Genomic DNA, 42,525 nt, shown 5'->3' with positions numbered 1-42,525 from the left:
TCGACACCGCCGTCCCGGCCGAACCACCGGACCGCCCCCAGGTCAAGGGCGGCCACGGCAGCCCGCCGGCGTCCGCCTAGCCGCACCCGATCCCGCACCTCCCTATCCCCGACCACGAGGAGCACCCGATGGGCAAGGCCACCAAGACCACCACCGACGCCGACTTCGGCACCGACGTCCTGCAGAGCGACAAGCCGGTGCTGGTCGACTTCTGGGCGGAGTGGTGCGGCCCGTGCAAGATGGTCGCCCCCGTGCTGGAGGAGATCGCGGCCGAGAACAGCGAGAAGCTGACCGTCGTGAAGCTCAACATCGACGAGAACCCCGGCGCAGCTCGCGACTACCAGATCATGAGCATCCCGACGATGGCCGTCTTCTCCGGTGGCAAGATCGTCAAGCAGATCGTCGGCGCCAAGCCCAAGGCCGCGATCCTGAAGGACCTGGAGACCTTTCTGTAGCTGCGTTCTCCACGACGACGGTCGGGCCCGCCGCCGGCTCGCTGTGCGGCGTACGGCCGGATGACCTGTGCCACGGGGTCACCGCCGCAGTAGTGTGCCGAGGGTCCGAACCGGCATCGAGAGGTCCCCCGTGCAGCTGTTCCGCCTCGGTGACCGCGGTCCCGCCGTCGCTGACGTCCAGACGCTGCTGCACGGTCTCGGGCTGCTGCCCGAGGTGCCCGACGAACCACTCTTCGACGAGCGGACCGACCGCGCGCTGCGCGAGTTCCAGCAGCGGCGCGGCCTGTCGGTCGACGGCATCGTCGGCGCGGAGGCCTACCGCGCGCTGGCTGCCGCCCGCTGGAAGCTCGGCGACCGCCTGCTGTCACTGGCCACCCGGCCGTTCGTCGGGGACGACGTGGCCGCGCTGCAGGAGCGACTGCTCGAGCTGGGCTTCGACGCCGGCCGCGCCGACGGCGTCTTCGGGGCGCGTACGGAAAAGGCGCTGCGGGGGCTGCAGCGGGAGTACGGACTGGTCCCGGACGGCACCTGCGGGCCGGCCACCCTGCGCGCGCTGCGCCAGCTCGGCCGGCACGTCACCGGCGGACGCCCTCAGGTGCTGCGGGAGGCCGAGGCGCTGCATCGCGCCGGTGCGGCGCTGCCCGGCAAGGTGGTCATCCTGGATCCGGGGCATGGCGGCCGGGACCGTGGCGCGGCCGGTCACGGACTCGAGGAGGCGGCGGTTGTCGAGGACCTGGCCGCACGGCTCGAGGGGCGGCTGGCCGCCGTGGGGGTCCGGGCGCTGCTGACCCGCGGCCCGGACACCTGCCCGAGCGACGCCGCGCGGGCGCAATTCGCCAACGACGCGGGCGCCGACCTGGTGCTGTCCCTGCACGTCGACCGGGCTCCGTCGCTGCACTGCCACGGCGTGGCGAGCTACCACTTCGGCGCCGGCCGTGGCACCACCTCGACCGTGGGTGAGGAGCTTGCCTCGCTGGTCCAGCGGGAGGTCGTGGCACGTACCGACCTGCTCGACTGCCGAGTGCACGAGAAGACGTGGGAGATCCTGCGGCTGACCCGGATGCCGGCGGTGCGGCTCGAGCTCGGGCACGTGACGCACCCCGGAGACGCGGCCCGGCTGGCCGACCCCGCGTTCCGCGACACCGTTGCCGAGGCGGTGTTGGTGGCGATCCAGCGGCTCTACCTGCCGGCCGACCTGGACCCGCCCACCGGGGTCATGCGGCTGCCCGCCTTCAGCTGACGGGCGCCTGGCGGGCGCGGCTCAGACCGGACGCAGCAGCGGGTCGGGGCTCATCGAACCGAGCAGTCGCTCGAGCGCGACCTCGACGTCCTCGCGCCAGGACACCGCCGACTTGAGTTCGAGGCGCAACCGCGGGTAGCGGTGGTGCGGGCGCACGGTCTTGAAGCCCACCGACCGCAGATGTGCCGCCGGCAGCACGCACGTCGGCGACTCCCACTTCTCGTCGCCGAACGCCTCGAGAGCCCGGACACCGCGGCGGGAGAGGTCCTTGGCCGCACTCTGCAGCAGCAGCCGGCCGAGGCCGCCGCCGGCGAAGTCCGGGTGCACGTGCCCGGTCATCAGCAGCACCGCATCCGCACTCACCGGGCTGGTCGGGAAGGCGATCGAGCGCGGCACGTAACTGGGCGGCGCGTACATCACGAAGCCGGCCGGGACGTTGTCGACGTAGACCACCTTGCCGCAGCTGCCCCAGTCCAGCAGTGTCGCGGAGACCCACGACTCCTTCTCGAACGCCGTGTCCCCGGCCTCTTTCGCGCGATCGAGCGCGACCGGGTCCAGCTCCCAGAAGACACACTGCCGGCAGCGCCCCGGCAGGTCGTCGAGGTTGTCCAGGGTGATGTTGACGGCGCGTCTGGTCACGGTCGGTGCTCCGGACGGGGCGCGCGGAGCAGCCCCGCGAGCCAGCCGCCGACCATGCCCAGCAGCAGACCGAGAAGCAGCGAACCCACGATCCGGCCGGACGGGCGTTCGGACACGCGGAACTCCTGAGTTGCTGGCTGGGACCGCCACCAGGGTAGGCCGCTGCTCGCGGAAGGGACAGCAACAGCTTTATCCCGACGACGGTTGCCGCCGCCGCGGGTAGCCTCACGCCATGTCATCGGGCAAGGGACCGCGGACCGGTCCGAGTGTCACCCTCGACGCCTTCACCGACCGCTACGCCCAGCGCACACACGGCATGACCGCCTCGGAGATCCGGGCCCTTTTCGCCGTCGCCTCCCGGCCCGAGGTCGTGAGCCTGGCCGGCGGGATGCCCAACCTGTCCGCGCTCCCGCTCGATGTCGTCGGCAAGCTCATCGGCGAGCTGGTGCAGTCGCGGGGTGCGCAGGCACTGCAGTACGGCTCCGGCCAAGGCGATCCCGTGCTGCGCGAGCTCATCTGCACGGTGATGGCCCTCGAGGGGGTCGAGGCCTCACCGGAGGACGTCGTCGTCACGGTGGGCAGTCAGCAGGCGCTCGACCTGGTGACCCGCGTGTTCTGCGATCCCGGTGACGTCGTGCTCGCCGAGGCGCCGTCGTACGTCGGTGCGCTCGGGACGTTCTCGGCCTACCAGGCCGACGTGGTGCACGTCGCCATGGACTCCCACGGTCTGGTGCCGCAGGCCCTCCGGGAGGCAGTGGCCGCCGTGCAGGCCTCCGGCCGCCGGGCGAAGTTCCTCTACACAGTGCCGAACTTCCACAACCCAGCGGGCGTCTCGCTGGGCGAGGAGCGTCGCGACGAGGTGCTGGAGATCTGCTCTTCCGCCGGGCTTCTCGTGCTCGAGGACAATCCGTACGGCCTGCTCGGCTTCGATGCGCCGCCCACCCGGGCGATCCGCGCCCGCGGCGGCGAGGACGACGTGCTGTACCTCGGCTCGTTCTCCAAGACCTTCGCGCCCGGCCTCCGTGTCGGCTGGGTGCTCGCGCCGCACGCCGTGCGCGAGAAGCTGGTGCTGGCCGCCGAGGCCGCGGTGCTCTGCCCGCCGACGTTCAACCAGCACGTCGTCGCGGACTACCTCGCCACCCAGGACTGGCAGGGGCAGGTCGGCGCCTTCCGCTCGATGTACCGCGAGCGGCGCGACGCGATGCTCGACGCACTGACGCAGCAGATGCCCGCCGGCACGACGTGGACCCACCCCACCGGCGGGTTCTACGTCTGGGTGACCTTGCCGGGCGAGCTCGACGCGAAGGTGCTGCTGCCCCGCGCGATCACGGCGCGGGTCGCGTTCGTCCCCGGCACCGCGTTCTTCGCCGACGGCACCGGCCGGCAGAACCTGCGCCTGTCCTACTGCTATCCGACTCCCGACCGGATCCGCGAAGGGGTGCGCCGGCTCGGCACCGTTCTCGAGGAGGAGGTCGAGCTGCGCGCCACCTTCGGCTCCACCGGGATCAGCAAGAGCTCACGCCCACAGACCGAGTCGCCGTCACCGGACATGGCATGAGCACCGCGGCCGGCCGCGCACCGCGTACCGGATGCGGCGGGGAGCGGGCATGACGGCGCGCTGTCTCGTCCTGGCCGGCGGGCTCTCGCACGAGCGTGACGTGTCCCTGAGGTCGGGTCGGCGGGTGCTCGACGCGCTGCGCCACGTCGGCGTCGAGGCCGACCTGCGCGACGCCGACGCCTCGCTGTTGACGGTGCTCGCCGAGGCCGCAGCTGCTGACCGCCCGTACTCCGCGGTGCTCGTCGCGCTGCACGGCGGCGCGGGCGAGGACGGCGCGCTGCGCGAGGTGCTCGACGTCGCCGGGGTGCCCTACGTCGGCTCCTCGCCCGGAGCCTGTCGGATGGCCTGGGACAAGCCGACGGCCAAGGCGCTCGCGTTGCGTGCAGGGTTGGACACCCCGGCCTCGGTGGTGCTGCCGCACGCGGCGTTCCGTGAGCTCGGGGCCGGCGCGGTGCTGGACCGGCTGGTCGGCCACCTCGGCCTGCCGCTGATGGTCAAGCCGGCCCGCGGGGGTTCCGCGCTCGGCTGCACCCGCGTCGACAAGCCTGACGAGCTGCCCGCGGCGATGGTGTCCTGCTTCTCCTACGGCGAGGCGGCGCTGGTCGAGCGCTTCGTGAGCGGGACCGAGGTGGCGGTGACGGTGATCGACACCGGTGACGGGCCGCGCGCGCTGCCGGCCGTGGAGATCGTCCCACTGTCCGGCGTCTACGACTACACCGCGCGCTACACCGCCGGACAGACGGAGTTCTTCGTGCCGGCCCGGCTCGCGCCGCCGCTGGCCGCGGTGGTCGCGCAGGCGGCGATCGCGGCACACGCCGCGCTCGGGCTGCGCGACCTGTCGCGGGCCGACCTGATCGTGGACGACGACGGAACCGTCCAGCTGCTCGAGGTGAACACCGCCCCCGGCATGACCGAGACCTCGCTGCTGCCGATGGCGGTGGAGGCGGCCGGCCTGTCGTTGGGATCGGTTCTGGCGTCGCTGCTCGAGCAGGCCGCCGTCCGCCGCTGAGCTCCCGGTGGAGTTTCCCGGCGGCCTTGTCGCCCGCCGCTGAGTTCTCGGTGGACCCGTCGCCCCCACTCCTTGATCAACGCCGTACTCCCGCATGTTTTGCCCACCCGAGAGCTGTGCAAGTACGGCGTTGATCACGCGCGGGGTCACGACGACGAGCATCCCGGGGGGTCGGGCACCCACCACCCTCAGCCGCTCGTCCACAACCACCCACGAGATCCGCCGCCTCCGAAGATCGATCCACAGACTCCTGGCGGTGCCTTCCGCGGGCGCCCGACGACCGCTGCACTGCCCCCGTGGGCAGCCGCGAGATCGACGCCATCGGGGACCGTGCCCGTGCGATGCGCGGGATCATCACGACTGCCGAGTTGCTGATCGCCGGTCGTGATCCGCGAGTGGCGGAGCGTCAGGTCCGCGCGGGGCACTGGCAGCGGCCGGTCCGCGGCGTCTACGTCACCCATCCTCGGCCGCTCACCTACCTGGATCTCGGCCACGCCGCCCACCGCCTCGTGCACGGACGCATGGTGCTGTCCGGCCTCGCGGTCCTGTCGGAGCTCGGCCTGCGTTGGCTGCCGAACTCGTCGCGGGTCCTGGCGCTCGTTCCTCCCGACCTGCGGACCCGTAGCAGTGGGCGCCTCGTCCTGCGCCGGACGCAGGAGCTGGAGTCGCTGGAGACCTGGTGCCGGGCGGGCCTGGCGCTGGCTCCGGTGGAGCGCGCGGTCATCGACGCCTGCCGGGAGACGGAGCACTTGCGTGACGTCCGGGGCGTGCTCCTCGGGGCGGTCGCAGACAACTGGGCCTCGGTCGAGGATCTGGAGCAGGTGCTCGCGACGACCCAGCGCAACGGCTCCGGGTCGACCCGCCGCGCCCTCCAGGACGCCCGCCGTGGGGCGGCCAGTCCCCCGGAGGCGGAGCTGGTCGACGAGCTCATCGGCTGCGGCGTGCCCTTCTACGTCAATCCGGACGTGCTGCTCGACGGCCGGTTCCTCGGCTCGCCGGACATCTGGTTCCTCGGCCTCGGCGTGGGGGGAGAGGTGGAGAGCCAGGAGCGGCACGGCACCGAGGACGACACCGAGTCGACGTACGACAGGCACGAGCGGATGACGGGCGCCACGGGGGTGGAGCTGGTCCACCTGAGCGTGCGACGGATCCGTGCGGACATCGCCGAGGCCGCCGGGCACCTGCTGTCGTATGCCCGCCCGCGCACCCGGCTCGCTCAGCCCGAGCTACCCGGGCTCACCGTCAGCCCGCGCGGACCCCTCCTGTACTGACCCTGCATCGCAGGGTGTACTCGATGGCGGACGTCCAGAGGTGCATACGTGTCTGCGGGTCGATCCGCCGAGCACAACGGTGGGATCGGAGCGGCTCGCGGCTTGATCAACGCGGCACTTACGCACATTTTGCCGCCCGGAAAAGTGCGGAACCACGGCGTTGATCAGCTGCTGGCCGGGGGCGGCTCGGCGGCACCCGGCTGGTCGGCACCCGGCTGGTCAGCACCCGGCTCGGTGTCGATCATCGCGACGATCCGGTGCAGGTCGTCCAGGGTGGCGAACTCGATGGTGACCTTGCCCTTGGCCCGGCCCATGTCGACCTTGACCCGCGTCTCGAAGCGGTCCGACAGCCGGTCGGCCAGCTCGACCAACCCCTGCGGCACCGGTCGCCGCCGCTTCGGCCGTGGCGCAGCCGGGTCGGCGGTCGGCTGCGCGAGCTGCACCGCCTCCTCCACGCCCCGCACGCTCATGCCTTCGGCGACGGCGCGGGTCGCCATCTCCTCCTGCGCCTCCGCCGTCGGCAGGCCGAGGATCGCCCGGGCGTGCCCGGCCGAGAGGACGCCGGCGGCCACCCGGCGCTGCACCGGCGCCGGCAGCTGCAGCAGCCGGATCGTGTTGGAAATCTGCGGGCGTGAGCGGCCGATCCGCAGCGCCAACTCCTCGTGCGTCGCCCCGAACTCGTGCAGCAGCTGCTGGTAGGCCGCCGCCTCCTCGAGGGGGTTGAGCTGCTGGCGGTGCAGGTTCTCCAGCAGCGCGTCGCGCAGCATGTCGTCGTCGGAGGTGTCCCTCACGATCGCCGGGATGGTGCCGGTGCCCGCCTCCTGCGACGCGCGCCACCGCCGCTCGCCCATGACGAGCTCGTAGCGCGGGCCGCTCTCGTCGGCATCGACCTCGCGGACAACGACGGGCTGCAACAGCCCGACCTCGCGGATCGAGGTCACCAGTTCGGCCAGCGCCTCCGGATCGAAGTGGGAGCGCGGCTGCAGCGGGTTCGGCGTGATGCGGTCCAGTGGCAGCTCGGCGAAACGCGCGCCGGAGACCTCCTCCGGGGCCTCGCCGGGCTGCTCGTGGGTCGGGCCCGTCGGGATGAGGGCTCCGAGGCCACGACCGAGCCCACCGGTCCGGCGCAGCGGTGGCGTGGTCACGGCGTGCTCTCCTTCGCGGCCGAACCGCGCTCGGCGATCTCGCGGGCCGCTTCGAGATAGGCCAGCGACCCGCGCGAGCCGGGGTCGTAGGTGACGACGGACTGGCCGTAGCCGGGCGCCTCCGACACCCGCACGCTGCGCGGGATGGTGGCGGACAGCACGGTCGCACCGAAGTGGTTGCGGACCTCCTGGGCGACCTGGTCGGCCAGCCGGGTGCGGGCGTCGTACATCGTCAACAGGATGGTCGACACGTGCAGACTCCGGTTGAGGTGCGCACGGACGAGCTCGACGTTCTTGAGCAGCTGCCCCAGCCCCTCGAGCGCGTAGTACTCACACTGGATCGGGATCAGCACCTCCGACGTCGCGACCAGCGCATTGACGGTCAGCAGCCCCAGCGAAGGCGGACAGTCGACCAGTACGTAGTCCAGGTCCTCGCCTCCCGGCCCCTCGCAGTACTGCTCGATCGCACCCTTGAGCCGCGACTCCCGCGCGACGACGCTGACCAGCTCGATCTCCGCGCCGGCCAGATCGATGGTCGCGGGCACGACGAGCAGGTTGGGCACGCCCTCGGCCGGCTGCAGGATCTCGGCGATCGGTGCGCCGTCGATCAGGACGTCGTAGACGTTCGGCGTCCCCGACCGGTGCTCGACCCCGAGCCCGGTCGAGCAGTTGCCCTGCGGGTCCAGGTCGATGACGAGGACCTTCGCGCCGTGCAGGGCGAGCGCCGCGGCGAGGTTGACGGTCGTGGTGGTCTTCCCGACGCCGCCCTTCTGGTTGGCGATCGTGAGAACACGTCGCTGGGCCGGCTTGGGGAAGTTGTGCCGGCCGCTGGGGTTCAGGGCGCGCACAGCGGCAGCGGCCTGCGCGCCGATCGGCAGGTCATCGCCGGCGGCGTCCTCGCGCAGGGAGGCCCGTACCCGCTCGGCCGGCGCGAGTTCCGGGGCTGCAGCGGGGGCCGGCGCAGCGGGGGCCGGTGCAGCGGGGGCCGGCGCAGCGGGGGCGGCCACGGTGCGCTGGCTCGGCGCAGTGGGGGCGTCGGCCGTGTCGGTGCTCAACGCGGGTGCCGCAGTGCTGGGCTCGACAGTGGACGGGGCCGGCACGACCGGCTCGTCTTCGCGGGGCGGAGCCGGCACGACCGGCTCGTCCTCACGCGCTGGAGCGGGGAGCACCTGCTCGACCGGCACCGTGGACGTGGGCTGCCCACCTTCCGGCTCTCCGCTGCGGCGGCCGGGCCAGCCCAGCCCGGCCGAGGACGCGGCACCTCCACCGTGCGCGCCGCGCCGACCGCGACCCGGCCAGCCCAGCCCGCTCACCGGCGCGCCCGCTTCGTCGCCGGGACGGCTGCCGTCCTGCCGCGGGTGACCACGACGACCCGGGCAGCAGTCTGCTGCTCCGGGTCGCCGACGACCACCACCTGGGCGGAGACGGCGCCGGCCTTCTGCAGAGCAGCGCCGGAGGAGGCCAGCTCGCTGTCGGCCCGCTCGCCCTTGAGTGCGAGCAGCCGGCCACCGGGGTGCAGCAGCGGCAGGGACCAGCCCGCGAGCCGGTCGAGCGGGGCGACCGCCCGGGCCACGACGGCGTCGACGAGCAGCGTGCCGGCCAGCTCCTCCGCGCGTGCCCGCCGTACCACAGCCGTGCGCAGGGCCAGCTCGGCGACGACCTGTTCGAGGAACGTGGCGCGACGTAGCAGCGGCTCCACGAGCAGGACCGTGACGTCCGGCCGCAACGCCGCGAGCACGATCCCGGGCAGCCCCGCGCCGGAGCCGACGTCGGCCACGACCGTGCCCGGCTCGAGCAGTTCGGCCAGGCCGGCGCAGTTGAGCAGGTGCCGCTCCCACAGCCGCGGGGCCTCCCGCGGACCGAGTAGGCCCCGCTGGACACCCGGCCCCGCGAGCAGCGCGGCGTACGCCTGCAGGACCGGCAGGGCGTCGCCGAAGACGCCGACGGCCGACGCCGGAGCGGGCGGCGCCGGAGCGGGCGGCGCGAGTTCGGGGGCGAGGCTGGAGGCGGGCGTGCTCATCAGCTGCCGGCGGGCAGGACCACCACGCGGCGCTCGGGTTCCACGCCCTCCGACTCGCTGACGACACCGTCGACCGCGGCCACGGCGTCGTGCACCACCTTGCGCTCGAACGGGGTCATGGGGGCGAGCCGCACCCGCTCGCCGGACTCCAGGCAGCGCTGGGCAGCCCGCGTGCCGACGGTGGTCAGCTCGTCCTTGCGGGCGGCGCGCCAGCCGCCGATGTCGAGCATGAGCCGACTGCGGACACCGGTCTCGCGCACGACGGCGAGGCGGGTGAGTTCCTGCACGGCCTCGAGCACGACGCCGTTCTGGCCCACCAGGGCGTCCAGACCGTCGCCGACGATCGCGACGACGGCACGCTCACCCTCGACGTCCATGTCGATGTCACCGTCGACATCGGCGATGTCCAGCAGGCGCTCGAGGTAGTCGCCGGCGATGTCGCCCTCGCGGACGAGCAGGTCCTGGCCGGTGGGGTTCTCGGCGGTGTCGGGGTCGGTCACGGGTGTCCTTCTGCAGGGGGCGGGAGCGCGGGAGGCAGGCTAGCGCCGGCCGCCGCGCCGGCTCTTGTTCTTGCGGCTGCCGGCCGGACGACGGCCGGTCGGCGCCACGGCGGTCTTGCGGGATGCAGTGGTGGCCCGACCGCCGACGGCTGCGGGCACCGTGCCTGGCCCGGGCACGTCGGCCGCCGCGCTGCCGTTCGCCTGCGCAACGTCCTTGTCGTTGTTCTTTCCGGCGTCGTCCTGAGCGTTCCGGTCCGCGGCCTTGCCGGTCCGCTTCCCGTCGATCTTGCCCTTCGGGGGGGTGGTCGCCTCCACGAGGCCGGGCTTGCCCGGATTGAGATTGACCGGCGGCATCCGCTTGATGACCCACGCCTGCTGGCCCATCGACCAGACGTTGGTGGTCAGCCAGTAGAGCAGGACGCCGATAGGGAAGAAGACGCCGGAGACGGCGAAGGACAGCGGCAGGACGTACAGCAGCAGCTTCTGGACCATGACCTGCTGCGGGTCGGTCGTACCGGCGCGGGCCATCAGCTGTCGCTGCGTCCAGAAGGTGGACGCACCCATCCCGATGACCATGAGGAACGCCACGATGCGGACCGTGGTGTGGTTGGCCCCCAGCTCGGAGATCAACGACGCCGGGCTGTTGAAGGCGGCACTGATCGGTGCGCCGAGCACCTGGGCCGCCGCACCCTCCCGCAGCTGCTGGGAGGTCAAGCCGTACATCGCGTTGGCATCGGTCTTGAAGTTGCGGATGACAGTGAACAGGGCGAAGAACACCGGCAGCTGCAACAGCAGCGGCAGGCAGCCCGAGATCGGGTTGGCGTTGTTCTCCTTGTAGAGCTTCATCATCTCTACGTTGAGCGTCTCGCGGTCGCCCTTGTGGAGCTTCTGCAGCTCCTTGACCTTCGGCGCGAGCTCCTGCATGCGGCGCTGGCTCTTGATCTGCTTGACGAACAGTGGGAACAGCGCGAGGCGCACCGTCACCGTGAGCAGCACGATCGCCAGGCCCCAGGCCCAGCCGCTGGCGGAGTCCAGGCCGAGCGCCACCAGCCCGGAGTGGATGAGCGCCAGCAGCTGGCCGACGGGACTGGCGAGGGCGTCAAGCACAGGTCTGCTCCGGGGCATCGGTCGCGCGGTGAGGGACAGCGGCAGAGTCCATGGTCGCGCATGTGGGACGAGCCGGCGGTACGGGATCGTGCCCGCCGGGATGGAACGGCTGGCAGCGGGCCAGCCGGCGCAACGTCAGCCAGCTCCCGCGCAGCGCCCCGTGGCCGAGGACGGCCTGCACACCGTAGGCGCTGCAACTGGGGGCGAAGCGGCACCGGGGGCCGATCAGCGGGCTGATCGCGCGGCGGTAGAACTGCAGCAGGACCAGCAGCAGCCGGGCCGGCGGACTGACGGCGTGTCGCCGACCGGGGCTCGCCGCGGGGCTGACAGCCGGCGGACTCACCGCCGGCTCCGCGGCCGGGAGGCCGAGGCGAGGGCGGCATCGAGGTCGGCCGCCAGCGCCCGGCTCGGCGCCGCGCCCGCCGCCGGAGCCGCGCGGACGACCACCCGTGAGCCGGCGGGCAGCGTCACGACCCGGTCGCGCAGCAGGTGGCGTAGCCGGCGGGCGGTGCGGGAGCGGACGACCGACCCGCCGACCGCCTTGCCGACGACCAGCCCGGCGCGCGTCGGCGCCTCCCCGGAGCCGGCTGGTGCTGGCCCCGGGCGCACGGCGTCTCCCCTGAGTACATGCACGGTCAGCAGCGGCCGGGATGCCCGCCGGCCCCGACGCACGACCTCGCGGAAGTCGGTGGAGAAGCGCAGCCGATGCGGCTTCGACAGCACGACGCGCCTCCCGGCCGGGCCGGTGGACCGGCTCAGGCAGACAGCTCGTTGCGGCCCTTGCGCCGACGGCCGGCGAGGATGGCGCGGCCGGCGCGGGTCCGCATGCGCAGCCGGAAGCCGTGGGTCTTCGCACGACGGCGGTTGTTCGGCTGGAAGGTGCGCTTGCTCACGACGGGGCTCGCTCTCGGGGAGGACGGGGGTCCGCGGGGATGCACGCGGGAGCGGGACCGGTGCGAAGAACGGTCCTGGCGCGGGCACAGACGGCCTCCAAGGTACGGACACCCCGCGGAAGGGTCAAACAAGCCAGCGGGGACACGCCGTGGGGCTGCGTAGGAGTTCCGTGATGTGTCTTGCAGCCGGTGCGTGCTGCTGTTAGCGTCCCCGCGCCGGTCCTCCTCGAACCGGCTGCCCGGCCCCCGTGGTCGCAGCGGCCGGCGTCACGGTCCTGCGGGCGAGGGGGGTCTGCGCAGACGGTCCCCCGGGCGTCGTGTGTTCGGTCGTCCCCACGGCGCCTCCACAGGTTGTGGACAGTGCTGTGGACAGCGCGGGCACCGAAGGGCAGGGTCGACCTTGGCGGGCCCCGCGAGGAGCACCGCCCCGACCGCCCACCCGGCCGGCCGGACCGCTCCGAGCCGAGGGAACTGCGTGACCGACCCCGAACCCGGCGCCCCCCTGGGAATGACACCCACCGACCCGCCTGAGAAGACTGCTGCGCCGGTCGAGCTCGAGGCGATCTGGACCCGAGCGATCGCGATCCTGGCCGACGGTGCCCTGTCGCCACAGCACCGCGCCTGGCTCGGGCTCACCCGCCCACTCGGCCTGGTCGAGGACACCGCCTTGCTGGCGGCCCCCAACGAGTTCGCCAAGGACGTGCTGGACACCCGGCTGCGGCCACTCATCGCGCAGGCGCTGTCCGCGGCCTACGGCCGCGACATCCGGGTCGCGGTGACCGTGCAGCCGCCACCCGCCGTGGCGCCCGTGCCGGAGCGGCCGCCGGTGGACGGCAGCGTCGCCCCGGTTCCGTACGACAGAGCCCACGAGGACCCCCGGCCGTTCCCTGCCGACCCACGTGACCAGCCGCCGTACACCGCACAGGATGCGCCGTACGACACCGCCTACGGTACCGAGCGCCACGGCGAGGTTCCGCAGGCTCGGGACAATGTACGGCCGTTTCCTGGCCGGCTGCCCGGGGCCGACGTGGGGCGACCGCCCGAGCCGGCCCGGCTGAACCCGAAGTACGCGTTCGACACCTTCGTCATCGGCGCCTCCAACCGCTTCGCGCACGCTGCGGCCGTCGCGGTGGCCGAGGCGCCGGCCAAGGCCTACAACCCGCTGTTCGTCTACGGCGAGAGCGGGCTCGGCAAGACGCACCTGCTGCACGCGATCGGCCACTACGCCCAACACCTGTTCGCCGGTGCGCGGGTGCGCTACGTGAGCTCGGAAGAGTTCACCAACGACTTCATCAACTCGATCCGCGACAGCCGGGCCGAGACGTTCCGCCGGCGTTACCGGGACGTGGACATCCTGCTGGTCGACGACATCCAGTTCCTGGAGCACAAGGAGGGGACGCAGGAGGAGTTCTTCCACACCTTCAACACCCTCCACAACGCCAACAAGCAGATCGTCATCAGCTCCGACCGACCGCCCAAGCAGCTGTCGACGCTGGAGGACCGGCTGCGCACCCGGTTCGAGTGGGGGCTGATCACCGACATCCAGCCGCCCGATCTCGAGACGCGCATCGCGATCCTGCGCAAGAAGGCTGCCCAGGACCGGCTGGCCGCACCGCCGGACGTGCTGGAGTTCATCGCCTCGAAGATCTCCCGCAACATCCGCGAGCTCGAAGGAGCGTTGATCCGCGTCACCGCGTTCGCCTCGCTGAACCGGCAGACCGTCGACCTGTCCCTGGCCGAGGTGGTGCTCAAGGACCTCATCCCGGCCGACGGCGGGCCCGAGATCACCGGCGCTACGATCATGGCCGCGACGGCCGAGTACTTCGGGCTGACGATGGAGGACCTGTGCGGCTCCTCCCGCTCCCGCGTGCTGGTGACGGCTCGGCAGATCGCGATGTACCTCTGCCGGGAGTTGACTGATCTCTCACTGCCCAAGATCGGGCAGATGTTCGGCGGCCGGGACCACACCACGGTGATTCACGCCGACCGCAAGATTCGTGCGCAGATGCCGGAGCGCCGTGCGACCTACAACCAGGTCGCCGAGCTGACGAACCGGATCAAGACCCGGTCGCGCCAGCCATGACCGGCGCCTGGCTCCGTGGCCGGCGGGAGGCCGCCGGCTCCCTGCACAGCATGGGGACAACATTGTGGACAACTGGGGACAACTGCCCTTCGTACCGTGGAGGACGCTGCACCCCTGCTCGACCGTCCACGGCCGTCCACCGCCACCTGGGGGGCCGGTCCACAGACGGCCCACACTCGGTGACACCCGCTGACCTGCGGGAACCCGCTTTGTCCACAGGGTCGTCGGCTCCTGCCACCACGACGTGTCCCTCCCTCTCCGAACCTCCCTCCTGGTTCTCGGGACGCGCGCTGCTGTGGAGGACCGACGTCTGGCAGGCTCCTCCCGCACCGACCCCGCACAGGAAGGCCATACGCACATGGAGCTGAGAGTTGAGCGTGATGCTCTCGCCGACGCGGTGGTCTGGACCGCCCGCTCACTGCCGGCCCGGCCGCCGATGCAGGTCCTGCTCGGCCTGCTGCTCGAGGTCACCGCGGGCCCTGACGGCGCCCTGGAGATCTCGGGCTTCGACTACGAGGTCAGCTCCCGGGTGCGGCTGGAGGCCTCCGCGGACGAGCCCGGTCGGGTGCTGGTGCCGGGGCGGCTGTTGGCCGACATCGTCCGTTCGCTGCCCGCGCAGCCGGTGGACCTCGAGGTCCAGGGCAGCCGGGTGGTGCTGACCTGCGGGCCCGCCCGGTTCACTCTGCCGACCCTGCCCGTCGAGGACTACCCGACGTTGCCGGCGATGCCCGGGACTGCGGGCACGCTTGGCTCGGACGTCTTCGCGGCGGCAGTGGCGCAGGTCGCGCTGGCCGCTGGGCGGGACGACACGCTTCCGGTCCTGACCGGGGTGCGCTTCGAGATCGAGCAGGACACGCTGACCCTGGCGGCCACCGACCGGTACCGGCTGGCCGTCCGGACGCTGCCCTGGCGGCCGGTGGACACCGACGTCTCACGCACCGCGCTGGTGCCGGCGCGCACGCTGTCGGAGACGGCGCGCGCCCTCACCGCCGGGCCTGAGGTCACCCTCGCACTCTCCCCCTCGGGAGGGTCCGGCGCCGAGGGGATGATCGGCTTCGAGGGAGCGGGGCGCCGTACGACGTCACGGCTGCTGGAGGGAGAGTTCCCCAAGTACCGTTCGCTGTTGCCGAGCGAGAGCACCGCGGTGGCCGAGGTGGCGACGGCGCCGTTCGCCGAGGCCGTCAAGCGCGTCGCCCTGGTCGCCGCCCGGAACGCCCCGGTGCGGTTGGGCTTCTCGGCCGACGGTGTCGTGCTCGAGGCCGGTGGCGCCGACGATGCGCAGGCCTCCGAGCAGCTCGAGTGCTCCTGGGAGAGCACCGGAGCGGGCACCCCTGACGGCGAGCCCTTCTCGATCGCCTTCAATCCTCAGTACCTGCTGGACGGGCTCGGTGCAGTGGACAGCGACACCACGACGCTGTCCTTCACCGGCCCGACCCGCCCGGCGGTGCTCACCGGCAAGCGCGAGGCCGACGCCACGTCCGGCACCCCGGCGGAGTACCGCTACCTGCTGATGCCGGTGCGCCTGTCGGGCTGAGACGCGGGTAGGGCCAGCGGCCGGGGACGACAGCACGTCGACGTCAAGGAGAGCCATGGCAACGCTGGGCCTGATCGGACTGGGCAAGATGGGCGGCAACATGGCCGAGCGGCTGCGCCGCGGCGGACATCAGGTCGTGGGCTACGACCGGTCCCCGGACAGCGGGCGCACGGTGGACAGCCTGGAGGCCCTGGTTGCCCGGCTCGAGCCGCCGCGGGTGGTGTGGGCGATGGTCCCGGCCGGCGCGCCCACGCATGACACGATCGAGGCGCTGGAACGCTTGCTGGAGCCCGGCGACGTGATCGTCGACGGCGGGAACTCGCGCTACACCGACGATCAGCGGCACGCTGCCGATCTCGCGCCGAAGGGCATCGGGTTCGTCGACTGCGGCGTGAGCGGTGGCGTGTGGGGGCTCACCGAGGGCTACGCGCTGATGTGCGGCGGCGAGGACGACGACGTGGCGAAGGTCCAGCCGTTCTTCGATGTCCTGAAGCCCGCGGGGGACGCGGGCTTCGTGCACGCCGGTAGGGTCGGTGCCGGCCACTTCGCCAAGATGGTCCACAACGGCATCGAGTACGGCCTGATGCAGGCCTACGCAGAGGGCTGGGAGCTGATGCGGGCCACCGACGTGATCACCGACGTGCCGGCGGTCGTCGCCAGTTGGCAGCAGGGGACGGTGATCCGGTCCTGGCTGCTCGACCTGATGGTCAATGCACTGCGCGAGGACGACGACCTGTCGGCTCTGCGGGGCTACGCGCAGGACTCCGGAGAGGGCCGGTGGACGGTGGAGGCGGCGGTGGAGCACGCCGTGCCGCTACCGGTCATCACGGCGGCGCTGTACGCGCGCTTCGGATCACGACAGGATGACTCACCGGCCATGAAGATGATCGCCGCACTGCGCAATCAGTTCGGCGGCCACGCCGTCACGGCGGCGGCAGGTTCGGTCGAGAAGGGCGCCGACAGCCCGGGAGCCGACGGCCCGGTCGCACCTCCGGACGTCTGAGGCGTGTACGTCAGCCACCTCTCGCTGGCCGACTTCCGCTCCTGGTCCACACTCGAGCTGGAGCTCGCTGCCGGGTCCACCGCGCTGATCGGGGCCAACGGGCAGGGCAAGACCAACCTGGTCGAGGCACTGGGCTACGTCGCGACGCTGGCGTCCCACCGGGTCGCGGCCGACGCGCCGCTGGTGCGGGCCGGGGCGGAGCGGGCGGTGGTGCGGGCCCGGGTGGAGCGGGACGATCGCAGCACTCTGGTCGAGCTGGAGGTCAACCCGGGCAAGACGAACCGGGCGCGGGTGAACCGCGGGCCGGTACCGCGGGCACGTGAGGTGCTCGGCATCCTGCGCACGGTGCTGTTCGCGCCGGAGGACCTGGCGCTGGTGCGTGGGGACCCGGCCGAGCGCCGGCGCTTCCTCGACGACCTGCTGGTGTCCACGGCTCCTCGCTACGCCGGCATCCGCGCCGACTACGACCGGGTGCTCAAGCAGCGCAACGCCCTGCTGAAGACGGCGTTCCTGGCCCGGCGGTCGGGCGGTGGCGACATGCGCACGCTGGACGTCTGGGATGCGCACCTGGCCCGGGTGGGGGCCGAGCTGCTGTCCGCCCGGCTCGGCCTGGTCGCGGCGCTGGGCCCACGGGTGCTGGAGGCCTATGGCGCGGTGGCCGGCAGAGCAACGGGGGAGCGCGGCGGGACGACGCTGGACTACCGGTCCTCACTCGGTGCGGCTCTGCCGCAGGACAACGGCGAACCCTCGCGTGACCGGGAGCTGCTGGCCGCGGCGCTGCTGTCGGAACTGGCCCGGGTCCGCCCTCAGGAGATCGAGCGGGGGGTGTCGCTGGTCGGCCCGCACCGCGACGAGCTGCTGCTGGGCCTGTCCGGCCTGCCGGTGAAGGGCTACGCCTCGCACGGCGAGTCCTGGTCGTACGCGCTGGCGCTGCGACTGGCGTCGTACGACCTGCTGCGGGCCGACGGAGGCGAGCCGGTGCTCGTCCTGGACGACGTCTTCGCCGAGCTGGACGAGGGCCGACGCGGCCGGCTGGCGGAGCTGGTCGCCGGAGCCGACCAGCTGCTGGTGACGGCGGCCGTGCCGGCCGACGTGCCCGAATCGCTGGCCGGCTCGCGCTACGACGTGCACGAGGGGGTGGTCACCCGTGTCCGCTGAAGAAGAGCCGGAGCTGAAGGGCCCGGACCTGGCCCGGGCGGCGCTGTCGCGGGCCCGCGCGGCGGCCAGGGCCCGCGGCGTGTCTCCGGGAGCGCCGCGGGCGAAGGTGCGGCGCACCGACCCGGCGCGGTCCGGCTCCGGCCCCGACGGCCGGGATCCGGTCCGGTTCGGCACGATGATCCGCCGGCTGGTCGAGGAGCGGGGGTGGGAGGAGACCACCACCGCGGCCGGAGTGCTGGCCAACTGGGACCGCCTGGTGGGGGCGGAGATCGCCGATCACTGCCGGCCGGCCTCGCTCACCGGCGGCGAGCTGGTCCTGGTCGCGGAGTCCTCGGCCTGGGCGACCCAGCTGCGGCTGATCACCCGCACGATGGTCAGGCGGCTGGCCGAGCAGGTGGGCGAGGGCGTGGTGACGTCGATCGTCGTGCACGGTCCGGCGCAGGCGGACTGGCGCAAGGGCCCACGGCGGGTACGAGGGCGGGGGCCGCGCGACACCTACGGCTGAGCAGCACCCGGGCATGTGCTGGATCTACGGCGCAGCAGTTCCCGGCGGAGGAAGCGTCCGGAGCCGCTCTGGCCGCCTGCACCACGTATCCGTGGTCCCCCACGCGCCCCGGGCCATGACGCGCCAGCGGGCGTCCCAGGGGCATTCTCGCCGAGATCGTCTGACCCACGGGCTATGCTCGCGATGTCGTCCCGCCGTTCGGGGTCCGAGTCGCCCCGCCGGGGTGGCTGCGCCTGGCGGAGAAGCGGAGAACTGCATGCCGGACCAGCCGACCTCGCCGGGCGAAGGGGAGCCGCAGCCGGGTGCTGCCTCGCCGTTGCCGGGCTACAGCGCCTCCTCCATCACGGTGCTCGAGGGCCTGGAGGCGGTTCGCAAGCGGCCGGGTATGTACATCGGTTCCACCGGGGAGCGCGGGCTGCACCACCTGGTCTACGAGGTGGTGGACAACGCCGTCGACGAGGCGCTGGCCGGGCACTGCGACACCATCACCGTGACGCTCCTGGCCGACGGCGGGGTGCGGGTGAGCGACAACGGCCGGGGCATCCCGGTCGACCTGCACCCGGTGGAGCAGCGACCGGCCGTCGAGGTGGTCCTCACGACGCTGCACGCCGGGGGCAAGTTCGACGGTGAGAGCTACGCCGTCTCCGGTGGGTTGCACGGCGTCGGTGCGGCCGTCGTCAACGCGCTGTCCACCCGGCTCGAGGTCGAGATCCGCCGGGACGGCTGGGTGTGGACGCAGACCTACGCCCACTCGGTGCCCGAGCCGCTGCTCAAGGGAGCCGCGACCGAGGAGACCGGTAGCACCGTCACCTTCTGGGCCGATGACGAGATCTTCACCGAGACGACCACCTACTCCCGCGAGACGCTGCACCGCAGGCTGCAGGAGATGGCCTTCCTCAACGGCGGCCTGCGCATCTCGCTGCGTGACGAGCGGACCGAGCTCACCGGCGGGGAGACGGTCGAGGAGGTCTTCCACTACCCGGGCGGCCTGATGGACTACGTGCGCCACCTCAACAGCGCCAAATCGCCGGTGCACCCGACGGTCATCGGCTTCGAGGAGCAGACCAGCGCCGGCATGCGGATGACCGTCGAGGTCGCCATGCAGTGGAACGACTCCTACACCGAGTCGGTGTACACCTTCGCGAACACCATCAATACGCACGAGGGCGGCACCCACGAGGAGGGCTTCCGCACGGCGCTCACCACCACGTTCAACGACTGGGCGCGAAGCAAGGGCCACCTCAAGGAGAAGGACACCAACCTGGAGGGCTCCGATATCCGGGAGGGGCTCACGGCGATCATCAGCCTGAAGCTCGCCGACCCGCAGTTCGAGGGCCAGACCAAGACCAAACTCGGCAACTCCGAGGCCAAGGGCTTCGTGCAGAAGGCCACGCGGGAGTGGCTCAAGGACTGGTTCGACCGTAATCCGGTCGACGGCAAGATGATCGTGTCGAAGGCGTCTCAAGCGGCCCGGGCGCGGTTGGCGGCCCGGCAGGCCCGCGAGCTGACCCGGCGCAAGGGGCTGCTGGAGTCCTCCTCGCTGCCGGGCAAGCTGGCCGACTGCCAGTCCACCGACCCGCGCGCGTCCGAACTCTACGTGGTGGAAGGCGACAGTGCCGGCGGCAGTGCCAAGGGCGGCCGGGACTCCACGTTCCAGGCCATCCTGCCGATCCGCGGGAAGATCCTCAACGTCGAGAAGGCGCGGATCGACCGGGTCCTCAACAACAACGAGGTGCAGGCAATGATCACTGCCCTCGGCACGGGGATCCACGAGGAGTTCGACATCGCCAAGCTGCGCTACCACAAGGTGGTGCTGATGGCCGACGCCGACGTGGACGGCCAGCACATCCGCACGCTGCTGCTCACGCTGCTGTTCCGGTTCATGCGCCCACTGGTCGAAGCCGGCCACGTCTACCTCGCCCAGCCGCCGCTCTACAAGATCAAGTGGGGTCGGGACGAGTTCCAGTACGCCTACTCCGACCGGGAACGGGACGGCCTCGTCACCGCCGGCCAGCAGGCCGGCAAGAAGCTTCCCCGGGACGCCGTCCAGCGCTTCAAGGGGCTCGGCGAGATGAACGCCGGCGAGCTGTGGAGCACCACGATGGACCCGGCCGAGCGGGTGCTGCTCCAGGTGACGCTTGACGACGCCGCGACGGCGGACGAGTTGTTCTCGACCCTGATGGGCGAGGACGTCGAGGCGCGGCGGGCCTTCATCCAGCGCAACGCCCGCGACGTGCGCTTCCTCGACATCTAGACCGGCCGGTTCCTTCCGGGAGCCGCCGCTGTCCTGCTCCACCCGTTCCACGTGGAACGGACCGCTGAACGAAGGGACCTGCTGTGGTCGACGTCCTCCCCCCGCCGCCGCCGGGCGACCGGGTCGAGCCGGTCGGCATCGAAGTCGAGATGCAGCGGTCCTACCTCGACTACGCGATGTCGGTCATCGTCGGCCGCGCGCTGCCGGAGGTGCGGGACGGCCTCAAGCCGGTGCACCGCCGGGTCCTCTACGCGATGTACGACGGCGGCTACCGCCCGGATCGCGGCTACTTCAAGTGCGCCCGCGTCGTCGGCGACGTGATGGGCAACTACCACCCGCATGGCGACAGCGCCATCTACGACACCCTCGTGCGGCTCGCCCAGCCGTGGTCGCTGCGCTACCCGCTGGTCGACGGCAACGGCAACTTCGGGTCGCCCGGCAACGACCCGGCAGCCGCGATGAGGTACACCGAGTGCCGGCTCGCGCCGCTGGCGATGGAGATGCTCCGCGAGATCGACCAGGAGACGGTCGACTTCGCACCGAACTACGACGGGCGCTCACAGGAGCCCACGATCCTGCCCAGCCGGATCCCGAACCTGCTGGTCAACGGCAGCTCCGGCATCGCGGTCGGCATGGCCACCAACATTCCGCCGCACAACCTGCGCGAGGTGGCGGCGGGGGTGCAGTGGTACCTGGAGAGCCCGCAGGCGACCTCGGAGGAGTTGCTCGACGCGCTGCTGGCCCGCGTCCAGGGGCCGGACTTCCCGACCGGCGGACTGATCGTCGGCCGCAGCGGCATCGAGGAGGCCTACCGGACCGGCCGCGGCTCGGTGCGGATGCGGGCGGTCGTCGAGGTCGACGAGGACGCCAAGGGCCGCACCATCCTGGTCGTCAGCGAGCTGCCGTACCAGGTGAATCCGGACAACCTGGCCGAATCGATCGCCGACCTGGTCCGCGACGGCAAGATCGGCGGCATCGCCGACGTCCGTGACGAGGGCTCGCAGCGGCTGGGGCAGCGGCTGGTCATCGTGCTCAAGAGAGACGCGGTCGCCAAGGTCGTCCTGAACAACCTCTACAAGCACACCCAGCTGCAGTACACCTTCGGCTGCAACATGCTGGCGATCGTCGACGGCGTCCCGCGCACGCTGCGGCTGGACCAGTTCGTCGAGTACTACGTCGCCCACCAGGTCGACGTCATCGTCCGGCGCACCCGGTTCCAGTTGCGCCGCGCCGAGGAGCGGGCGCACATCCTGCGTGCGCTCGGCAAGGCGCTGGACCGGCTGGACGACGTCATCACGCTGATCCGCAACAGTGCGAGCGCCGAGGCCGCCCGCAGCGGCCTGATGGAGCTGCTGGACATCGACGAGATCCAGGCCGTCGCGATCCTGGACATGCAGCTGCGCCGGCTGGCGGCCCTCGAGCGCCAGCGCATCCTGGACGAGCTGGCCGAGAAGGAGCGGGAGATCGCCGACCTGCAGGCGATCCTGACCGATCCCGGTCGGCAGCGCCGGATCATCGGGGAGGAGCTGGGCGAGATCGTCGACCGGTACGGCGACGAGCGCCGCACCCGGATCATCGCGTTCGAGGGCGACATGAGTGCCGAGGATCTCATCGCGCAGGAAGACGTGGTGGTGACCGTCACCCGCGGCGGCTACGCGAAGCGGACCAAGACCGACCTCTACCGCTCCCAGCGTCGAGGAGGACGGGGCGTGCAGGGTGCGGCCCTCAAGCAGGACGACATCGTCGAGCGGTTCTTCGTGACGACGACGCACCACTGGCTGCTCTTCTTCACCGATCAGGGCCGGGTCTACCGGGCCAAGGCGCACGAGCTGCCCGAGGCCAACCGGAACGCCCGGGGCCAGCACGTCGCGAACATCCTGGCCTTCCAGCCGGAGGAGAAGATCGCGCAGGTCATCGCGCTGCGCGACTACACCGTGGCGCCGTACCTGGTGCTCGCCACCCGCAAGGGTCTGGTGAAGAAGACCCGGCTCACGGAGTACGACAACGGCCGTTCCAGCGGGCTGATCGCGATCAACCTGCGCGAGGACGACGAACTGATCGCGGCCGCACTGATCAGCGCCGAGGACGACCTGTTGTTGGTTTCACGTGGTGCGCAGTCGATCCGCTTCCAGGCCGACGACGAGGCGCTGCGTCCGATGGGTCGCGCGACCTCGGGGGTGATGGGCATCCGGCTGCGTGAGGGCGACGAGCTGTTGGCCATGCAGGCGGTCCGGCCGGGGAGCGACGAGACCGATGACGCGCTGCTCGTCGTCACCGACGGCGGGTTCGGCAAGCGCACCCGGTTGGCGGAGTACAAGCGGCAGGGCCGCGGCGGGCAGGGCGTGCTCACGGCCCGGATCGAGGAGAAGCGCGGCCAGCTGGTCGGGGCGCTCATCGTCCAGGACGCCGACGAGATCTTCTGCATCACCAGCGCCGGCGTCGTCATCCGGATGTCGGTGCAGCCGCTGCGCTACCTGTCCCGGCCGACCGGCGGCGTCAAGCTGGTGACCCTCGACACCGGGACGGCGGTCGTCGCCGTGGCCCACAACGGCGAGGCGGCTGCGGATACGGTCACCGAGCCGCAGGATGCGGACGGTCCGGACACCGACGGGGGTGGCGGTACCGCGACGACTGATGGCGGCGGCGCAGAGAGCTCCTCGGCCGAGGCGGGTATCACGACCGAGGGCGCGCGGACGACTCATGTCGGGCTGCCTGCGCAGGAGCCCGACGACAGTGCGCCGGACGAGGGGGAGCAGGCATGACGACGCCACGCGGAACCGACACAGGCGCGCCGGCGGAGGTCGACCCGCAGGAGGGCGGCGACCCGCTGGCCGCCCGAACGCCGTCCGCGTCGGCCACGCCGGTTGCGGACCCCTCCGTGGGGCAGTCGTCGACGGGGCAGCCGTCCGTGGAGCGGTCCGCCGGGCAGCCGCCCGGACCGCAGTCAGCGGCACCGGCCCCGCCCGGCCCGATCGGGACCGGGGACCGGGCCGTCTCCGATCACGGCACCGACCCGCAGGTATCCCGGGAGCCGGAGGCCGCCGTAGCGCGTGGCGGGGGACTGCGCCCGGGGATCCTCGAGGCGCCGCGTCCCGGTGCGGGGGAGCGAGCCCCTGAGAGCGGATCTGCCGCGACGTCACCGACGACGGTGCTGCCTGTCGTTGCAGCCAGTCCTCGGGTCCCTCCGCCTACGCCGCCGGCCGCGCCCGCCGTACCTGGTGTGCCGCGTCGGCTGGCCCCGCCAGCGGGCGCACCGCCGCGGTCCGTTTCACGTGGTGAGGGCCGGCCGACCTCGGCGACGCGACCAGCAGCGCGGCCCCGCCGCGCGCGCCTGACGCTCAAGCGGATCGACCCGTGGTCGGTGTTCGTGCTCTCGCTCGTCGGATCGGTCTTCCTGGGCATTGCGCTGGTCGTCGCGGCGGCGGCCCTGTATGCGGTCATCGATTCGCTCGGCGTGACGGAATCGCTCAACCAGCTTTTCGCCGAGGTCACCGGCACCACGGCCGCGATCGAGCCGTTGCTGACGGCCGGCCGGGTCGTCGGCACCGCAGCGGTCCTGGCCGCTGCCAACGTCGTGCTGCTCACCCTGCTCGCGACGTTGGGTGCGTTGCTGTACAACCTGTGCGCCTCGTTCACGGGGGGGCTGGAGTTGACGTTCGGGGAGCGCGACTGAGCCGTGGTGTAGTCTCGCGCACCGTGCCTGCGGCACATCCGGGCCTGTAGCTCAGACGGTTAGAGCGCATCCCTGATAAGGATGAGGCCGGAGGTTCAAGTCCTCCCAGGCCCACCCCGGACCCCTGCACCCAAGGAGAGCGCCATGCGCCGCCCCGTTCTGCTGGTTGCCCTGTTCGGGCTGCTGGCCGTCCTGCTGCGGCGCCGGGTTCAGGCCGGCCAGGCTGAGAAGGACCTGTGGACCGAGGCGACGGCACCGCCGGATCTGCGCTAGTCCTACGCCTGCGCACGGGGCCATAGCTCAACTGGCAGAGCACCGCCTTTGCAAGGCGGGGGTTCGGGGTTCGAGTCCCCGTGGCTCCACTGATGGGCCGGTGACGATGTCGCCGGCCTGTCGTCGTCAGCAGGAGATTGTCGGCAGCTGCGCCTGACAGCCGCTCCTCGATGCCGGTCCGGATCGTGGAGGGGAGGACGCCTCTCGCGGGGGTACGGAGTTCGGACCTGCCCGGGAGTCGGACGGGTCGGCAGCAGCCGGCCGGCGACTCTGGGCGCAGAACACTCCACTCGGGCCCCGCGTGTGCCGACATCTTCGCCGTGACGGTGGCTGCGACACGCCCGGTCACGGAGTGGCGCCGGCACCGGCGCTCAGGACAGGAGCGGGAGGAGCAGGCGGTGACATCACCGGTCACGACCGCCACATCCCCCCGCGGGCCGTCCACGTGAGCCGCAGTCCCGCGTCGGCAGGCGCGACCCGCGCCGCCAGCCGCAGCACCGACGCGGTACCACTCGGTGAGCGGCTGCGTGTCACCCAGTTGCTGCGCCTGGCCGCCATCGGGCTGCTGCTGTGCGCGGCCGCCGTCGTCCCTGAGTCCCTCGCGCCGTACCGTGAGACCGCTGTCGCCGCCACGCTGGTCTATGCCGTCGTGGTGGCGCTGGCCGAGGGGGTTGCGCGGCTGTTGCAGTCCCGCAAGGTGCTGGTCTTCTCGGCGATGCTGATCGTGGACGGCATCTGGCTGGCCTGGACGACCTACCTCACGGGCAGCCTCGGCAGTCCGGTGCGCTACCTCGTCTTGCTCCACCTGGCTGCGGTCGCGCTGTTGGCGTCGTACCGCACCGGGCTGAAGCTGGCGATGTGGCACTCGCTGTTGGTCTACGCCTCCTACAACGCCCAGCTGATCCCGCCCGGGGCCCGGGAGGGCGTCCTGCCACCGACCGGTCTGATCGCACCCGGCGCCCCTCCCCAGGTGCAGCAACTGGCGGTCTTCATCGCGGTTCTGTGGCTGGTCGCCATCTCCACCTCGGCGTTGTCCGCCGTGAACGAGCGTGAGCTGCGCCGCCGGCGGGGCGACCTCGAGGCGCTGACCGACCTCGCCGAGTCGCTCGAGCGGGCCGAGGACAGCAGCAACATCGCCCGGTCGCTGCTCGACTCCGTCGTCGAGACCTTCGGCTTCCCCCGGGCCGTGGTGCTGGCCGGCCCCGAGGGCCAGCTACCGGTGCTGGCGTCGTACGGGCTGGACGAGCAGACCGCCCGCCGTCCGGGCCGACCGGGGCGCAGCGCGGTCATCGAGGAGGCGCACAGCACCCACTCGACGCTGCTGGTGCGCAGCCTGGACGCCGACACCGACCCGTGGCTGGCCGCGCTGCTGCCGGGCGCGGAGAACCTTGTCGTCGTGCCACTGTCGGCGGAGGGCCGCTCACTCGGCGCGCTGGTGCTGGAGCAGTCCGGGCTGACCGGAGCCCGCATCCAGCGCCGCGTCGTGTCAGGCCTCGAGCGCTCCGCGTCGTACGCCGCCCTGGCGCTGCGCAATGCCTGGCTGCTGGAGCAGGTGCAGCGGCTGGCCGCGACCGACGGACTGACGAAGATCGCGAATCGGCGCACCTTCGAGGCGACGTTGGAGCGCGAGGTCGCCCGCGCCACCCGCAGCGCGGAACACGTCAGCCTCGTGATGATCGACATCGACCACTTCAAGCCGCTCAACGACAATCACGGTCACCAGGCCGGCGACGAGGTCCTTCGCAACGTCGCGGCGGCGCTGGCCATCGAGTGCCGTGACTTCGACACCCCCGCCCGCTACGGCGGCGAGGAGTTCGCGATCGTGCTGCCGGGCTGCGGCCCGGAAGAGGCGCTCGGCATCGCGGAGCGGCTCCGCCGGGCCGTCGCGGCCGCTCCCTCCATCGTCCCGATCACCGCCAGCGCCGGCGTCGCCACCTATCCGGGGCACGCCGGCGACGCCGATACGTTGGTCCGCGCAGCCGACGACGCGCTGTACGAGAGCAAGAACACCGGCCGCGACCGCACCACAGCCTCCAAAGGCGTGCCCCCCGAGGCCCAGGTCGACGCGCTGCTGCGCCGGGCCGTCTACGAGCGGCTCGGCCGGGTCCCGGCCGAGGAGTCGGCGCCCGATCCGACGTCCGCGCCACGCAGCGGTACGAGCTAGGCGGGCCCTTCCGTCCCACTCCGGGTGGCGCTTCCGAGTGCAGCGTGATCCGGAGCCGCACGCTCTCGCGGGGAGCTCGCAGCCCGGCTCCGTGAGCGCGGTGCCGGTGCGGAGAGATGTGTGCCGTCGGGAGGTGTGCAGCACAGGTCAACAATCGGAAGAACGTGACCTGTGGTGCACACCCGCCGTGCGGCACATGTCGATGCGCGACTGGCCCAGCTCCTGCACAGCCCGAGTGACACAAGGGCGCCCCTCACGTGGTTCTGACCGGGCCATCAGCTGCAACGTCGCTGAGCCGCTCAATGACCGCAGCCGCCCGGGCCCGACTGCCCGATTGATCTCGGTGCCATGCCCAAGCGCGGACCGGTCGCTCTCGGCACCGAGAACGCCGGGCAACGGGCCGGTACGAGCTAGCGCTGGCCCCCGCCCATTGTCGGCGGCTCGACGGGCGGCTCGACAGGCGGCTCGACTAGCGGCTCGATGGGTCGGTCCACCACTGCCCGGACGTCCTCCGGCGCCTGCGCGTCGGGAGCGTCGCTGCCGAGCAGTCGCCCGACGAGCAGCGCCGTGGCGGCTCCTGCGGCCGCACCGAGCAGCGCCGCAGCCACGGCCCACGGCCAGCGTCGGACGGCCAGGGGCGGGCCCACACGCCCGCCACGCAACGCCGCCCAGGCCGCGCCGCCGCGCGTCCGCGTGGTGTCGGCCACCGTGCCGGCCGCGTCGACCAGTGACGTCCCCTCCGCGCGGATGCGTGCCGGCAGCTCACGCGCGCTCTGTGGACGGTGCCGCATCGTCATCTCCTGTCGCTCGGTCCTGCTCCGGTCCTGCGGGCTCGCGCCGGAGGCGTGCAAGACTTCCTGCCGATACAGGATGCCGGTTCGCCGGCTCGCCGCCTCGACGAAGGAGCCCGCCGCGTGGCCAGCTCGCTCTACGCCACCCTCGCCACCACCCTCGGCTCGATCCGGGTGGAGCTGTTCCCCGACCACGCGCCGAAGACGGTGCGGAACTTTGTCGGCCTGGCTGACGGCAGCGGCGAATGGACCGATCCCAGGACCGGGAAGAAGGGCGAGGGTCCGCTCTACGCCGGTACGGTCTTCCACCGCGTCATTCCCGGCTTCATGTTGCAGGGCGGCGATCCCCTCGGCACCGGCACCGGCGGGCCCGGCTACCGCTTTCCGGACGAGTTCCACCCCGAGCTGCGTTTCGACCGGCCGTACCTGCTCGCGATGGCGAATGCCGGCCCAGGCACCAACGGCAGTCAGTTCTTCATCACCGTCGCCCCGACCCCGCACCTGAACATGAAGCACACGATCTTCGGTGAGGTCGTCGACCAGAGCAGCCGCGAGGTCGTGGATGCCATCGCCACGACACCGACCGGGTCGATGGACCGGCCGCGGACCGACGTCGTGGTCGAGTCGATCACGGTGGAGCAGGTGGACAGCTGACACAGTCCGATGGGGGTTCCCATGGAGTTCCTGCGGCTCCCACCTGCTACCGGCACCCCGACCGTGAGACACACGTGCGGTGCACGCGCTGTGACCGGCCGATCTGCCCGGACTGCATGCGCTCGGCGTCGGTCGGTTTCCAGTGCCCCGACGACGTGGCGGCAGCCGACAAGAACGTGCGGCCGCCGCGGACCGTCTTCGGCGGTCGGGTCAGCAGCGACACCAGCCGGGTCAGCCTCACCCTGATCGCCCTGAACGTGCTCGTCTTCGTCGCCGGGCTCGCGCTGGGTGAGCGGGAGCTGCAGATCCGCTTCGGCAACCTGGCCGGTCCGGTGTTCCTCGACGACGGCCAGCTCGGCGGTGTGGCGATCGGGGAGTACTACCGGCTGCTCAGCGCGGCCTTCCTGCACGGCGGCGTGTTGCACCTGCTGATGAACATGTTCGCGCTGGCCCAGCTCGGGCCGGTGCTCGAGTCGGCCCTGGGTCGCAGTCGCTTCCTGGCGCTGTACCTGCTGTCGGCGCTCGCCGGTTCGACGCTGTCCTTCCTGCTCAGCGCCCCGGACCAGCTCGGGGTCGGCGCGTCGGGCGCCATCTTCGGCCTGTTCGGCGCCTACTACGTCGTGGTGCGCCGGCTGGGCGGGGAGACCACGGCCATCCTGGCCCTGCTCGCCGTCAACCTGGTCATCACCTTCGCCGTCCCGATCATCGACTGGCGTGCACACCTCGGCGGCCTGGTTGCCGGTGCGGCGCTGGCGGCGGGCTTCGCCTACGCGCCCGGGGGCCCGCGCCGCGGCCGCCTGCACGTGCTGGCCTGCGTCGTCCTGGGGCTGCTGCTCGTCGCCGCCGTAATCCTGCGCAAGGCCACCCTCAGCGGCTGATCTAGACTCGGCTGTGAACGTTCGTTCACAGCCGTACGAGGAGACCACCATGCGCGACGCCGTGATCGTCGAAGCTGTCCGCACGCCCACCGGGAAGCGGAACGGAGGCCTGTCCGGCATCCATTCGGCCGATCTGTCCGCGTACGTGCTGCGCTCACTCGCCGAGCGGACCGGGATCGACCCGGCCGTCGTGGACGACGTGATCTGGGGCTGCGTCATGCAGGTCGGCGAGCAGACCTTCGACATCGCGCGGACGGCGGTGCTGTCGGCGGGTTGGCCCGAATCGGTACCCGGCACCACGGTCGACCGCCAGTGCGGTTCCTCCCAGCAAGCCGTCCACTTCGCCGCCGCCGGTGTCATCTCCGGGCAGTACGACGTGGCCGTCGCGGGCGGTGTCGAGGTGATGTCCCGTACACCCATGGGCTCGACGTTCACCGCCAGCCCGCTGGGCGCGGACTACATCGCCCGCTACGGTGCGGACTTCCCGAACCAGGGCCTGGGCGCGGAGGAGATCGCCGACACCTGGGGCTTCTCCCGCGAGCAACTGGACGAGTACGCGCTGCGATCACACGAGCGCGCGCAGGCCGCCACCGACGAGGGCCGCTTCGCCGCGCAGATCACGCCGGTGGCCGGCGCGGACGGTGCCCGGGTGATGCAGGACGAGGGGATCCGCCCGGGCGGCACGATGGACAAGCTCGCGGCGTTGAAGCCGGCCTTCAGGGAGGACGGCAAAATCACCGCCGGCAACTCCTCGCAGATCTCCGACGGCTCGGCCGCGCTGCTCATCATGACCAGCGACAAGGCCAGAGCGCTCGGCCTCACGCCGATCGCGCGCTTCCACACGGGGGTACTCGCCGGTGTCGCACCGATGCCGATGCTGCACGCCCCGATGCCCGCCACCGAGAAGGCGCTGCAGAGGTCCGGCCTGAAGGTTGCCGACATCGGTGCGTACGAGGTGAACGAGGCCTTCGCCTCGGTCCCGCTGGCCTGGCTCCAGGACCTCGGCGCGGACGACAAGACCGTCAACCCCAACGGCGGCGCCATCGCGCTCGGCCACCCGCTCGGCGGCTCCGGCGCCCGGCTGATGACCACCCTCGTGCACCACATGCGCGACAACGGGATCCGGTACGGCCTGCAGACGATGTGCGAGGGCGGCGGCCAGGCCAACGCGACGATCCTCGAACTGATCTGATCCAGCCCGGTCCTGGAGTCGCTGTCTTCCCGGCCGCTCACAGCGGTTCGGCCCAGCCGTGCGATTTGCCTGCCGGACTCGAGCTCGAGCACCGCATCCTGTCGGCGTGTCGGTGTCCACAAGGTGTCCATCGGCCACCGGGGATGGCACCCTCGGGACGTGCTCGGATGGCCCGGCCGTTCCCGCGCCCTCACGGGGGCGGCGGTCGTGCTGACCGTGGTCGCCGCCGGCACGGTGGTCGGCGCCGGCAGCCCTGCACACAGCGGCCCCACCCACAGCGGCCCCACCCACAGCGGCCCCATCCACGGCGGCGGGCCGGCACCGACAGCGTTCAGCACTCGCCTCGTGGGGCCGGTCGCGGCGCGGCCGCAGCCACGTCCGCTGGTGCGCAGCGACGTTCCCCGGCTCGCGGGCGGCGGGCTCGGTCGGCTGGCGCCGGTGCTCCGCCAGATGGGGCCGCAGCCGGGCGGGGCGGCCTTTGTCGGCCCGCCCGGCCTGGTCGGACCGGGGTCGCCGCCGGCGCAGGTACGAGCGGCTCAGCGGCTGCTCAACACCCACGGCGCGCAGCTGCGCGTGGACGGCGACTGGGGCCCGGCGACGACGCGGGCGGTGCGGCAGCTGCAGCGGCAGCGGGGCCTGCCGGCGGACGGACAGCTGGCCCCGGCCACCGCGGCACGGTTGCTGCACTAGCACTTGTCCACACTGTGGACAAGCTCTGGGGAGAACTACACCCGTGTCAGTACGGCGTCAGCGCCACTGGGTCGACAGCCCGAAGCCGGCGATGATGAAGCCGAAGCCGACCATCAGGTTCCAATTCCCCAGGCCGGTGACCAGCGGCATGTTCCCCTCGCTGATGTAGAAGACGACCAGCCAGAGCACCCCGATCCCGAACAGCGTCAGCATGAGGGGGGCCAGCCACACCGGGCTGGGGCCCTTCTTCTTCGGACCGCTGACGGCCACCGGCGGCGGGTTGGCCACCTTCTTCCGCTTCCGGGAGACGGGCACGTCCTGCTCCAGACGCTCGTTGGGAAAACCTGGGCACTAGCGTAAACGGCGACGGTGTCAGGCGGTGGCAGGACGAGCGGGCGGAGGCGGCCAGGTGCAGTTCGGCGCGGCGCGCGTGCTGCGGCCGTGGGGCGTCCTGGTGCCCCTCACCGCACTGGCCGCAGGGTTGTTGTTCGCCACCAGCGCCGCCACCGCGCAGGGCACCGATCTGCGGGCCGACCGCCGGCTGCAGCTCACCGAGCTGATCGCGCGGGAGCGCGCCGACGTCCGCCGCTGGGAGCAGGACGCTGCGCAGCTGCGGGCGCAGGTGGACGGCATCGCCCGGCGCGCTGCCGCCGGTGACGAGCGGGTCGCCGCGGCCGCGGCGCCGGAGTCGCTCGAACGGGCCGCCGGGCTGCTCCCGGTCGAGGGGCCGGCGGTGAGCGTCTGGCTCGACGACGCGCCCCGCCGCGCGGGCCGCCCCGCACTGTCGACGGATCCCGACGACCTGGTGGTCCACCAGCAGGACGTGCAGGCGGTGGTCAACGCGCTGTGGTCCGGCGGCGCCGAGGCGATGACGCTGATGGGGCAGCGGATCGTCTCGACCAGTGCGGTGCGCTGCGTCGGCAACACCGTCATCCTGCACGGCCGGGTCTACGGCCCACCGTTCGTCGTGACCGCCGTCGGCAAGCCTGAGGCGCTGCGCGACGCCCTCGACAGCGACCCCGGCGTGCGGCTCTTCCGCGGCTACGTCGACCGCTTCGGCCTGGGCTATACCGTCCGCTCGTCGCGGTCGGTGACGCTGCCGGCCTACGACGGGCCGCTCGAGCTGCCCAACGTCACGCCCCTGCCGCGCCCGTGACCGACAACGTACGCATGCTGCTGCGGGGGGCGGGCCAGACGCTGATGACGCTCGGTGTCGTGGTGCTGTTGTTCGCCGTGTACGAACTGTGGGGCACCGGCCTGGTCACGGCCAGGGAGCAGGACCGGCTCGGGGACGACCTGCGGCGCTCCTGGGCCGAGTCGGCGCCGCGGCCGGCCGGCGGGACACGGCTTGCGACGCCGGAGCCGGCCCCGCTCGATCCGGGCGAGGGTGTGGCGGTGCTGCACGTCCCTGCGCTCGAGGACCACGACCCGTGGGTGGTGGTCGAGGGCGTGGATGCCGCCGCCCTGAAGAACGGCCCCGGACACATCCCCGGCACAGCCCTGCCGGGCGAGCTCGGCAACGTCGTGCTGTCCGGCCACCGCACCACCTACGGCGCGCCGTTCGCGCGCTTCGACGAACTCGCGCCCGGGGACCAGATCGTGGTCGAGACCCACGGGAGCTGGTTCACCTACACCGTCCGGGGGAGCGAGATCGTCGCGCCGACGGCGGTTGAGGTGACCTATGCGGTGCCCGGCGACCCGGTCGCCGCCCCGACCCGGCGGCTGCTCACGCTGACCACGTGTCATCCGAAGTACTCCGCGCGCTCCCGGCTGGTCGTGCGTGCCGAGCTGACCGCCACCGCCGATCGGGCCGCGGGCCCGCCGGCCGTGCTGGCCGGGCGGGCCTGAGGTGTACAGCTGGATCTGGCGGGTGCTGCCCGGTGGCCTCCCGGGCAAGCTGCTCGGTTCGGCGGTGCTGCTGCTCGTCGCCGTCGCGTTGCTGTTCCTGGTGATCTTCCCTGCGGTCGAGCCGCTGCTGCCGCTGGACGACGTGACCGTCGAGCCGGCGCCGTCGCCGGAGTGAGTCGGCGGCCGGCCGGGCCGCGGAAGAGCGCGACCCTGGCGTGACGTTCGAGCTGACGTGACCCGCATCCTCGTCGTCGACAACTACGACAGCTTCGTGTTCAACCTGGTCCAGTACCTCGGTCAGCTCGGCGCCGAGACCGTGGTGCGTCGCAACGACGAGGTGACGCCGGCGGACGCCGGCGGCTACGACGGGGTCCTGCTCTCGCCGGGCCCGGGGACGCCGGAGGACGCCGGCGTCAGCGTCGCGATGGTCGGCGCGTGCGAGGACGGGGGCATCCCGCTGCTCGGGGTGTGCCTGGGCCACCAGGCGATCGCCGTCGCGCACGGCGCCACCGTCGGCCGGGCAGCCGAGCTGCTGCACGGCAAGACCAGCGAGGTCGAACACGGCGGAGCCGGCGTGCTGCACGGTCTGCCATCGCCGTTCACGGCGACGCGCTACCACTCGCTGGCCGTCGAGGAGTCGACCCTGCCACCGGAGCTCGCCGTCACCGGGCGCACCCCCAGTGGCATCGTGATGGCGCTGCGGCACCGCGACAAGCCAGTGGAGGGCGTGCAGTTCCACCCGGAGTCGGTGCTGACGCAAGGTGGTCACCTGCTGCTCGCGACCTGGTTGCGCAGCTGCGGCAGCCTGGTCGCCGCCGAACGTGCCCCGGCGCTGTCCGAGCAGGTCGAGACCCGGCGGCTGGCCGCTTTCGGCTGACGGTGCGGCCGCTGGAACGCCTCAGCGCGTGGGTTCAGAGCGCGGGGACGGCGTCGGCTCGACGCCGGTCGGGTCGGGCGTCGGCTCCGGCGCCGCGGTCGGTGTCGGTTCGGGGCTCGGTGACGGTGGCGGTGGCGGTGGCTCCCGGGAGATGACGATCAGCACGGCGGTCCCGCGGCCGGCGAGCGTGTTCACCGGCGACTGGTCGAGCACGCGGTCCGGGGGTCCCGGGTCGTCGCGCGGTTCGATGCCCACGGAGAAGCCGGCCCGCTGCAGCTCGGCGACGGCCTCCTCGGCGGACCGGCCGCGCACGTCCGGGACCTGCACGTTGCCGGAGGCGACGGTCAGTGTCACCTTCGTCTGTACCGCCACCTGCGAACCAGGCTGCGGGCTGATCGCCAGCACGGTGCCTTCCGGGATGTTGCCGTCGCGCGTCACGACGTCGCCGACGACGAGCTTGCGCTCGCCCAGCAGCACCTCGGCCTCGTCGCGGGACTGCCCGACGACCTCCACCGGGACGACCGTCATCTCGATGCCCTTGGACAGCGTCAGGGACACTGCGCCCCCGGCCTTGAGCAGGATGTCGGCCTCGGGGCTCTGCTCGATCACCGTCCCGAAGCGCTTCGGGGAGAATCCCTGGGTCACCTCGCCCACGGTCAGGCCACGGGCCTCCAGCTGGGCGAGGGCCTGTGCCTGCGAAAGACCGACCAGCGGCGGTGCCGGCACCAGGCCGGTGCCGGTGCCGAGCACTCCGCGCACGAGCAGAGCCAGGCCGACGACGAGCCCCACCAGCACGAGCCCGAAGACGCCGTAGGCGATGCCGTGCTTGACCGACCACGTCTCCTCGACGTGCACCGGCCGGGCCACCGCGGCGGGCGCCAGGGCGACCGTCGGCTCGAGCACGGGGGCGGCGAGGACCCGTTGGCCGGCGCGGGAGCGCAGCACGTCCTCGCGCATCTCCTGGGCCGACTGGTAGCGGTTCGCCGGGTTCTTCGCCATCGCCTTGAGCACCACGGCGTCCACCGAGGAGGACAGCGTGGAGTCGTACGCCGAGGGGGGCGTCGGATCCTCGCGGACGTGTTGGTAGGCAACGGCCACGGCACTGTCGCCGGTGAAGGGCGGCACCCCCGTGACGAGTTCGTAGAGCAGGCACCCGGTGGAGTAGAGGTCGGACCGGGCATCGACGTGCTCGCCACGGGCCTGCTCCGGCGAGAGATAGGCCGCAGTGCCGATGATGGCGGCTGTCTGAGTCATCGCCGAGGACGCGTCGGCGGCAGCCCGGGCGATGCCGAAGTCCATCACCTTGACCTCGCCGCTGCGGGTCAGCATCACGTTGGCCGGCTTGATGTCGCGGTGCACGATGCCCGCGGCGTGCGCGGCGTCGAGGGCCACGAGGATCTCGGCCGCCACCTCCAGCGCGCGCTGCGGCAGCAGCCGCCCCTCGCTCAGCAGCACGTCGCGCAGCGTGCGCCCGTCGACGATCTCCATGACGATGTACGGCACCCCGTCGTCGTCCTGGCCGGTGTCGAAGACGGACACGATCGCAGGGGCGTTCAGCGAGGCGGCGGCCTGTGCCTCCCGCCGGAAACGGGCCTGGAACGAGGGGTCGCGGGCCAGGTCCGAGTGCAAGATCTTGATCGCGACCTCGCGGCCGAGGCGGACGTCGACGCCGCGGAAGACCTCGGCCATCCCGCCGGAGCCGATCGTCGGCCCGACCTCGTAGCGGCCGCCCAGCCTGCGCGGCGTCTTCGGTTCGGTCACCCCTTGCCCTTGCCCTGGCTCTTGCCCTTGCCCCTGCCGGGCTGCTTCCCGGGCGCCGGCGGCTCGGCCGGGGCCGGCTGCTGCACGACCGGTGCCGGCACCGGGACGACGTGCACCGTCACGGTCGTGCCGACGACGACCTGCCCGGCGGGCTCCACGCTGCTGACCGTACCGACCGGGCGGCCGCTGCCGTCGTCGACGAGCCGGGGCAGCAGACCCAGATCGCTCAGCGCGGCCTGGACCTCTGCGGCCGGTCGACCGAGGTAGCCGGCGGCCTCCACCGCCACCCGCGGTGGCCCCGTGGACACGACGAGGACGACGGGGGTGCCCGGCGCGACCGTACTGCCGGCTTCCGGTGAGACCGACAGCACCGAGCCCGGCGGCACGGTGGTCGAGCTGCCGTCGCGACGCTCCACCGGCAGGCCGGTGTCCTCCAGGAGCCGGCGGGCGGTGTCCTCGGGAGTGCCGATCGCGACGGCCGGCACCGTGACCGAGGCGGCGACGGTCGGCGATGTCGAGGACGCCGCTGTCCGGACGCCGGCACCGAGCGCCAGTAGCGCGAGCAGCAGCGCTGCCACGCGAACTGCGGAGCGGGACGAGCGCGCCCGGCTGCCCGGCACGCGCAGTGCCGGCCGGCGCAGCGGCTCCAGCGGCGGGGCAGCGGGCAACGGAAGGATCCCGGTCGCGGCCGGCGGCTCGACCGGCAGCGCCGCGAGCCCGCCGCCGCCCCGGGCAGGGTCCGGGTCCGCACCCGTCGGGGCCAGCGCCGCCCGCAGCTCGGTGGCCCGCCGGCACATCTCACCGGCCGTAACGAAGCGGTCGGCCGGGTCCTTGGCCAGCGCCTGTGCGACGAGCTCGCGCACCGGGGCGGGCACCGTCGACGGGAGATCCGGCGGCGGGCTCTGCAGGTGCGCGAGCGCGACCGCCACTGGGTTGTCGCCGGGGAACGGGCGCCCGCCGGCCAGGCACTCGTACGCCACGACACCGAGGGAGTAGACGTCGCTGGCGGGGATACCGCTGCTCCCCGCAGCCTGCTCCGGTGACAGGTAGAAGGCCGTTCCGACGACCGTCCCCGTCCGGGTGAGGGGCACCGCATCCGCCGCCGACGCGATCCCGAAGTCGGTCACCTTGACCGCGCCGTCCGGCCGGACCAGCAGGTTGCCCGGCTTGACGTCACGGTGCACCACGCGGCCGTCGTGCGCGGCCTGCAGGGCGGCGGCAGTCTGCGCGACGACGTCGAGGGTCCGGTCCACCGACAGGGTGCGCTGTCGGCGCAGCAGGGCGGACAGCGGCTCACCCTCGACCAGCTCCATTACCAGCCACGCCTGGCCGTCCCGCTCGCCGAAGTCGTAGATCGACGCGATACCCGGGTGCGACAACCGGCCGGCGTGCCGGGCCTCGGCCCGGAAGCGAGCCCGGAAGTCCTCGTCGTCGACGTGCTCGGGGCGCAGCTTCTTGACCGCGACGGTGCGATCGAGCAGGACGTCCTCGGCCCGCCACACCTCGCCCATCCCGCCGACGGCGATGCGCTCCACGAGGTGGTAGCGGTCGGCCAGCAGCGTGTCGGCCACACCGACCCCGGGCGGGCTCATCGGCCCAGGACCGCGCGCATGACGTCCCGCGCGATCGGCGCCGACAGCGCGCCACCGGTCGCCTCGCTGCCCAGATCGCCGCCGTCCTCGACCACCACCGCCACGGCGACCTGCGGGTCCTCGGCCGGCGCGAAACCGATGAACCAGGCATGCGGCGGGCGCCCCTGAGCGTGCTGCGCGGTGCCGGTCTTTCCGGCGACCCGGAGCCCGTCGATCTGCGCCCGCCGGCCGCTGCCCTCGGCGACGACCAGCTCCATCATCCGGGTCAGCTCGGCGGCGACACCGGCGGACACGGCGCGCTGGTAGACCTCCGGCTTCGGCACTTCGAGCACCGAGAGATCCGGCGCCTGAGCCTCTTTCACCAGGTACGGCCTCATGAGCTGGCCTCCGTTGGCGACGCCCGCGGCGACGAGGGCCATCTGCAGCGGGGTGACGCGCACGTCGTACTGCCCGATCGCGGACTGTGCGGTCTGCGGTGGGTCGGGGTCATCCGGGAACCGGCTGTCCGCAACGCTCGTGGGAACCCGCAGGTCGTTGTCGCCGAAGCCGAAGGCGCGCGCCTGTTCGCCCAGTGTGTCGCCGCCGAGCTGCAGGCCCAGCGCACCGAACGCGGTGTTGCAGGAGATCCGCAGTGCCTCGGCCAGCGTGGACGTCTCGCCGCTGCAGGACGCGCCGCCGAAGTTGCGCAGGTCGTTGGTCGTCTGCGGCAGGTCGAGCACCTTGGGTGACGGGATCTTGTCCTCGGGGGTGACCTCACCGGACTCGAGCGCCGCGGCGGCGGTGACCACCTTGAACGTCGACCCGGGCGGGTAGGTCTTGCTGATCGCCCGGTTGAGCAGCGGGTCGTCGGTCGCGTCGTTCAGTTGGTCGTAGTAGGCGCGGATCTCGGCCGGATCGAACGAGCTGAGCTTGGCCGGGTCGAATGCCGGGAAACTGACCATCGCGAGGACCGCGCCGGTGCGTGGGTCCAACGCTACGACCGCGCCGCGCTTGCTCCCGAGCCCCCGGAAGGCCGCCTCCTGCGCCTTCGGGTCGAGGGTCAGCAGCACCGAGCCGCCCTGCGGCGCCCGCCCGGTCACGTAGTCCGACAAGCGGCGCACGAACAACCGGTCGTCCTCGCCCGACAGCACCTGGTCCTCGGCCCGCTCCACGCCGGTCCGCCCGTAGATCAGCGAGTAGTAGCCGGTGACGTGGGAGTACGCCGGGCCGCCGGGGTAGCGCCGCAGCCACGTCAGCGGGCCGTCCACCTCGACCGACTCGGCGACCGCCTCGCGCCGGCCGCCCTGGGCGAGGACGGCGATCGGCCCGCGTTCGCGCTCGTAGGTGCGCAGCAGGACCCGGGAGTTCTTCGGATCGTCGCGGTAATCCTCGGCCTTCACGACCTGCACCCAGTTGACGTTCAGCAGCAGCAGGCCGAACAGCACGATGCAGGCCAGCGCGACGCGCCGCAGCGGACGGTTCACGATGCCACCCCCGGTCGCCGGACGATCTGGGTCTGCGCGGAGGCCAGCGCCTGGCGGGCCGCCTCGGGGGTGACCGGTGCGGGTGCCGGGCGGCGGGCGGCGTCGCTGACCCGCAGCAGCAGCGCGACCAGCGCCCAGTTGGCGACGATGCTGGAGCCCCCATAGGACAGCCAGGGCAGCGTGATGCCCGTGAGCGGGATCAGCCCGGTGACGCCGCCGACGATGACGAACACCTGCAGAGCCAGCGAGAAGGACAGCCCCCCGGCCAACAGCTTGCCGAACGAGTCGCGGCAGGACAGTGCCGCCCGCAGCCCGCGCTCGACGATGAGCCCGAACACCAGCAGCACCGCCATGACGCCGACCAGCCCGAGCTCCTCCCCGATGGCGGCCATGATGAAGTCGGTGCTGGCGAACGGCACGGTGCCCGGGCGGCCCTCACCCAGACCAGTGCCGGTGATCCCGCCGGTGCCGAAGCCGAACAATGACTGCACCAGCTGGTAGCCGGAGCGGTCCGGGTCGGCGAACGGGTCGAGCCAGGTGTCCACCCGCCGCGCGACGTGGTCGAAGTACTGGTAGGTCACCAGCGCGCCTCCGGCGAACAGTCCCAGGCCGATGAGCAGCCAGCTGGTCCGCTCGGTGGCGATGTAGAGCATCACCACGAACAGCGCGAAGAACAGCAGCGAGCTGCCCAGGTCCTTGCCACGGATGAGTACCGCGAGGCTGGCGGCCCAGGCGATGAGCACCGGGCCGAGGTCGCGGGCGCGCGGCAGGTCCAGGCCCATCACCCGGCGGCTGGCCAACGACAGCACGTCGCGCTTGGCGACCAGGTAGCCGGCGAAGAACACGATGAGCAGCAGTTTGGCCAGCTCGCTGGGCTGCACCTGGAGCGGGCCGACCCGGATCCACAGTCGCGCGCCGTTGATGGTCCGCCCGAGGACCGGCAGTGCCGGCAGGAGCAACAACACCAGACCGGCCGCGGCAGAGGTGTAGGTGTAGCGCTGCAGTCGGGTGTGGTCGGGTACGAGGGTCAGCACCGCCACGAAGGCGGCGATCCCGACGGCGGTCCAGATGAGCTGGCGCGGAGCCTCACCGGCGGGAATTGCCCTGGCCAACTGCTCGGCACGCTCGGCCGCCGCGAAGTCCAGTCGCCGGATCATCACCAGGCCCAGCCCGTTGAGCAGTGCGACGCACGGCAGGATCAGCGGGTCGGCATGAGGCGCCAGGCGGCGCACGGCGAGGTGGGCGAGCAGGAACACCGCGCCCAGGCCCAGGCCGTAGCCGAGGGTGCCCGCGGGAATCCGCTTCTCGACGGCCAGACCGACCGCGGCATACGCCAGCACCGCGATGAGGACGGCGAAGGTCGTCAGCAGCAACTCGACGCCGCGCCGCGGTGGGACGTAGGAGGGGGTGACGGTCGGCGCGGTCACGACGCGTCCGGCGGGCAGGCAGGTTCGGGCGTCGGCGTGGACACCGCGGGAGCCGGGCTGCCGCTGCCGCCCGTCGGCGCCGGCGCCTGGGTGGGGGGCGCCGGCGTGGTGAGGGCCTGGGTGGTGGGCGACTGGGTGGTGGGGGTGCCGGAGACGGGCGGGCCGGACGGTGCGGGGATCGGCGCCGTGCGGGGCTCACATGCGGGGAACCGGAGCACCAGGCGCTCGACGATCGACTCGGCGTCGTCGCGGTCGGCGGCCACGATCCCCTGGCGTACGCGGGAGGTGGCGAGCGGGTCGAGCCGCTCGGTCGTCAGCTCGGTGCGCTGCTCGACGCTGGACAGCCGCATCCCGGCCACCTGCCCGGTGACGCCACGGAAGATCGCGACCTGCTCACCGTCGATGCCGACGTAGTACTGCGACCGGACATAGGCCCAGCCGGATCCGGCGCCGATCGCTGTCAGGGCGAGCACCACGAGGGTCACGACGGCCGTCCGCCCGCGCGAGCGGCGGCGCTGCGTACGGTCCGCTCCGAGGGCGGGCTCCGCGGCCGCGGGCGCGGGCGGCGGGACGTCGCGGCCCTCGGCGGTGCGGGCGCGGCCGGCCGCTGTGTCGGAGATGCCGTCCGGCGGCGCCTGCGGCGACGCCGCGGCAGCCCCTGCGACGACCGGCGAGGAGCTGTGCCGGCCGTTGCCCGGCACCACGTCGGCGACGATGACCGTGACGTTGTCGGGGCCGCCGCCGCGCAGCGCCAGCTGGACCAGCCGGTCGCACGCCTCCTGCGGGTCCTCCAGCGACAGCGCCTCCTGCAGAGTCTCGAGCCGGCCTACCGGCCCGGTGAGGCCGTCGGTGCACAGCAGGTACCGGTCACCGATGCGCGCCTCGCGCACCGACAGGTCCGGCTCGATCTCCGCCCGGCCGTCCAGAGCCCGGGTGATCAGGGAGCGCTGCGGGTGGGTGCTGGCCTCCTCCTCGCTGATCCGGCCCTCGTCGACCAGCGTCTGGACCAGCGTGTGGTCGTGCGTGATCTGGGCCAGCGAGCCCTCGCGCAGCAGGTAGGCGCGGGAGTCGCCGATGTGCAGCAGCCCGAGCCGGTGGCCGGCGAACAGGAAGGCGGTGAGCGTGGTGCCCATGCCGTTGAGCCCGGCGTCGCCGGCGACCATGTCGCGCAGGTGGTCGTTGGCCGCCAGGGCGCTGGTGCGCAGGACGTCGAGCAGGTCGCTGCCGGGCACGTCGTCGTCGAGCTGTGCCAGCGACGCGATCGCTACGGCTGAGGCGACCTCGCCGGCGGCATGGCCGCCCATCCCGTCGGCCACCGCGAGCACCCGCGGCCCGGCGTAGACCGAGTCCTCGTTTCCGTCCCGCAGCAGGCCGGTGTGCGAGCGGGCGGCGAACCGCAGGGACAGGCTCAAGGCTGCACCTCGCTCCGCTCCGGAAGGGCGCTCATGGGCGCAGCTCGAGCACGGTCTTGCCGATCCGGATCGGGGAGCCGACCGGGACGGGTGTGGGGCGGACCACCTTGGCGTTGCCGAGGTAGGTGCCGTTGGTCGATCCGAGATCCTCCACCAGCCAGTGGCCCTCGCCGGGGAACAGCCGGGCGTGCCGGGTGCTCGCGTAGTCGTCGGTCAGCACGAGGGTGGAGTCGTCCGCCCGGCCCAGCGTGACCGGGTCCTCCCCGAGGCCGACGGTCGTGCCGGCCAGCGCGCCCTCGGTGACGACCAGTTTGCGCGCCATGCTGCGGCCGCGCGACCTGCCGGCAGCCGGGTCGCGGTGGGTGGTCGCGACCGCTGGTGCGGCGGCGGGCACACGCGCCACCCGGCCGCCGTACAGGTCGCTGCGGACCGTGCGGAACGCGGCGATCACGAACAGCCAGAGCAGGACGAGCAGGCCGTACTTCACGGCGGCGACGACCAGGGCGCTGCCCATCAGGCCTCCCGCCGGAAGACCATCGGGGTGCCGCCGACGTCGATCCGGTCGCCGTCCGACAGCACCGCCGAGGTGATCCGGCGGCCGTTGAGCAACGTGCCGTTCGTCGAGCGCAGGTCGGCCAGCTTCACCGTGTCCCCCTCGAACCGCAGCTCGGCGTGGGCGCGCGAGACGCCCGTGTCGGCCAGCCGCACGTCGGCCTCGGCGCCACGGCCGACGACGGTGACGAGGGAGGTCAGCACCACCACCCGCTCACCGTTGCCGGCTGCGGCCGGCAGGACGAGGCGCGGCCGACCGGCACCGCTGGCGGGCGATCCCTGCCCGGGCGGGTCGGCGGCGACGGCGCTGCGGACCCGGAACACGCCGGTGTCGAGCTCCTCGACCCGCTCGAAGGTGACGCCGACGGAGCCGACGAACGACCAGCCCTGCTCGTCGGCGTGCTCACGCACCATGCTGGCCAGCTCGGCCCGCAGCGGCTCGTCGTACTCCCCCAGACGCTCGAAGTCGGAGGGTCCGAGCTCGACGACGTAGGCGTTGGGCACGAGCACCCGGCCCTGGCCCACGATCGCCTTCTTGTCGGCCGCCTCACGCTGGAGGGCGGCGGCCACCTCGACCGGCTGGACCACCCCGCCGAAGACGCGGGCGAAGGCACCCTCGACGAGGCCTTCGAGCCGACGCTCGAAGCGCTGCAGCACTCCCACGCCGGTTCCCCTTCCCTGTGGACGGAGATCGTATCCGGGCTTGTCGCGGGCGCAGGAGCGGCCGGCGGCGGGTGCTAGCCTGCGGGTCGCACTCGGGCGAGTGGCGGAATGGCAGACGCGCACGGTTCAGGTCCGTGTGTCCGAAAGGACGTGGGGGTTCAACTCCCCCCTCGCCCACCCACGCTCCAGATGCCGCTCCGGAGACATGTGTGCTGTCGGGGGTGTTGCAGCACAGGTCAAG

The 42,525-nt window shown here is 72.5% G+C and carries 40 protein-coding genes, 3 tRNA genes and 1 pseudogene; 26 read left to right on the top strand and 18 right to left on the bottom strand.

Going from position 1 to position 42,525, the window contains the following annotated elements; genetic code table 11:
- Window positions 1–128 precede the first annotated feature (128 nt).
- Window positions 129–455, top strand: a complete 327-nt coding sequence (trxA, locus tag WD794_02780) for a thioredoxin (GenBank protein ID MEX2289235.1) — start codon at window positions 129–131, stop codon at window positions 453–455.
- Window positions 456–585: 130 nt separating this feature from the next.
- Window positions 586–1,695 carry an N-acetylmuramoyl-L-alanine amidase gene (locus WD794_02775; GenBank protein MEX2289234.1) on the top strand — a complete coding sequence of 370 codons (1,110 nt, stop codon included), beginning with the start codon at window positions 586–588 and terminating at the stop codon, window positions 1,693–1,695.
- 21 nt (window positions 1,696–1,716) lie between these two features.
- Here WD794_02775 and WD794_02770 read toward each other — a convergent pair whose 3' ends face one another.
- A complete protein-coding gene (locus WD794_02770; GenBank protein MEX2289233.1) occupies window positions 1,717–2,334 on the bottom strand; it encodes a GNAT family N-acetyltransferase in 618 nt (205 codons plus the stop codon).
- A 232-nt stretch (window positions 2,335–2,566) separates the two neighbouring features.
- Between WD794_02770 and WD794_02765 the strand changes: the two genes are divergently transcribed.
- From WD794_02765 to WD794_02755, 3 genes are all read left to right on the top strand, one after another.
- The gene (locus WD794_02765) at window positions 2,567–3,892 is read left to right on the top strand and encodes a PLP-dependent aminotransferase family protein (protein MEX2289232.1); all 1,326 of its coding nucleotides are present in this window, start codon (window positions 2,567–2,569) and stop codon (window positions 3,890–3,892) included.
- 49 nt (window positions 3,893–3,941) lie between these two features.
- Window positions 3,942–4,901, top strand: a complete 960-nt coding sequence (locus tag WD794_02760; protein ID MEX2289231.1) for a D-alanine--D-alanine ligase — start codon at window positions 3,942–3,944, stop codon at window positions 4,899–4,901.
- A 296-nt stretch (window positions 4,902–5,197) separates the two neighbouring features.
- Complete coding sequence (locus WD794_02755; protein ID MEX2289230.1) at window positions 5,198–6,172, top strand: hypothetical protein; 975 nt, start codon at window positions 5,198–5,200, stop codon at window positions 6,170–6,172.
- Between the two features lie 164 nt (window positions 6,173–6,336).
- Here the strand turns inward: WD794_02755 and WD794_02750 are convergent, their stop codons facing one another.
- The 8 genes from WD794_02750 to rpmH form a co-directional block, all read right to left on the bottom strand.
- Window positions 6,337–7,317 (bottom strand): ParB/RepB/Spo0J family partition protein, encoded by a 981-nt coding sequence (locus tag WD794_02750; GenBank protein MEX2289229.1) that lies wholly within the window; start codon window positions 7,315–7,317, stop codon window positions 6,337–6,339.
- Window positions 7,314–8,189 (bottom strand): ParA family protein, encoded by an 876-nt coding sequence (locus WD794_02745; GenBank protein ID MEX2289228.1) that lies wholly within the window; start codon window positions 8,187–8,189, stop codon window positions 7,314–7,316. The genes WD794_02750 and WD794_02745 overlap by 4 nt, the downstream gene beginning before the upstream one ends.
- A gap of 437 nt (window positions 8,190–8,626) precedes the next feature.
- A complete protein-coding gene (rsmG, locus tag WD794_02740; GenBank protein MEX2289227.1) occupies window positions 8,627–9,337 on the bottom strand; it encodes a 16S rRNA (guanine(527)-N(7))-methyltransferase RsmG in 711 nt (236 codons plus the stop codon).
- Entirely contained in the window at window positions 9,337–9,837 is a 501-nt protein-coding gene (locus tag WD794_02735; GenBank protein ID MEX2289226.1) for a R3H domain-containing nucleic acid-binding protein, read from the bottom strand. The genes rsmG and WD794_02735 overlap by 1 nt, the downstream gene beginning before the upstream one ends.
- Before the next feature lie 39 nt (window positions 9,838–9,876).
- Window positions 9,877–10,944 carry a membrane protein insertase YidC gene (gene yidC / locus WD794_02730; GenBank protein ID MEX2289225.1) on the bottom strand — a complete coding sequence of 356 codons (1,068 nt, stop codon included), beginning with the start codon at window positions 10,942–10,944 and terminating at the stop codon, window positions 9,877–9,879.
- Complete coding sequence (gene yidD, locus WD794_02725; protein ID MEX2289224.1) at window positions 10,937–11,287, bottom strand: membrane protein insertion efficiency factor YidD; 351 nt, start codon at window positions 11,285–11,287, stop codon at window positions 10,937–10,939. The genes yidC and yidD overlap by 8 nt, the downstream gene beginning before the upstream one ends.
- Window positions 11,284–11,667, bottom strand: a complete 384-nt coding sequence (rnpA, locus tag WD794_02720) for a ribonuclease P protein component (protein ID MEX2289223.1) — start codon at window positions 11,665–11,667, stop codon at window positions 11,284–11,286. The genes yidD and rnpA overlap by 4 nt, the downstream gene beginning before the upstream one ends.
- Window positions 11,668–11,699: 32 nt before the next feature.
- Window positions 11,700–11,837, bottom strand: a complete 138-nt coding sequence (gene rpmH / locus WD794_02715; GenBank protein ID MEX2289222.1) for a 50S ribosomal protein L34 — start codon at window positions 11,835–11,837, stop codon at window positions 11,700–11,702.
- A 508-nt stretch (window positions 11,838–12,345) separates the two neighbouring features.
- Between rpmH and dnaA the strand changes: the two genes are divergently transcribed.
- From dnaA to WD794_02655, 12 genes and pseudogenes are all read left to right on the top strand, one after another.
- Window positions 12,346–13,920, top strand: a complete 1,575-nt coding sequence (gene dnaA / locus WD794_02710; GenBank protein MEX2289221.1) for a chromosomal replication initiator protein DnaA — start codon at window positions 12,346–12,348, stop codon at window positions 13,918–13,920.
- Between the two features lie 358 nt (window positions 13,921–14,278).
- A complete protein-coding gene (gene dnaN, locus WD794_02705; GenBank protein ID MEX2289220.1) occupies window positions 14,279–15,454 on the top strand; it encodes a DNA polymerase III subunit beta in 1,176 nt (391 codons plus the stop codon).
- A 40-nt stretch (window positions 15,455–15,494) separates the two neighbouring features.
- Window positions 15,495–16,457, top strand: a pseudogene (gnd, locus tag WD794_02700) (decarboxylating 6-phosphogluconate dehydrogenase).
- Between the two features lie 3 nt (window positions 16,458–16,460).
- Window positions 16,461–17,615, top strand: coding sequence for a DNA replication/repair protein RecF (recF, locus tag WD794_02695; protein MEX2289219.1), 1,155 nt, complete (start codon window positions 16,461–16,463; stop codon window positions 17,613–17,615).
- Window positions 17,605–18,120, top strand: a complete 516-nt coding sequence (locus WD794_02690) for a DciA family protein (protein MEX2289218.1) — start codon at window positions 17,605–17,607, stop codon at window positions 18,118–18,120. Before recF ends, WD794_02690 begins: the two co-directional genes overlap by 11 nt.
- A gap of 256 nt (window positions 18,121–18,376) precedes the next feature.
- A complete protein-coding gene (gyrB, locus tag WD794_02685) occupies window positions 18,377–20,374 on the top strand; it encodes a DNA topoisomerase (ATP-hydrolyzing) subunit B (protein ID MEX2289217.1) in 1,998 nt (665 codons plus the stop codon).
- Window positions 20,375–20,457: 83 nt separating this feature from the next.
- Complete coding sequence (gyrA, locus tag WD794_02680; GenBank protein ID MEX2289216.1) at window positions 20,458–23,136, top strand: DNA gyrase subunit A; 2,679 nt, start codon at window positions 20,458–20,460, stop codon at window positions 23,134–23,136.
- Window positions 23,133–24,047, top strand: a complete 915-nt coding sequence (locus WD794_02675) for a DUF3566 domain-containing protein (GenBank protein ID MEX2289215.1) — start codon at window positions 23,133–23,135, stop codon at window positions 24,045–24,047. Before gyrA ends, WD794_02675 begins: the two co-directional genes overlap by 4 nt.
- Before the next feature lie 40 nt (window positions 24,048–24,087).
- A tRNA-Ile gene (locus tag WD794_02670) sits at window positions 24,088–24,161 on the top strand.
- 30 nt (window positions 24,162–24,191) lie between these two features.
- Window positions 24,192–24,320 carry a DLW-39 family protein gene (locus WD794_02665; GenBank protein MEX2289214.1) on the top strand — a complete coding sequence of 43 codons (129 nt, stop codon included), beginning with the start codon at window positions 24,192–24,194 and terminating at the stop codon, window positions 24,318–24,320.
- Window positions 24,321–24,336: 16 nt separating this feature from the next.
- Window positions 24,337–24,409, top strand: a tRNA-Ala gene (locus tag WD794_02660).
- A gap of 356 nt (window positions 24,410–24,765) precedes the next feature.
- A complete protein-coding gene (locus WD794_02655; GenBank protein ID MEX2289213.1) occupies window positions 24,766–26,484 on the top strand; it encodes a sensor domain-containing diguanylate cyclase in 1,719 nt (572 codons plus the stop codon).
- A gap of 410 nt (window positions 26,485–26,894) precedes the next feature.
- Here WD794_02655 and WD794_02650 read toward each other — a convergent pair whose 3' ends face one another.
- Window positions 26,895–27,281, bottom strand: coding sequence for a hypothetical protein (locus WD794_02650; GenBank protein MEX2289212.1), 387 nt, complete (start codon window positions 27,279–27,281; stop codon window positions 26,895–26,897).
- A gap of 117 nt (window positions 27,282–27,398) precedes the next feature.
- On the opposite strand from WD794_02650, the gene WD794_02645 reads away from it, so the two are divergent.
- The 4 genes from WD794_02645 to WD794_02630 all read left to right on the top strand — a co-directional run bounded on the left by WD794_02645 (window position 27,399) and on the right by WD794_02630 (window position 30,689).
- Window positions 27,399–27,929: a peptidylprolyl isomerase gene (locus WD794_02645; GenBank protein ID MEX2289211.1), complete on the top strand. Its 531-nt coding sequence runs from the start codon at window positions 27,399–27,401 to the stop codon at window positions 27,927–27,929.
- Between the two features lie 116 nt (window positions 27,930–28,045).
- Window positions 28,046–28,807 carry a rhomboid family intramembrane serine protease gene (locus tag WD794_02640; protein MEX2289210.1) on the top strand — a complete coding sequence of 254 codons (762 nt, stop codon included), beginning with the start codon at window positions 28,046–28,048 and terminating at the stop codon, window positions 28,805–28,807.
- A 49-nt stretch (window positions 28,808–28,856) separates the two neighbouring features.
- Window positions 28,857–29,999: an acetyl-CoA C-acyltransferase gene (locus tag WD794_02635; GenBank protein ID MEX2289209.1), complete on the top strand. Its 1,143-nt coding sequence runs from the start codon at window positions 28,857–28,859 to the stop codon at window positions 29,997–29,999.
- A gap of 159 nt (window positions 30,000–30,158) precedes the next feature.
- Window positions 30,159–30,689: a peptidoglycan-binding domain-containing protein gene (locus tag WD794_02630; GenBank protein MEX2289208.1), complete on the top strand. Its 531-nt coding sequence runs from the start codon at window positions 30,159–30,161 to the stop codon at window positions 30,687–30,689.
- Window positions 30,690–30,746: 57 nt separating this feature from the next.
- Here WD794_02630 and WD794_02625 read toward each other — a convergent pair whose 3' ends face one another.
- Window positions 30,747–31,004 carry a cell division protein CrgA gene (locus WD794_02625; protein ID MEX2289207.1) on the bottom strand — a complete coding sequence of 86 codons (258 nt, stop codon included), beginning with the start codon at window positions 31,002–31,004 and terminating at the stop codon, window positions 30,747–30,749.
- 64 nt (window positions 31,005–31,068) lie between these two features.
- On the opposite strand from WD794_02625, the gene WD794_02620 reads away from it, so the two are divergent.
- Genes WD794_02620 through WD794_02605 form a run of 4 tightly spaced genes read left to right on the top strand, consistent with a single transcriptional unit; the run spans window position 31,069 to window position 33,414 of the window.
- Complete coding sequence (locus WD794_02620) at window positions 31,069–31,845, top strand: DUF881 domain-containing protein (protein ID MEX2289206.1); 777 nt, start codon at window positions 31,069–31,071, stop codon at window positions 31,843–31,845.
- Window positions 31,846–31,859: 14 nt separating this feature from the next.
- Window positions 31,860–32,537, top strand: a complete 678-nt coding sequence (locus WD794_02615) for a class E sortase (protein MEX2289205.1) — start codon at window positions 31,860–31,862, stop codon at window positions 32,535–32,537.
- Window position 32,538: 1 nt separating this feature from the next.
- Window positions 32,539–32,712 (top strand): hypothetical protein, encoded by a 174-nt coding sequence (locus WD794_02610; GenBank protein ID MEX2289204.1) that lies wholly within the window; start codon window positions 32,539–32,541, stop codon window positions 32,710–32,712.
- Between the two features lie 57 nt (window positions 32,713–32,769).
- A complete protein-coding gene (locus WD794_02605; protein ID MEX2289203.1) occupies window positions 32,770–33,414 on the top strand; it encodes an aminodeoxychorismate/anthranilate synthase component II in 645 nt (214 codons plus the stop codon).
- Between the two features lie 21 nt (window positions 33,415–33,435).
- On the opposite strand, the gene pknB is transcribed toward WD794_02605, so the two are convergent.
- The 7 genes from pknB to WD794_02570 are packed head-to-tail and all read right to left on the bottom strand — an operon-like array spanning window position 33,436 to window position 42,284.
- Window positions 33,436–35,175 (bottom strand): Stk1 family PASTA domain-containing Ser/Thr kinase, encoded by a 1,740-nt coding sequence (gene pknB / locus WD794_02600; protein MEX2289202.1) that lies wholly within the window; start codon window positions 35,173–35,175, stop codon window positions 33,436–33,438.
- Complete coding sequence (locus tag WD794_02595) at window positions 35,172–36,767, bottom strand: protein kinase (protein ID MEX2289201.1); 1,596 nt, start codon at window positions 36,765–36,767, stop codon at window positions 35,172–35,174. The genes pknB and WD794_02595 overlap by 4 nt, the downstream gene beginning before the upstream one ends.
- Window positions 36,764–38,230, bottom strand: a complete 1,467-nt coding sequence (locus WD794_02590; protein MEX2289200.1) for a penicillin-binding protein 2 — start codon at window positions 38,228–38,230, stop codon at window positions 36,764–36,766. The genes WD794_02595 and WD794_02590 overlap by 4 nt, the downstream gene beginning before the upstream one ends.
- Window positions 38,227–39,657 (bottom strand): FtsW/RodA/SpoVE family cell cycle protein, encoded by a 1,431-nt coding sequence (locus WD794_02585; protein ID MEX2289199.1) that lies wholly within the window; start codon window positions 39,655–39,657, stop codon window positions 38,227–38,229. Before WD794_02585 ends, WD794_02590 begins: the two co-directional genes overlap by 4 nt.
- Window positions 39,654–41,069 carry a PP2C family serine/threonine-protein phosphatase gene (locus WD794_02580; protein ID MEX2289198.1) on the bottom strand — a complete coding sequence of 472 codons (1,416 nt, stop codon included), beginning with the start codon at window positions 41,067–41,069 and terminating at the stop codon, window positions 39,654–39,656. The genes WD794_02585 and WD794_02580 overlap by 4 nt, the downstream gene beginning before the upstream one ends.
- Window positions 41,070–41,100: 31 nt before the next feature.
- The gene (locus WD794_02575) at window positions 41,101–41,583 is read right to left on the bottom strand and encodes an FHA domain-containing protein (protein ID MEX2289197.1); all 483 of its coding nucleotides are present in this window, start codon (window positions 41,581–41,583) and stop codon (window positions 41,101–41,103) included.
- A complete protein-coding gene (locus tag WD794_02570; GenBank protein ID MEX2289196.1) occupies window positions 41,583–42,284 on the bottom strand; it encodes a DUF3662 and FHA domain-containing protein in 702 nt (233 codons plus the stop codon). The genes WD794_02575 and WD794_02570 overlap by 1 nt, the downstream gene beginning before the upstream one ends.
- A 94-nt stretch (window positions 42,285–42,378) precedes the next feature.
- Between WD794_02570 and WD794_02565 the strand changes: the two genes are divergently transcribed.
- A tRNA-Leu gene (locus WD794_02565) sits at window positions 42,379–42,461 on the top strand.
- The last annotated feature ends 64 nt before the right edge of the window (window positions 42,462–42,525 follow it).

It is taken from the genome of Mycobacteriales bacterium, assembly GCA_040902655.1.
Lineage (GTDB): Bacteria > Actinomycetota > Actinomycetes > Mycobacteriales > SCTD01 > SCTD01.
The sequence above is the reverse complement of the archived record's forward strand: the minus strand, read 5'-3'. Positions and strand labels throughout refer to the sequence as shown.

What these genes read in the sequence shown, in the direction of transcription:
- trxA (MEX2289235.1), top strand. Translation starts at nt 129, where the DNA reads ATGGGCAAGGCCACCAAGACCACCACCGACGCCGACTTCGGCACCGAC.
- WD794_02765 (MEX2289232.1), top strand. Translation starts at nt 2,567, where the DNA reads ATGTCATCGGGCAAGGGACCGCGGACCGGTCCGAGTGTCACCCTCGAC.
- WD794_02760 (MEX2289231.1), top strand. Translation starts at nt 3,942, where the DNA reads ATGACGGCGCGCTGTCTCGTCCTGGCCGGCGGGCTCTCGCACGAGCGT.
- rsmG (MEX2289227.1), bottom strand. Translation starts at nt 9,337, where the DNA reads ATGAGCACGCCCGCCTCCAGCCTCGCCCCCGAACTCGCGCCGCCCGCT.
- dnaA (MEX2289221.1), top strand. Translation starts at nt 12,346, where the DNA reads ATGACACCCACCGACCCGCCTGAGAAGACTGCTGCGCCGGTCGAGCTC.
- dnaN (MEX2289220.1), top strand. Translation starts at nt 14,279, where the DNA reads ATGGAGCTGAGAGTTGAGCGTGATGCTCTCGCCGACGCGGTGGTCTGG.
- gyrB (MEX2289217.1), top strand. Translation starts at nt 18,377, where the DNA reads ATGCCGGACCAGCCGACCTCGCCGGGCGAAGGGGAGCCGCAGCCGGGT.
- WD794_02675 (MEX2289215.1), top strand. Translation starts at nt 23,133, where the DNA reads ATGACGACGCCACGCGGAACCGACACAGGCGCGCCGGCGGAGGTCGAC.
- WD794_02665 (MEX2289214.1), top strand. Translation starts at nt 24,192, where the DNA reads ATGCGCCGCCCCGTTCTGCTGGTTGCCCTGTTCGGGCTGCTGGCCGTC.
- WD794_02650 (MEX2289212.1), bottom strand. Translation starts at nt 27,281, where the DNA reads ATGACGATGCGGCACCGTCCACAGAGCGCGCGTGAGCTGCCGGCACGC.
- WD794_02640 (MEX2289210.1), top strand. Translation starts at nt 28,046, where the DNA reads ATGCGCTCGGCGTCGGTCGGTTTCCAGTGCCCCGACGACGTGGCGGCA.
- WD794_02635 (MEX2289209.1), top strand. Translation starts at nt 28,857, where the DNA reads ATGCGCGACGCCGTGATCGTCGAAGCTGTCCGCACGCCCACCGGGAAG.
- WD794_02615 (MEX2289205.1), top strand. Translation starts at nt 31,860, where the DNA reads ATGCTGCTGCGGGGGGCGGGCCAGACGCTGATGACGCTCGGTGTCGTG.
- WD794_02595 (MEX2289201.1), bottom strand. Translation starts at nt 36,767, where the DNA reads ATGAGCCCGCCCGGGGTCGGTGTGGCCGACACGCTGCTGGCCGACCGC.
- WD794_02575 (MEX2289197.1), bottom strand. Translation starts at nt 41,583, where the DNA reads ATGGGCAGCGCCCTGGTCGTCGCCGCCGTGAAGTACGGCCTGCTCGTC.